This window comes from Natrialba hulunbeirensis JCM 10989 (assembly GCF_000337575.1).
GTDB classification, from domain to species: domain Archaea; phylum Halobacteriota; class Halobacteria; order Halobacteriales; family Natrialbaceae; genus Natrialba; species Natrialba hulunbeirensis.
Genome location: NZ_AOIM01000035.1, coordinates 114272 through 171662 on the forward strand (window position 1 = coordinate 114272; position 57391 = coordinate 171662).

The window sequence follows — 57391 nt, forward strand, 5'->3', positions numbered from 1 at the left end:
ACCCAGACCACGGAGCAGATCGGCTACGACGACCGCCCTGCGGCACAGAACTTCGTCGTCGCCGTGATGAGCTACGAGGGGTTCAACATCGAGGACGCACTCGTCATGAACAAGGCCTCGGTCGAACGCGCACTCGCTCGTTCGCACTTCTTCCGCACCTACGAGGGCGAGGAGCGACGGTATCCGGGCGGTCAGGAGGACCGCTTCGAGATTCCGTCCCAGGACGTCCGCGGTGCGCGCGGTGAGGAAGCCTACGCGCATCTGGACGAGGACGGCCTCGTCAACCCCGAGACGGAGGTCGACGAGAACTCCGTCCTGCTCGGGAAGACGAGTCCACCGCGATTCCTCGAGGAGCCGGACGACATGGGCGGTCTTTCGCCACAGAAGCGCCGTGAAACCTCCGTCACGATGCGCTCGGGAGAGAGCGGCGTCGTCGACACGATCACGCTCATGGAGGGCGAGGACGGCTCGAAGCTGTCGAAGGTCTCCGTGCGCGACGAACGGATTCCGGAACTCGGCGACAAATTCGCATCCCGGCACGGCCAGAAGGGTGTTCTTGGCCACCTCGCACCGCAGGAGGACATGCCGTTCACCGAGAACGGCGTCGTCCCCGACCTCGTGCTCAACCCGCACGCGCTGCCATCGCGCATGACCGTCGGACACATCCTCGAGATGATCGGCGGCAAACTCGGCGCGATGGAAGGCCGTCGCGTCGACGGGACGCCGTTCCTCGGCGAGGACGAGTCGGCACTGCGCGAGGGACTCGAGGAAGCCGGCTTCGACTCCGCGGGTAAGGAGACGATGTACTCCGGTGTGACCGGCGAGAAGATCGAGGCTGAAATCTTCGTCGGGATCATTTTCTACCAGAAGCTCTACCACATGGTCTCGAACAAGCTGCACGCCCGTTCGCGCGGGCCGGTGCAGGTCCTCACTCGCCAGCCGACCGAGGGTCGTGCCCGCGAAGGTGGACTGCGTATCGGGGAGATGGAGCGCGACGTCTTCATCGGTCACGGTGCTGCGATGACGCTCAAGGAACGACTGCTCGATGAGTCCGACCGCGAGTTCATCAACGTCTGTGGCCAGTGTGGTATGAGTGCAGTCGAGAACGTCGAACAACGGCGTGTCTACTGTCCGAACTGCGAGGAGGAGACCGACATCCACGAAATCGAGATGAGCTACGCGTTCAAGCTCCTCTTAGACGAGATGAAGGCACTAGGTATCGCGCCGCGACTGGAACTGGCAGACGCCGTCTAAGATCACAATGCGAAACAGTACACCAAAAGACATCGGATCAATCAACTTCGGGCTCATGGAGCCCGAGGAGTACCGGGAGATGAGCGCGACGAAGATCATCACCGCCGACACCTACGACGACGACGGCTTCCCAATCGACATGGGGCTGATGGACCCACGTCTCGGCGTAATCGACCCCGGACTCGAGTGCAAGACCTGTGGGAAGCATTCGGGCTCGTGTAACGGCCACTTCGGTCACATCGAACTCGCCGCGCCCGTCATCCACGTTGGCTTTACGAAGCTCATCCGCCGGCTGCTGCGTGGCACCTGCCGTGAGTGTTCGCGGCTGCTGCTGGTCGAGGACGAGCGCGAGGAGTTCCAGGACCAGATCGAGGAGTCCCGAAAGCTCGGCCGTGACCTGAACGACGTGACGAAGGCGGCGATCCGTCAGGCACGCAAGAAGGACCGCTGTCCGTTCTGTGGCGAGGTGCAGTACGACATCGACCATGAGAAGCCGACGACTTACTACGAGGTTCAGCAGGTTCTGACCAGCGAGTACTCCCAGCGCATCGCCGGCGCGATGCAGGGCGACGAGGAAGCCGGTATCGAGCGAACCTCGCCGGACGAACTCGCCGCGGAGACGGAGATTGACCTCACCCGGATCAACGAGATCCTCTCGGGGTCGTTCCGTCCGCGTGAGAGTCAGCGCGAGGCCATCGAGAAGGCACTCGACATCGACCTTACCGAGGAGGACACGAACAAGCTGATGCCCTCGGACATCCGGGACTGGTTCGAGAACATTCCGGACGAGGACATCGAAGTGCTCGGCATCGACGCTGACCGTTCGCGGCCGGAGTGGATGATCCTCACTGTCCTCCCCGTCCCGCCGGTCACCGCGCGTCCGTCGATTACGCTCGACAACGGCCAGCGCTCCGAGGACGACCTCACCCACAAACTGGTCGACATCATCCGGATCAACCAGCGGTTCATGGAGAACCGTGAGGCAGGAGCGCCACAGCTGATCATCGAGGACCTCTGGGAACTGCTGCAGTACCACGTCACCACGTTCATGGACAACGAGATTTCGGGGACGCCGCCGGCCCGACACCGCTCCGGGCGGCCGCTCAAGACGCTCTCCCAGCGCCTGAAGGGCAAGGAGGGTCGCTTCCGTGGCTCGCTGTCCGGGAAGCGTGTGAACTTCTCTGCGCGTACCGTCATCTCGCCGGACCCGACCCTTTCGCTGAACGAGGTCGGTGTCCCGGACCGCGTCGCAAAGGAGATGACCCAGACGATGAACGTCACCGAGCGAAACGTCGAGGAGGCTCGACGCTACGTCTCGAACGGTCCCGAGGGTCACCCTGGCGCAAACTACGTGCGCCGACCCGACGGCCGCCGACTGAAGGTGACCGAGAAGAACTGCGAGGCACTCGCAGAGAAGGTCGAGGCCGGCTGGGAGGTCAACCGACACATGGTCGACGGCGACATCGTCATCTTCAACCGTCAGCCGTCGCTCCACCGGATGTCGATCATGGCCCACGAGGTCGTGGTCATGCCGTACAAGACGTTCCGCCTGAACACCGTCGTCTGTCCGCCGTACAACGCCGACTTCGACGGCGACGAGATGAACATGCACGCGCTCCAGAACGAGGAGGCTCGCGCCGAAGCGCGCGTCCTTATGCGCGTCCAGGAGCAGATCCTCTCCCCGCGCTTCGGTGAGAACATCATCGGTGCGATTCAGGACCACATCAGCGGGATGTACCTCCTGACCCACGACAACCCGCGGTTCAACGAGACGCAGGCACTCGACTTGCTGCGTGCAACCCGGATCGACGAACTACCGGAGCCAAGCGGCATCGACGACGAGGACCAGCCGTTCTGGACCGGCTACGACGTCTTCTCCGAACTCCTGCCAGACGATCTGAACCTCGAGTTCACCGGCACCATCGGCGAGCCTGTTGTCATCGAAGACGGCCAGCTCATCGAGGGAACCATCGCCGAGGACGAAGTCGGCGAGTTCGGCGGCGAGATCGTCGACACCATCACGAAGATCTACGGCAACACTCGCTCGCGGATCTTCATCAACGAGGTTTCGACGCTCGCGATGCGCGCCATCATGCACTTTGGTTTCTCGATCGGGATCGACGACGAAACCATCCCAGGCGAAGCGCAGTCTCGCATCGACGAGACGATCGAGGACGCGAACGACCGCGTCGAGGAACTCATCGAGGCCTACGAGAACAACGAACTCGAGTCCCTCCCGGGCCGGACGCTCGACGAGACACTCGAGATGAAGATCATGCAGACGCTCTCGCGTGCGCGTGACAATGCCGGTAACATCGCGGACGAGCACTTCGACGACGAGAACCCGGCGGTCGTCATGGCCAACTCCGGTGCGCGTGGGTCGATGCTCAACCTGACGCAGATGGCCGGTGCAGTCGGTCAGCAGGCAGTTCGGGGTGAGCGGATCAACCGCGGCTACGAGGACCGGACGCTCTCTCACTACAAGCCGAACGACCTCTCGGCTGAGGCCCACGGCTTCGTCGAGAACTCCTACACGTCGGGGCTGACCCCGCGGGAGTTCTTCTTCCACGCGATGGGTGGCCGTGAGGGTCTGGTCGACACGGCAGTCCGGACCTCGAAGTCCGGCTACCTGCAGCGTCGCCTGATCAACGCGCTCTCGGAACTCGAAGCGCAGTACGACGGTACGGTTCGGGACACCTCGGATACGATCGTTCAGTTCGAGTTTGGCGAGGACGGCACCTCGCCGGTGAAGGTCTCTTCGGGTGACGACAACGACATCGACGTCGAGCAAATCGCAGATCGTGTGCTCGATTCGGAGTTCGCCTCTGAGGCTGAGAAGGAAGAGTTCCTCGGCACGAAGCGCCAGCCGACGAACCTCTCCGAGTACGCCGATACTCGCTTTGTCGAGGAGACAGAGGAGGTGACCTCCGATGACTGAGGTCGACTACGCCGTCGACGACGACATGATCGCCGTCGTCGAGGACAGCGACCTGCCACGTCGACTCAAGGACAACGTCTACGAGACGCTCGAAGACCGCGGCGACGCGACCGTCGAGGACGCAGACGAACTCGCGAAGGCGGTCGAAGCCCGCTACGTCGACACGCGTGTCGAGCCGCTCGACCCCGTCGGCACCGTCTCGGCACAGTCGATCGGTGAGCCGGGGACGCAGCTGACGATGAACACGTTCCACTACGCGGGGGTCGCAGAGATCGACGTGACCCAGGGACTGCCGCGGCTGATCGAACTGGTCGACGCCCGGAAGACCCCGGATACGCCGATGATGACGGTCTATCTCGAAGACGAGTTCGCGACGGAGCGCGAACGCGCCCACGAGGTCGTCTGGAACATCGAGGCGACGAAGATCCTCGCGCTGGGTGACGTTTCGACGAACGTTGCGGACATGCGCGTTCAGATCTCGCTCAACCGCGATACCTTAGAAGAGCGGATGATCACGCCCGAGGAGGTCGCCGAGATCATCGAGGACAACCTCGGTGTGAGCACGGTTCAGCAGGGGACTGACATCCAGTTCGGACCTGAAGAGCCATCCTATCGCGACCTGCTCCAGCTCGTCGAGGAGCTTCGCGAGATCACGTTCAAAGGAATCGAGGAGGTCTCTCGCGTCGTTATCCGCCGCGAGGAGCTGGACGACGGCGACGAGCAGTTCGTCCTGTACACCGAGGGATCGGCGTTCGGCGACGTCCTCGAGATCGAGGGCGTCGACGCCTCTCGGACGACGTGTAACAACATCCACGAGATCCACCGCAACCTCGGCATCGAGGCTGCCCGTGAGGCCATCATTGAAGAAACGAACAACACGCTCGCAGAGCAGGGGCTCGACGACGTGAACGTCCGCCACCTGATGCTGGTTTCGGACATGATGACCAACCGTGGCGAGATCGAGTCGATCGGCCGCCACGGTATTTCGGGTTCGAAGGACTCGGTTCTCGCACGCGCAGCGTTCGAGGTGACGGTTAACCACCTGCTGAACGCGGCGATCCACGGCGAGATCGACGAACTCGACGGCGTCACGGAGAACGTCATCGTCGGTAAACCGATCAAGCTCGGGACCGGAGACGTCGACCTCCGGATGGGGTCGACCAGCCCCGAAAGCGGCGGTCAAGCAGACTAATCGATGGCGGTTACCCTCGACGACGACGCGCGTCAGTACCTCGCGACGTTCGAGGAGGTGACGGGCGCGGACGGGACCGATTGCATCCTCGACGGCGGCCGGACTGACGCCGCCGACGAGGGCGAGGACGCCGGTGCCGGCAATGGCGGCTCCGCCGGTGAGAGCACTGCCGACCGGCTGATCATCGTCGTTGCAAGCGGCCAGATGGGCGAAGCGATCGGCCCCGAGGGACGGACGATCCAGCGCTTCGAAGATCGGGTCGACCTGCCGGTTCGACTCGTCGAGAACGCGGCCGACCCGGAAACCTTCGTCGCGAATACGTTCGCGCCGGCGGCGGTATACAACGTGACGATCAGCGAGAACAACGACACCGTCGCCTACGTCGAGGTCGCAGACGCCGACCGCGGTATCGCGATCGGGACGAACGGCCGCACGATCGACGCTGCACGCCGGCTCGCAGAGCGTCACTTCGACATCGACGATGTCCAGCTCACCTGACGCCACGTCAACACGCAAACCTGGCGCACCTCGACACGCAATTCACATCGACACGCCGTGGAAGGCTCACACCCTACACGACGTATGCGTTGGTGCCAAGCTATTTTCTGTCGCACTGTGAACGGGACTCTATGAGCGACGAGCAAACACCGCCGTACGGCCGCGAACGGCTGGTCGAAGTCTACACGCAGGGGATGCTCGCCGACACCACTCCATCGATACCACCGCGTTTTGAAGACCTCGAGGCTGCCGCTCGCGAGGTACTCGAGTCCGACGCCTACGCGTACGTCGCGGGGAGCGCGGGCGCGGAACGGACCGACCGGGAGAACCAGACGGCGTTCTCGAAGTGGCGACTCGTGCCTCGGATGCTCCAGGGTGTCGACAATCGCGACCTCTCGGTGACGCTGTTCGGTGAGCGCTACCCAGCTCCGATTGCGCTGGCTCCCATTGGCGTGCAGTCGATCCTGCACGAGGACGGTGAACTGGGGTCGGCACGCGCCGCAGCCGATCTCGGCCTCCCCTTCGTTCAGAGTTCGGCGTCGACGGAGCCACTCGAGTCCGTCGCCGAGGCGAGCGGCGATGAGCCGGCGTGGTTCCAGCTCTACTGGAGTTCGAACCGCGACCTCACTCGGAGCTTCGTCGAGCGTGCTGAACAGGCAGGGTACGAAGCCCTCGTCGTCACCGTCGACACGCCGGTGATCAGCTGGCGCGAACGCGACATCGAGCAGGCGTACCTCCCGTTCCTCGACGGCGAGGGTGTCGGGAACTACTTCACGGATCCCGTCTTTCGCGACCTGGTCGGCGCACCGCCCGAAGAGAACCAGGATGCCGCAGTCATGCAGTTCGTCGACGTCTTCGGCGACGCCTCGCTCACGTGGGCCGATCTCGAGTGGCTCCGCGGCGTAACCGACCTGCCGATTCTGGTCAAGGGAATCGTCCACCCCGACGACGCACGGCGTGCACTCGAGTCCGGCGCGGACGGCGTGATCGTTTCGACGCACGGTGGTCGGCAGGTGGACAATGCGCTGCCTGCGATCGAGGCGCTGCCGCGAGTGGTCGACCATCTGGAGTCAGAAGGCTACGGCGACACACCGGTGTTGTTCGACAGTGGGATTCGCCGTGGTGCAGACGCCGTCGTGGCGCTGGCACTCGGTGCGGAGATGGTGTTGCTCGGCCGACCGTACGTCTACGGACTGGCGATCGACGGCGAGGACGGTGTTCGCGAGGTCTGTCGGAACCTCCTGGCGGATTTCGATCTGACGATGGGGTTGTCGGGACAGGCCTCGGTTGCAGACCTCGATCGGTCGCTGTTGGTTGAGTCGCACTGATCGGCGTTGGCGTGATTGGGAGCACCCGCGTTCGGAAACCTCTCGTCCGCCGAGGGTCGCTACGCCACGCTCTGGCCGTAACTCGAGATCGTAAAACGGCCTCAGATTCGGCGAGCGGGGTGCGTCGAGCGCTCTCGTGGCGTAACGTCGAATCCAAACAGGGACGCTTAAGTGGCTCCGACGGATAGCGACGGGTACTATGGCAAACGGCAAATACGCCGCGCGCAAGCTCAAGAAGGACCGCCAGAACCAGCGGTGGTCCGACTCTGACTACGCGCGCCGCGCTCGTGGCCTTCGCGAGAAGTCTGACCCACTCGAGGGAGCACCACAGGCACGCGGTATCGTCCTGGAGAAGGTCGGTATCGAAGCAAAGCAGCCAAACTCGGCGATCCGAAAGTGCGTCCGAGTGCAGCTGATCAAGAACGGAAAGCAGGTCACCGCGTTCTGTCCCGGTGACGGTGCAATTTCGTTCATCGACGAGCACGACGAAGTCACCATCGCCGGTATCGGTGGGGCGAAGGGTCGTGCGATGGGTGACCTCTCGGGTGTCAACTACAAGGTTGATAAGGTCAACGGCGTCGCGCTGAAAGAGCTCGTACGCGGGAACGCGGAGAAACCGGTTCGATAATCATGGCTGCAGAAGATCAACCAGACCCAGACGCCCCAGCCGGCGGCGCAGACGTCGGCGCACAGCTCTTTGGCACGTGGGAAATCGACGAGATCGCCTACGAGGACCCGTCGACCGAACGCTACATCTCGGTGACGCCGGTCGCACACACCGCCGGTCGCCACGCGAGCAAGCAGTTCCAGAAGTCCCAGATCTCGATCGTCGAGCGCTTCATCAACCGCTTGATGCAGACCGAGGATAACACGGGTAAGAAGCAGCAGACGCTCAACTTCGTCCGTGAGGCGTTCGAACTCATCCACGAGCGCACCGAGGAGAACCCGATTCAGATTCTCGTCACGGCTGTCGAGAACGCTGCTCCACGTGAGGAGACCGTCCGCCTGAAGTACGGTGGCATCTCCGTTCCAAAGGCCGTCGACGTCGCGCCACAGCGTCGCGTCGACCAGGCCCTGAAGTTCCTCGCCGAAGGCGTCCACAACAACTCGTTCAAGTCGTCCACGTCGGTTCCAGAGGCGATCGCCTCCCAGCTTACCGGCGCGGCGAACTACGATGTCCAGACCTACGCAGTCAGTCAGAAAGAAGAAAAAGAGCGCGTCGCGGCGGCTGCCCGCTAACGTCGGTTTCGTTTCGTTCGACTGGTCCAGTCGAGTTCGGACCGTCGACACCGACTATCTTCTCTCGCGTTCGACACTATCTGTTCGAGAGCTGTAGCGACAGCACCGGTAGTCGGTGTGAGCGTCGAACGCATGGTGGACTCGGAGCGCAACCGTCTCAGTCTGCGGCCGCCGAGTTCGAATCGACGTATGAGCGCGTCGCATCGACGAGCACTTTCCGGTACGTGCTCGCATCGGTTTCCCGGCCGAGTTCGCGAAAGCGACGGCGAAACGCCATCGTATCGACAGCGGGTGCGTCCATCGCGGCCGCGTGTGCAAGGTCGTAGAGGCGATGGCTCTCGTCCGGGTCGACGAGGTCGTGGCGCTCTGCGAGTGCGAGCGCGAATGCGGCGTTGACGGCCGTAATGTCCGGATCGGCACTCGCGGAGAGCCGTTGGAGTCCCGGTCGCGATGGGGTGTCCGGTCGGTCCGCGACCGCTGCTGCGAGGCTGGACTCGAGAAAGGAGAGCAGTTTCTCGCCGGGGCCGACCGAGAGCGTGATGTCGTCGGCGTAGATGTCTTTCATGTGGTTCGCGATCTGGTGGCAGTGTGAGAGTTTTCGGCGCTCGACGGACTTGCCAGCCAGCGCGAGGTAGAGGACTTCTTCGATGGACTGGGTGTGAGACGGATGGTCCTCTTCGTATCTGGCCATGTGGGCGAACTCGTGGAGGGCGAGTTCGCGGGCCATCGCACTGGAGGCGGCCTGCCGTGAGATGTTGAGGACGTGGCGGTCCTCGTAGTGGCCGGCCCAGGTTCGCTCGTCTGGATCATCGCGCAGGCGCACGTAGACCGGAAGGGAGAGATCGTGCTCGGTTTCGAAGAGGTCCCGGGCGCTGAGAAATGGGGAGGTCGGACCCGGCCCCTGAATACGAATGTCCATGTGCAAGAATAGCAAGGGCTGTGGCGGTATGTCTCTTACGCCGGTTCGTGTTTCGTGTGAATCAGTCGGACGGCCGTTGTCGCAGCTCACTTGCTTGGTGCATGTTATTCACTCACGCAAAATGGATATTCACCGCTGCGGACGGGGATACGCGTCGGATTCTGCCGGCGACGAAACACTACCCTTTTGACCCCGCTAGCGGTAATGAGGGGTATATGGGCCGACGCAAGAAGATCGTCCAAGAGTGTGAACGGTTGATGGACGAACCGGAGAACATCCGGAACATCGCCATCGCCGCTCACGTCGACCACGGAAAAACGACCCTTTCTGACAACCTCCTCGCGGGTGCAGGCATGATCTCTGACGAGACTGCCGGCGAACAGCTCGCGATGGACACGGAGGAAGACGAGCAGGAACGTGGGATCACCATCGACGCGGCAAACGTGTCGATGACCCACGAGTACGACGACACCAACCACCTGATCAACCTGATCGACACGCCGGGCCACGTCGACTTCGGTGGCGACGTGACGCGTGCGATGCGTGCCGTCGACGGTGCGCTCGTCGTCGTCGACGCCGTCGAGGGTGCCATGCCGCAGACCGAAACGGTCCTGCGCCAGGCACTCCGCGAGGGCGTCAAGCCGACCCTGTTCATCAACAAGGTCGACCGCCTGATTTCGGAACTGCAGGAAGGACCAGAGGAGATGCAACAGCGTCTCGTCTCCGTCATCGGCGACGTCAACGAACTCATCCGCGGCATGACCGAGGACATGGACGACGTCGACGACTGGACTGTCTCCGTCGAAGACGGCACCGTCGGCTTCGGATCCGCCCTCTACAAGTGGGGTGTCTCGATGCCGTCGATGCAGCGCACCGGCATGGACTTCGGCGACATCATGGAACTCGAGCGCAACGACGAGCGCCAGGAGCTCCACGACCGGACGCCGCTGTCGGACGTCGTGCTCGACATGGTCTGTGAGCACTTCCCGAACCCAGTCGACGCACAGCCACGCCGTGTCCCGCGTATCTGGCGCGGTGACGACGAGTCCGAACTCGCAGAGGGTATGCGTCTCGTCGACGAGTCCGGCGAAGTCGTCTTCATGGTCACCGACATCGGAATGGACCCACACGCCGGCGAAATCGCCTCCGGTCGTGTCTTCTCGGGCTCCCTCGAGAAGGGCCAGGAGCTGTACGTCTCCGGGACCGCGGGCAAGAACCGCGTCCAGTCCGTCGGGATCTACATGGGTGGCGAGCGCGAGGAAGTCGAGCGCGTCCCAGCAGGTAACATCGCAGCCGTCACCGGTCTGCGTGACGCCATCGCCGGCTCGACCGTCTCCTCGGTCGAGATGACGCCGTTCGAGTCCATCGAGCACATCTCCGAGCCCGTCATCACGAAGTCCGTCGAGGCACAGAACATGGACGACCTGCCAAAGCTCATCGAGACGCTGCGCCAGGTCTCCAAGGAGGACCCGACGATCCAGATTACGATTAACGAGGACACCGGCGAGCACCTGATCTCCGGTCAGGGTGAACTTCACCTCGAGGTCATCACCCAGCGTATCGAGAAGAACCAGGGCATTCCGGTCATCACCGGTGAACCGATCGTCGTCTACCGCGAGCAGCCACAGCAGGCAAGCCCGGAAGTCGAAGGCATTTCGCCGAACCGTCACAACCGCTTCTACATCTCCATCGAACCGATGACGAACGACCTCGTCGACACGATCAAGCTCGGCGAGGCCTCGATGGACATGCCAGAGCAGGAACGCCGTGAAGCCCTGCAGGACGCCGGCATGGAGAAGGATGCGTCCCAGAACGTCGAACACATCCACGGGACGAACATCCTCATCGACGACACGAAGGGTATCCAGCACCTGAACGAGACGATGGAACTCGTCATCGAGGGATTCGAGGACGCCCTCGACAACGGCCCGCTCGCAAACGAGCCAGTGCAGGGGACGCTCATCCGTCTGCACGACGCCCGTCTCCACGAGGACACCATCCACCGTGGTCCGGCACAGGTTATCCCTGCAACCCGTAACGCGCTTCACAACGCGCTGATCCACGGCAAGATCAAGCTGCTCGAGCCGATGCAGGACGCCCGTATCGACGTGCCAAACGACCACATGGGTGCCGCCTCCGGCGAGATCCAGGGTCGTCGTGGCCGCGTCGACGACATGTACCAGGAGGGAGACCTCATGGTCGTCGAGGGTATCGCACCCGTCGGCGAGATGATCGGCTTCGCGAGCGACATTCGCTCCGCAACCGAGGGTCGTGCCTCCTGGAACACGGAGAACGCCGGCTTCGAAGTCATGTCTGACTCGCTCCAGCGTGAGAAGATCATGGAGATCCGCGAGCGCAAGGGCATGAAGCTCGAACTGCCGGAAGCGATCGACTACCTCTAAGACTGGGCCGTACTGGGACTTGTCACAGCGTCCCAGCTCCCTGTCGTTCATTTTTTGCACTGCTGACCGAGACCACACTGAGACCACGGTGAGCCGCTATGGTATCCAGCCCGTTGTTCTACGCCGACTGCGCTGCTGGGAAACTATCGGCTGTCTGTTCTACCGGCCATCAGCCGCTGTTTCTGTTCCTCTCTTCAGTGTCGCTCTCTGTCGTCATTTGAACGTGAACCGTCGTTCGAGTGACGGTAACAGCACAGCCGCTGTAGGTGAACGAGAGTTCCGCTTGCACTGTGTCGGGTGTCTTCTCGTACAGTTCGTCCAGTTGCGTCGGATCGATGACGGTGTACAGCGGTTCGAGATCCAGTATGGGTATGTTCGTGAGCGCGGCCACACCGCGAACGACCGTTTCGCTCGGTAATCGACCGTCGGTAATCTCGTACGTCGACTGTGTGGCTGCCGGTTCCGGTTTTCCCTCACTGTCGTCGCCGTTGCCACCGTCGGAGCGAAGTTTATCAGTCATCGTTACAGTTCAAACGGCAGTTCACCGCTGAAGTGGTCGCTCTGGTAGTCCAGATGATCGAGGCGCGGACCGAGTAGTTCACGGACGAGCACGACAAGCGGATTGGTCTTTCCCTCGCCGATCATCGCCGTCTCTGTCTTCGAACCGGTCGCCATCGGTTTGTCTCGTAGCGAGAGCATCACCTTATCGCGGTCGGCAACGATGAGCCGGCTGATCCGTGGATACCGCGAGGGTTCGTTCATCCAGTCGAGTTGTGGCTCCCAGAGTGTCGTCTCGGGGATGTGTTCCCGGAAGAACTGCCGGACAGCTGGGTTTTGCGATCCGACGCAGAACTCGACGCCCCGGTCTATCGCCTGTGTCGCGTGAGAGAGACAGTCCTCGTCGAGGAGGTCGTCGGTCCTGTAGATAAGAAAGAGCTCATCTTCAGCTCGGTCGGCCAGTTCGCGGCCATAGTCGTAGACCGCTCCCTCCCCTTCGATCACGCCGATCGCATCCGTATCGGCGCTCCGTCGCCCGGTAAACCGCGAGAGAAACTCGTCGATCAGATCGATCGTCACCCACTCCGGATCGATCGCGTCGCCTCGAGTCAACACGAGATTCTCGTCTGCGTCGTACTCGACCAGGCCAGCCTCGTCGAGCTGTGGGAGTTGCCTGTGGTGCAACGCGACCGTGGTCCGTTCGAATTCCCTGTCGTAAGTCGCGGCATCGACCACCGTCGTATCCCGCTCGACGAGTTGCTGTGTGAGTTCGTCGACGGTGAGCGGACCCGACACGTCGTCCAGACAGGAGAGGATCGCACGGTTCTCTGGATCAGCGAGCAGTCGAACGATCTGTTCCTCGGGTATTGCCATAGATCGGTTTCGGTTGTTGGATAGATAAGAGTACTCGCCTATTTTGTTTTCTGTTCAACAAACGAAACTCTCGTTGTCTGATGACGCTTCCGGTACGTTCGGAGCAGACGTTCACGGCACGATGGACTCGAGTACACGGTGTCGTTCAGAGGGGTGGGCAGTCAGGTGGTCAGGTGGTCAGACGGTCGGGCGGTCAGGCGGTCAGCAGTCTCGCGAAGAAAGGAACCATCGTACAGAGTGCGAGCAGCGCGAACAACCACGGTGCGAGAACGACGCTCATGGTGGCGAATCCGAGCCCAACGACCGAGGCGAGGAGTTTCTGCGTGAAATCGATGTCCATACTCGGTACTCGTGCTCGTGCTTGTGATCGAATCACACTCCCGTACTAATACTCCTTCTATTTTGACAGAACCTCGGTCATACCGCGACACGTTTACGAGTTAACGTCGGATTTTATTAATAACTCGGACGACCATCGTACCATGGGATTAGCACAGCACGAAGTGACCGCAGACGACGGAACGGCACTGAATCTCTGGGAGCTGTCAGCGGATCGATCCGACGCCGCCGTCCTGTTTGTACATGGCGCGTTGACGTGTTCTCGCGCGCTGTTCGCTCCACCAGTCGCCGGTGACGACTCGTACTCGTGGCTTCACGCGGCGGCCAACGACCGAACCGCCTTCGCGCTCGACGTTCGTGGGTACGGAGATAGTGACCTCCCAGCAGCACTCGAGGAACCGCCCGAAGCGAACGGGCCACCGGTTCGTGCGACTGACGCGGTCCGAGATATTCGGGCGGCAGTCGAGTTCGTGAGCGATCGGTTCGAGACGGTTCATTTCGTCGGCGTCTCCTGGGGGACGATAACAGGGGGACTGTACCTCGCCGAAAACGATCCTGATCTCGCCTCGGCGACGCTGTGTGCACCGGTTTACAAACCCGAGTACGAGTTCGAAGTCGGCATGCAAGGGTTCGGACTGGAGACGGATCTGGACGCCTACTTCGTCGAGCGGCGCGAGGAGGTCGAAGCGAGACAGGATCCCGATAACGAAGCGTTGTTCGAGGCGGTCTGGAACACGCAGGTCGAATCGAATCAGGGTCTGGAAGACGGTGAGGGGTACCTCGCTCAGACTGGTGCACTCGCCGACGTTCGAGAGGGCTGTGAGGGGAATCCGGTGTATGACGCCAGCGAGGTCGACTGTCCGACGCTCGTCGTCCGAGGCTCAGACGACCAGGTCGCCGGTCGTGGCGACGCGCTGGCGCTGTACGACGAACTGTCGCTCCCGAACGACCACAGGGAGTACGCCGAGATCGGCGGCGGCGACCACTTCGTCATGCACGGCGCGCGCCGGCACACGCTGTACGACCTGGTCGATACGTATCAACGCAGACACGAGGACGGTGCGGTCTGAAGCACTCGGTTCCTCGGTCGACCGATGTACCGCGAGCGCAGTCGCGCTGTTCGACGGTGAATAACTGCTCACCGCAAGGCCGAGCCGCAGGTTGACATATGAACATTATGTGTTTCGTACTAGTAGCGGCTCATATATTGTCATGGTACGTCACACCACGAGGCGCAGTGTTCTCAAGGGCTCGGGTGCAGCGGCTGCGGTCGGAACGACGCTGCTCGCGGGTTGTGTTACCGAAGAGGATAATGGCACCGGGGACCCGGACGAGCAGACGATTCGAATCGGTGCGTTCCAGCCGACATCGGGGGATCTGGAATATTACGGCCAATCAGCGCTACAGGGATTCTACTGCGGACTCGCGTACAAGTACGACGATGTCGAGCCGGTCGACACCCTCTCGGCGGGTGAGTACACGGTTGACCCTGCGGACGGTCCGACGTTCGAGATCATCCTCGAGGATACGGCGTTCGATCCGGACACCGCACGACGCGTGGCGGAAGACCTCGTCGTCGACGAGGATGTCGACATCCTGTTTGGGGGGACGTCGTCCGACAGCGCACGCCGTGTAATCGACACGATCGTCCCGGAGACTGACATCCCGTATCTCTGTGGACCGGCGGCGGACGGGGACATCACCGTTTCGGACGAGTACTGCCACGAACGCGTGTTCCGCGCGAGCGAGCACACCTCGATGGACGCGCGGTCCGGTGCGAGGTACGTCGCCGAGGAGATGGATATTTCGACGGTGCAGTTGTTTGGCTCGGACAACGCGTTCGGTCGGGGCGGCGTGGAGAACTACACGGCCGTCCTCGAACAGTCCGATGACATCGAAATCCTCGAACCGCGCTTTACCGAAGTCGGCTACTCCGAGTTCGAGGGAATGATGGACGAAGCCGTGGACGCAGGTGCCGACGCCGTCGGTGGCGTGTACACGTTTCAGACGCTCCCGCAGTTCATCGGCACGGCGATGGCGTACGACGTACAGATTTTCGGCGGCTTCGCGGAACTGGTCACGACACAGGTGCTCGGCGGTGCGGTCGTGGAGGCACTCGGCGAGGACTTTACCGCGGAAGACATCGAGGAATCCGGATTGGGTCCGTTCACGACGCGATATCACTGGAACCAGTACGACAACCCGGTCAACGACGCGTATATCGACATGAACGTCGAGACCTACGAACAGGTTCCGGACCTGCTCAGTGCGGGTACCTTCACGATCGCCTCCGCGCTGGTGCAGGCACTGGAGGAGGCCGAGGACGCCAGCTCCGATGCGATCGTCGACGCCCTGACTGGTATGACCGTGACGGATACGCCGAAGGGCGAGAACGGCTATCAGTTCCGCGAGGAGAACAACCAAGCGGCCTCGGAGATGACCGTCGCCTACCCGGTGCCGACGTCCGAGGAGTTCGAAGAGACCTGGGACGCTCCGATCATGCCGGGCGAACCGATCGAAACCGTGGCCGCCGACGAGGCGATGGTGCCGGCCGACGAGATGGGTTGTGACCTTAGTTAGAGTTAGCAATGTTACTTTCGACCACCAATTTGACGAAACAGTTCGGTGGGATCACTGCCGTGGACGGCGTCGATTTCACGCTCGAGGACGGCCAACTCTGTTCCGTAATCGGTCCGAACGGGGCCGGCAAAACGACGTTCTTCAATCTGATTACGGGTGAACTCGAGCCCACGTTCGGGACGATCGAGTTCGACTCCTCCGAAGCGGGGTCCATCGAGATCACGGACGCCGATCCGGCGACGACCGCCCGGCTTGGACTCCATCGGTCGTACCAGATCACGAACATTTTCCCGACGGTCTCGGTTCTCGAAAACGTCCGAATCGCAGCCCAGGCCCACCGTGGCAACGATTCGTGGCGATTTTGGCGGAACGTCAACAGCTTCGACGAACACTTCGAGGAGGCCCACGCCATTCTGGAGCGAATCGGTCTGTCCAACGACGCCGACATCGCTGCTCAGAACCTGAGTCACGGCGAGAAACGAAGTCTCGAGATCGGAATCGCGCTCGCCGGTGACCCGGACGTGCTGTTGCTCGACGAACCGACCGCCGGCGTCTCGAGCGAAGATATCGGTCGGCTCACCGACCTCATCGACGACGTCGCCGAGGATCACGCGATCATGCTGATCGAACACAACATGGACATCGTGATGGACATCAGCAATCGCGTCGTCGTCCTCGACAACGGCGAACTCATCGCGGACGGGGTTCCGTCAGAAATTCGCGAGAGCAAGCGGGTCCAGCAGGCGTATCTCGGCGGGTACGAGCAAGACGACGAAAGTGACGAATCCGCCGACGACTCGGAGGCAGGGGTGACGGCCGGATGAGTTTCCTCGAACTCGAGGACGTTCAGACCTACTACGGCGAGAGCCACGTCTTACAGGGAGTCACCCTCGACGTCGAAGAACAGGAGATCGTCGCACTGATCGGGCGTAACGGTGTCGGGAAGACGACGACGCTCCGATCGATTCTCCAGTTGACGCCGCCTCGAGAGGGGACGATCCGTTACAAGGGCGAGGAGATCGGTGGGAAGGACACGCACGAGGTTAGCAACGACGGGATCGGCTGGGTTCCCGAGGAGCGGCGGATGTTCGGATACCTGACCGTCGAAGAGAACATCCGGGTTGCGGTCAAACCGGACGACGATTTCGAGGCCCAGCGAGAGTACGTCTACTCGCTGTTTCCTGCGCTCGACGAGTTCAGCGAGAAGGAAGCGAGGAACTTGAGCGGCGGCCAACAGCAGATGCTCGCCATCGCTCGCGGCATGGTCGGACAGAACGAGTTGTTGCTCGTCGACGAGCCGAGTGAGGGGCTGGCACCGATGATCGTCGACCAGGTCGTCGACGCGCTCGAAACAGCCTCGGAAGACACGACGATGGTCCTCGTCGAGCAGAACTTCCCCCTCGCGATGGAGCTCGCAGACCGGTTCTACCTCATCGATCACGGGACCGTCGTCGAGTCCGGTTCCACGGAGGGTGTTACGGCCGACGACGAACGGATACGGAGGTATCTCAGCGCATGAGTTGGAGCGAGCGAGACGACGAGGGAGTGCAACGCCGACAGCGAACCCACTGTACAGGAGGTCGAGACGATGCCGATTGAACTCGCGACCGAGGTTCCGCTGGTGATCGAGACGCTCGAACGGCTCTTCCAACCGAGTACGATCGCACGGATCATCGTCGAAGGGCTTGGCAAGGCGGCCGTCTACTTCGTCCTCGCGGTCGGATTGACGCTCGTCTTCGGTCTGATGGGCGTGCTCAACTTCACCCACGGTGCGATGGCGATGCTCGGTGCGTACATCGGGGGGCTCGTCATGGTCCTTTCCGTCTCCGACGGCACGGACGCACTCGTTCGAATCGCGCTCTTCATGGTCGTGCTGGCGGTGGTCTTCGCGCTGCTCACCGGCTTCGGGAGCGCCTTCGAGTATTCGCTGATCCGTCCGATCTATGATCGGACGCCGATGTACCAGATCCTCCTGACGTTCGGCGTCGCACTCATCCTCGAGGAGGTGACGCGGATCGTCGTTCTCTCGCAGGGAATTCAACCCGAACCACCGTGGTCGGGAGCGATGGGGACTGCACCGGCGGTCTTCACCGAGCGGTACGACATCCTCGGTGCACCGATCCGCGGCCTATACGCGTTCGAAATCGTTCTCGGGATTGTTGCCGTTGTTGGTGTCTGGCTGTTCCTCAACCGGACGCTGTACGGTCTCTATATCCGAGCCGGCAGCGAGGACCCGGAGATGGTCGAGGCGCTCGGCATCGACGTTCGTCAGGCGTTTACGATCGTGTTCGGCCTCGGTACTGGTCTCGCCGGTATCGGTGGCGTGTTGCTCATGTGGGACCCGCTGTGGGGGCCAAGCGCCCTGCTCGCCATCGACGTGTTGCTGTACGCGTTCGTCGTGGTCATCATCGGTGGACTCGGCTCGTTCAAGGGCACCGTCGTGGCGGCAATCTTGGTTGGCATCGCAGACTCGTTTACCACGTGGCTGTTCGCCACCGGGATCGTCACCTTCACCGGGCTCCCAGAACTGACAATATTCGGTTTATTGGTAATCATGCTCATTATCCGTCCACAGGGACTGTACGGCGTCGAGGAGGTGGGGGGCCATTAGCCCGACTGACAGCGATCGAGACTCCGACCGCGATCACGACCGCAACCGTGACCGCGAGCGAACCGCGGACGGCGGCGTCGAGACCACACCGGACCAGTCCGCCGAGCAGCGCTCGGCGACGGCCGTGAGTTCCAGCGACGAACACTGGATCAGGTCGTATGGCCGCGACCAGTTCCCGCACGTTCTGGTCGTGCTCGGATTCGCGCTGTATCCGATACTGCTGGGCGTCCTCAACCGGACACCGGTCGCGTCGGAGGCCAGCGCGTTCCTTCCGGGACTCACCTTCATGATCATCGTCCTCTACATGGGACTGTTCGCGATCAGTTTCGACTTCATCAGCGGCTACACCGGGTATCTCTCGTTCGGCCACGCCGCGTTCTACGGAACGGGAGCATACTTCGTGGTGCTCGCTGCAAACGGACAGGTCCCAGGCGTCCCGGAGGGGATGCCGTTCATGATTACGATGTTCCTCGGTGCGACCCTGGCGTTCGTCGTTGCGCTCGCGATCGGTGCCGTTTCGTTCCGGCTCACGGGCGTCTACTTCGCGATGCTTACGCTCGGCTTCGCTCAGGTGATGTACGAGTTCATCCGCCACTGGGGATACGTCAGTTCGAACCCGACTGAGGGTGCGACGATTCCGTCCGGTGCGGACATGTCGATCGGTGTTCCGTTCGTCGACTCGCTCAACTTCGCCGTCGGCCGACTCTCCGGGGACAGCTTCGAGAACGTCCTCGGCCTGGGAATCGACATTTCGGCGACGATGACGTCGTACTACGCGCTCGGCATCGTCGTCCTCCTGTCGTACTTCGTGATGCAGCGGATCATCCACTCTCCCTTCGGCAAAGTCATGATCGCGATCCGCGAGAACGAAGAACGCGCTAGAGCGGTCGGCTACAACGTCTTCTGGTACAAGATGGGAGCGTTCGCGACGAGTGCGTTCTTCGCCGCTATCGCCGGTGCACTGTTCGCCGCGTACGCGGGCGGGGCCTCGCCGGACAATTCATTCTACTTCCTCGTCACGGCGGACGCCTTGATCATGGCGATCATCGGCGGTATCGGAACGCTCGCCGGACCACTGTTCGGAGCACTGTTCCACGAGTGGTTCGAAGACATCCTCTCGACGGAGAGCGACGGACTCTCCACGTACCTCGAGCAGCTCCTGCCGGAGAGCGTCCTCACCGCCGAGGTCGCGGGACTGACGATCAACGACTTCATCGGGACGTTCCTCGACGGCCGCGCCCCGCTGTATCTGGGGATTATCTTCGTGCTGTTCGTGCTGTTCGTCCCCAACGGACTGCTCGGATCGATTCGAGATCGGCTCGGTGGAACGGTAAGTAAGCGGATCCCGGCCGCTCTCGAGCGCTACCGGCGATAAATCGACTCTCTTTTTCCGCGTTCGTTGACCGGTGTTTCCGTCACAACGCGTTCGTCGACCAGCGTTTCGTCCGACGTGTTCGGCTTTCGACTATTCCCGTTCACCCGACCCAAGCGCGCTCTCGCCGACCTTCTCGTGACCCTCGATGACCTCCTGGCCACCCATGTACGGCCGCAGCGCTTCGGGCACCGTGACAGTCCCGTCCTCGTTCTGGTAGTACTCGAGTACGGCCACCATCACGCGCGGTAGTGCGAGCCCGGAGGCGTTCAGCGTGTGGAGGTAGTCGGCCGATTCGTGGCGCTCTGGGCGGTAGCGCAGGCCGGCGCGGCGGGCCTGGAAGGCTTCGAAGTTCGAGGCCGAGGAGACCTCGAGCCAGCGGCCGCCTTCGTCGGGGCCGTCGTCCATGTCGTCTGCGGGGGCCCAGACCTCGATGTCGTAGGTTTTGGCCGAGGCGAAGGTGAGGTCGCCGGTACAGAGTTCGAGGATGCGGTAGGGGAGGCCGAGTTGCTGGAGTACTTCCTCGGCTTCCGAGAGCAGGCCCTCGAGGCGGTCGTAGCTGTTCTCGGGTTCGACGAAGTTGACGAGTTCGACCTTGTTGAACTGGTGGACGCGGACGATACCGCGGGTTTCGGTGCCGTGCTCGCCGGCTTCGCGCCGGAAGTTCGGGGTGTACGCCTGGTGTTTGAGTGGGAGGTCGTCTTTGAGGAGGATGTCGTCGGCGTACATGTTGGTGACCGGCACCTCGGCAGTGGGACAGAGCCAGAGATCGTCGTCCTCGTAGTCTTCCTCGTTGCTGCCGCCGAGTCGGTAGGCGTCGTCGGCGAACTTCGGCAGTTGGCCGGTGCCGCGCATCGACTCGCTGGTGACTGGCACCGGTGGGAGGAGGTCCACGTAGTCCTGCTCGCGGTGGATATCGAGCATAAACTGGATCAGCGCGTGCTCTAAGCGCGCGCCGTCACCCTTGAGGAAGTAAAAGCCCGAGCCCGTTGTCTTCGCGCCGCGAGCCTCGTCGATGATGTCGAGGTCCTCGCCGAGATCGTAGTGGGGGGTGATGTCGTCTGGAAGGGCACGCATGTCGTCGAAGCCCCAGCGCCGGTCCTCGACGTTGTCGTCTTCGTCCTCGCCGACCGGGACGCTCTCGTCGGGAAGCTGTGGGATCTCGAGGAGTCGTTCGTCGAGTTCATCGCGGAGTTCGGCGGCTTCGGCCTCGACGTCCTCGATCTCGGCTTTGAGCTCCTTCGATTCCGCGATGGCGTCCTCGCGTTCCTCGTCTTTGCCTTCGGCGACGAGTTCGCCAATCCTGTCCGTAATCTCGTTTCGCTCGTGGCGGAGTTCGTCGCCGCGGGCTTTCAGTTCGCGCCAGCGCTCGTCCGTCTCGAGAAGGTCGTCGAGGTCGACGTCGGTGCCCCGGTTCTCGAGTGCCTCGCGAACGGCGTCGGGCTGTTCGCGAAGCGTCGTTTGGTCGATCATTGCCCGTGGGTTCTTTGTGGCCGTCCAAAACCGTATCGGAAGGCGTCGTCTGTCCGTCGCCGCGGCCAGTTTTGGATCCGGGAGATCGCGGCCCACGCGGGAAACGTTTTTTTCGACGCGGCGGGTTTGTCGACGTATGGACCCGTTCGAGGGGGAAGCGGCGGTACCGATCGAGTACGAGCCACGGAGCGTCAAGGACGTCCTCGTCGAGATGAAGGACACAGCGGAGCTGTTGATCGACCTCTCGTACTCGGCGGTGCTTCACCGCAACGAGAACCTCGCGCGGGAAGTGCTCCGGCTCGAAGAGCGCATGGACGTACTCGAGTTACAGGCGCGGATGAGCCTCATGCTGGCCGTCCGGAACCCGGACGACGCAGAGCAACTCGCACCGGTGCTCGGTATCGTCACCGCGGCGGGCGATATCAGCGATGCGGCTGGCGACATCGCGAAGATCGTCCTTGAGGAGGTCGGGCTCCCCGAGGCGATGCGCGCGGCGCTGCCCGAGGCGACCGAGACGCTCGTCCGTGGTGTCGTCGCGTCCGATTCCGAGTACGCCGGGCGCACGCTGGTCGATATCGACCTCGAATCCGTGACTGGTGTCCGGGTGATCGCGCTCCGGCGCGGTGACGAGTGGCTGTTGAACCCCGGTCCGGAGACACAGATTGAGCGCGATGACGTCGCGCTCTTGCGCGGTCCCGAACCGGCAGTCGATGGGGTCTACGAGACGCTAACTGGCGAGCCCTACGAGTCACCGGTGATCGACGCGCCGGATATCGAGGATCTGGAGCGAGCGGTCGACACGATCGTCCACATGAAGAACCTCTCGGAACTCGCAGTCGATCTGGCCTACAGCAGTGTGCTGTTCGACAGCGAGGGTCTCGCAGAGGAGGTTCGGAATCTCGAGGTCGAAGTCGACGCGATGGAGTCACGTTTCGAGGCGTGGACCCTCCGGGCCGCAGCGGATGCCGACGATCCGGTCGTGTTGCGCGGGCTGATCCAACTCGGCAGCAGTACGGAGGTTATCAGCGACGCCGCAGTCGACATTAGCGAGGGTGTGCTCAGAGACCTTGAGGTGCATCCGGTCGTCCAGATGGCCGTCGAGGAGAGCGACGAGATCATCACGCGGGTCGTGGTCGAACCGGGGAGCACACTCGACGGGGCGACCGTCGTCGGGGGCGTTCCCGATACCGAATCGACGATGTCGATCATCGCGATTCGTCGCCCCGAGGAGGGCTGGTTGCTCGTCGGCGACGCCGACACCGAACTCGAGGCGGGTGATGTCCTGATCTCGAAGGGGACGCGGACGGCGGCGGAGGCGTTCGACGACCTCTCGCAGGAACAAGAGCGGTCGCCGTAGCAGCGCGACGAGTGCGACGTTGTCGAGCAGAATTCGAGCCAGCGCTGAAACGTCGAACTGACGGCATTTGACGGCCAACGCTAACCGTCGATACCGGTCAGAAGCCGATAACCAGCGCCGAAACGCTGATGAAGATGATCATCCCGAAGACGTCGACGACGTTCGTGACGATCGGAATCGTCGTGTCGTCAGGGTCGATCCCCAGTTTGTAGGAGGCGTACGTCGCCGCGAACGCGAAGACGATCGCGATGACCGCGACGGACAGCCCGCTCGTCAGCGAAATCACGAGCAACATCCACAGCGGTAACGCGCCGCCGATGAGCTGTCCGAGCAGCCAGGCACCTACGGCAAGCGCGGTAAAAACAGTCACCGCGAGCGCGAGAATCGCAAGAATGTTCGCCCAGAGCTCCCGGTCTCGGGGATCGAAATCCGTCATCCCCAGGTGAAGTCGAGAGGTGAGCCGCGAACTCAAAATCGCACCGAGATTCCCACCCATGTCGACCATCGTGGGCACCATCACCGCGAGCAGCCCGTACTCGGTGAGCATCTCCTCTGCGTCCTCGAGTGTGATCCCCGCTGCGAGGACGATGACCGAGAGGACGATCAACAGCGGGAACATGTTCCTGACGATACTGTGTGCATCCCACGAGCCGAGCGAGCCCTGTCCCTGTGGGACGACCATCAGACGATCACCTCGACGACGCCGATCGCGAATAGCAAGAAGAGCATCCCAAAGATGTCGCCGAGGGTGGTCACGATCGGTCCGACGAGGTTGTCCGGATCGTAGCCGTACTTATAGCCCGCGAAGATCAGCGCGAGCAGGCCGAAGATGAGCACGACCGAGGTCAGTACGCCGGCGACGAGCATGATCCCGACGAGTTCGTACAGCGCGGCAGACTCCCAGCCGAGCACCTGTAGTGCCAGCCAACTCACGACGCCGATAACAACCGAAATGCCGATCCCGTTGACGAACGAGGCGATGACGGCGTTGACGAGTCGCTCGTCCCACTCGAATCGCGGCTCGATCAGCCCCTGGTGGAGCCCACTCGAGATGCGCCCGCCGAGAGCACCGTAGACGTTCCCCCTGGTCGCGAGAAAGACGGGAACCATCACGAGCAAGCCGGGAAAGCGCTCGACGCTCTCGAGCATCCCCTCGAGGACGAGGCCGGCGAACAGGCCACCCCCGAGCGCGATGAGGAGAATTGGCATCGCCTCACGATAGATCGACCAGACGTCGCCGCGAACGCTCATATCAGTTCATCACTCAGTTGTCTGTTAAACGTATCGGGACTGGAAGCGCCAACACTGGTGCTGGAAGACGAGACACGTAGTTGAGTACCCTCGATCCCACTCGAGTTTGGCACCGGTGTCTCTCACACCACTGTGTGACTAAAACACATAGGTGATCTAAAAGGGAAACAACTTTTGACATGTCTAATAATTCGCCACTGTATGCTGGATACCAACCACAGCAGTCGATACGGAACTGAAACTGCGATCGCCGATGCTGCCGTCGCTGACGGTATTGAACGGCGACGGACACTCGAGGAGCTCGTGCTCGACCTGCTCGAAGGAGAGTTTGCAGGTGTCATTCGGTCTCACATCCGAGGTGAAGTGTATGGGGGCTGCTGAGAACACCGCCGAATTCCACGCGGACCGCGTCTTCGAAATCACCGACGACGAGTACGTTGCCGTCACCCAGGAAACGTTCGTCGGCCCCGCGATCGAGGAGTTTCGTCACTTCGAACCGATCGACGACGAAACGACCGTCTATTATCTCTACGTCACCGACAACTCCGGCCGGTTAGTCGGCGTTATGTCCCTCCGGGAACTGCTCAACGCCCCGGAAGACGATGTCGTCGAGGAACACATGCATACCGACCTCGTGACGATCGACGCCGATGCAGACCCCGAGTACGCGGCCGACGAGATGGCTGAACGGGACTTCCCGGCCCTGCCGGTTGTCGACACTGACGACGTGCTAATCGGCGTCCTCCGGACCGACGACATGCTCGACGTCGTCGAGGAGGAAGCCACCGAGGATATCATGAAAAGCGCCGGCTTCTCGTTCGCCGATGTCGAGAGTTCGCGCAGTTCGGCGATACTCGAGTCCTCGATCCCGAAGATCCTCCGGCTGCGACTGCCGTGGCTGATCGTCGCGCTGGCCGGCGGTCTGCTGGCCGGCGGCGTCATCGAGCAGTTCGAGGACACGCTCGAGGCCGTCGTGGCACTCGCCTTTTTCGTCCCGGTGATCATGGACATGGGCGGGAACGTCGGCACGCAGGCGTCGACGATTTTCGTCCGCGGGCTCGCGCTGGGTCACATCGACGACCGAAACGCGATGCGTCACTTCGCCCGCGAGGGACTGATCGGTCTCCTCATCGGGCTGATCATCGGTGGAATCGGTGCCGGTGCGGCGTATGTCTGGCAGATCGACGAACCGTACGCATTCGAGCTGGCGGCGGTCGTCTTCGTCGGCCTCGTCACGGTCTGTGTGGTCGCGTCGGTCGTCGGCTACGTTATCCCGTGGATCATGAACAAACTCGGCTTCGACCCCGCTGCGGCGTCGGACCCGCTGATCACGACGGTCAAAGACATCACCGCGCTGCTAATCTACTTCGGGCTCGCCGCAGTGTTGCTGTCCGAACTGATCTAACTCATCGTCCCTGCCGGGGCACTCCTGCCGAAATACACTGTTTGAAACTGCCGCCGTAGCAGTCGTCTGACCGAGCACATCCTCGTTCCAGTCGACGGCTCCCAGCCAGCGACAGCGGCACTCGAGTACGCCCACGAGCACTTCCCCGAGGACCGACTGACGGTGCTGTACGTCGTCGATCCGATGGCGGATTACAGCCGTGAGCGCTCGTATCCGGGGTATACGGCGGACGACGAGTTCAAGACGGAACACGAGAAGGGAGACGCGATACTCGAGACGGCGTGCGAGCGACTGTCGGACGGGCGGGTGCCGTCCGCTATCTGCTCGGGAGCGTTGCAGAACAGGTCGTCCGCCGGGCTGGGGTGCCGATCACCATCGTTCGTGGCTCCCCCGACTCTGACCCCTCCGGTTAGACGACGGCGACGACCACCCACGCGAGGCCGATGCCCGCGAGCGAGAGGACGAGGTTGACGACTGCGTTGGCGGCGGCGAGCAGTTTGTCGCCGCGCTCGTAGAGCTGGACCGTTTCGACCGAAAAGGACGAGAACGTCGTGAACGCACCGCAGATGCCGATTCCGACCAGCTGAATCACCGACTCGCTCGCGCCCGCGAACGTCGCCAGCGCGAAGACGAAACTCCCGACGACGTTGACGAGCAGCGTCGGCCAGGGGAATCGGTCACTCGAGAGCTGTTGGTACACAGCATAACGCAGCATCGCGCCGATTGCGCCGCCGGTGCCGACGATGTGGGCCGGTTCGGGATCGATGGCGATGAGGTCGGTAGTGAGTGCCAGTGCCAGCGCCAGCGTCGAGAGTGCACTCATGCCGTCTCACCTCCGGCCGCTGCGGCTCCGGGACTGCGAACCCGGCGGGCGAGTTCGCGACTCGCGAGCACGCCGGCAAAGCCGAGTCCGTAGTTCCCCAGGACGATGGCGGCGAGCAGGAACGGGTCGGCGGCGAGCGCCGACTGGAGTGCGAACGTACTGTAGGTCGTCAGCGACGACAGAAAGCCGGTCGTGAAGACGAGTCGTGACTTTCGCTCGACGATTCCCGAGTACTGCGCCTCGTAGGCGATAAAGCCGAGCGCGAAGCAGCCGAGCACGTTGACGAGCAAGACGGCGACGACGTCCGGAAAGAGCCCGAGCGCGAAAAACCGGAGGTTCGCGCCGGCGAAGCCGCCGATGCCGACCAGCGCGAGCGTTTCGAGTCGAACGAGGGGGTGGGGTTGGGATCCTGCCATGGCTACCGAAGCAGGGACCGTCAGCCGGCCGTGGGGTACAGGCTGAACGCACGGAGTGGATTCGACCAGCCGACCGGCCGATCAGCCGATCATCCGGCCAGCCGACCAGCCGACCAGCCGACCAGCCGACCAGCCGACCAGCCGAATAACCGAATGACCGAACAGCCGAAAGCGTCTCGCGTACACAGTCTGCCCACAGCACCGGCAGTTGGGTCAGGCGGGCCCCATCGCCCAGTGTCTGTCACGCCCTTCTCAGAGCTAGCCAATGAGCGTTGTGGAACTGTGAGCAGGGGTGTACTCGAGTCCGACTCGGAGTCCGCACCGTTAGCCACCACAGCCAGCAGCCATCGCGAAGGAAAAGACCCAAGGTTAGACTGGCTCTAAAACAGCCATGGTCGAGGCCGTCGAGGACCGACGCGGGTTTGCGCGGGCGTCGTGGGCCAACGTGCTCGGAAACGCGGTAAAGATCATCGTCGAGGGAGCGGCGGGGCTGTTGTTCGGCAGCGTCGCGTTGCTGGCCGACGCGGCCCACTCCGTTGCGGACCTCGTCGCGAGTATCGTCGTCCTCGTCTGGGGACGCAGTTCGTTCGACGAACCCGACGACACGCACCCTCACGGCCACGATCGGATCGAACCGCTGACGGCGCTGTTCGTCGGCGCGGTGATCGCCCTGTTAGGGTTGAATCTCCTCTATAGCTCCGTTGAGGGGCTCATCACCGGCGTCGATGTCACGTTCAGTCCGCTCCTGCTCGGCGCGCTCGCGTTCGCAATCGTCGACATGTACCTCGTCTACCGCTACACCGAGGCCATCAACGAACACTTGCAGTCGACCGCACTCGAGGCGCTCGCGACCGACTGTTTGAACGATATCTACACCTCCTTCGCTGCCGTCGTCGGCGTTATCGGCGTTCTACTTGGCCAGCCGCTGCTCGACCCGCTCGCTGGCGCGCTCGTCAGCGTCCTCGTCGTCTACCAGGGCGTCGAGATCGGTCGCGAGAACATCGGCTACCTCATCGGTGCTGCGCCGACGCCAGAGAAGCGCGAGGCGGTAACCGAGGTCCTTCGCGAGCATCCTGACGCGCACGGAATGCACGACCTGACGGTCTTCTACGACGGCCCCGTCCTCGAGGTCGAAGTCCACGTCGAGGTCGACGGCGACCTGCCGCTCCGGCAGGCTCACGACATCGAGTCCGACCTGGTCGAAGACCTGCGGGCACTCGAGGACGTGGGTGACGCGCACGTCCACCTGGATCCGTCGGGGATCGGGGAGTGGAAGGAGCAGTCGGACGAGGCTGAACAGTAGCGGGGGCCGGCACCACCGGGGAACGGCGGGCGTGCTGTGATCACGTATACGTGCTTTTATCTCGCCAGCGGACGCGCTTCCGATATGGCTATCGGAGACGTTCGCGAGGTGACGGTCGGCGACTGTTCGGATCTGTACTACCTGGATACCGGAATGTACGAGACGGAGGGGTACGGTGCCGTCTACATCAGAGACGACGAGCGGCCGGCGATCGTCGAGACCGGTATCGGAACCAACTACGAGCTCATTCTCGACGCGCTCGCGGAACTCGACATCGCGCCCGAGGACGTCGCGGTCATCACCGTCACGCACATCCACCTCGATCACGCGGGCGGTGCGGGACTCCTCGCAGAGGCCTGCCCGAACGCCGACGTGCACATCCCCGGCGTCGGCGCGAGCCTGCTCGCCGACCCCGGCAAACTCGTCGCCGGGACGAAAAACGCCGTCGGCGACCAGTGGCAGTACTACGTCGAACCGGAACCGATCCCCGAAGACCGGATCGTCGAACTCGAGGACGGTGACGTGATCGACCTCGGCGAGCACGAACTGCGCGTCCACACCGCCCCCGGCCACGCCTTCCACCAGGTGGTCTTCGAGGACCCTGCAAACGACGCGGTCTTCACCGGCGACGCGGCGGGAATCTGGATTCCCGACCGCGAGGAAATCGTCGAGACCTCTCCACCCTCCGACTTCGATCTCGAGCAGTGTCTCGACGACACCCGAACGATCGCCGACATCGACCCCGACGTGCTCCTCTATACCCACTTCGGCCCTCGGTACGTCGGCGATGACGCCGACCGGGCACTCGAGGAGTACGCCACCGTCCTCACCGAGTGGGTGAACGCGGTCGAGGCGAAGCGGGGTGAACTGGACGACGAGGAACTCATGGACCACTTTGCGGCCGCGACCGACCACGGTGACGCCTGGAGCGACGAGAAGGCGAGCGCCGAGGCGGCGATGAACGTCCGCGGCGTCGTCGGCTACCTTGACGGCCGGGAGTGAACTGCGAGCGCGGAGTGGCGTCTCTCGAACGAACTCGCCAGTGCTGTCGACAGATCGGCGGTAACAGGTTCTCGAACACGAATAAACGGAAATTCGACCGAAATCAGTTTCATCACGTTTTATCGCGTGGGCCTCACTCTCATTGGATATATGAACTGGCGGGACGCCGAACGCGAGTACGACGACGAGGTGATCGGGACGACGACGCTCGGACGGATGTTCGAGGAGACGGCCGAACGGAACACGAATCGGCCGGCCCAGCGCTACAAGGGTGGGGTTTACGATCGCTCGCTCACCGACGACGTGCTGCCGGCGGCCGATCCAGGCTCGTTCAACGCGATCTCTTACGCCGAGATGCGCGACATCGTTCGCAACCTCGCCGCCGGCTTTCGCGATCTTGGCGTCGAGTCGGGCGACCGGGTCGGCATCTTCAGCAACACCCGCATGGAGTGGGCACAGACTGACTTCGCGCTGCTCAGTGCTAGCGCAGTCGTCACCACGGTCTACACGAGTTCCTCGCCCGACCAGGTCTCCTATCTGCTTGACGACCCCGACGCGGACGGCGTCGTCGTCGAGAATCAGGACCTCTTAGAGCGCGTCCTCGAAGTCGAGGACGAACTGGCACTCGAGTTCATCGTCTCGATCGACGAACTCGACGGGTACGATGACCGGGACGACATTCTGACGCTCGCCGAACTCCACGACCGCGGCGCTGGGGCGTTCGACGAGGACGCCTATCAGGAATGGGTCGACGAACCCGCGATGGACGATCTGGCGAGTCTGATCTACACGAGCGGGACGACCGGCAAGCCAAAGGGCGTCCAGCTCACCCACAGCAACTTCCGGTCGAACGTCAACCAGATCCGTAAGCGTTTCGCGCCGCGACCGGACCGCGACGACGACGTGCCGGTGATCGACTCGGACTGCCAGGCAATGTCCTATCTGCCGCTGGCACACGTCTTCGAGCGGACGGCGGGCCACTTCCTGCTGTTTGCAAGCGGTGCCTGCGTCGCCTACGCCGAAAACCCGGACACGCTGCAGGAGGACTTCAGCACCGTTCAGCCGAACACGGCGACCAGCGTCCCGCGCGTCTACGAGAAGATCTACGATGCGATTCGAGAACAGGCGAGCGAATCGCCGGTCAAGAAGCGCATCTTCGAGTGGGCGACCGACGTGGGCGTCGAGTACCAGCGTGCCGACTCGCCCGGTCCGATTCTGAACGCGAAGCGTGCGCTCGCGGACAAACTCGTCTTCTCGACGGTCCGCGAAGCGTTGGGGGGCGAGATCGAAATTCTGATCAGCGGCGGCGGCAGTCTCTCGCCCGAACTCTGTCGGCTCTACCACGCAATGGGGCTCCCGATCTTCGAGGGCTACGGCCTGACCGAGACCTCGCCGGTCGTCGCGGTCAACCCACCAGAGGAGCCGAAAATCGGGACGATCGGGCCGACGGTGACCGACGTCGACATCTCGATCGACGAGAGCGTCGTCGACCAGGACGCGTTCGACGACCCGGGAATGGTCGGCGAACTGCTCACCCGCGGGCCGAACGTGACCCAGGGCTATTGGAACAAGCCCTCGGCGACCGACCGGGCGTTTACCGACGCCGCACAACCTGACGGCGGTGCAGCCCTGGAAGACCCAGATGCCGACGCCGCCGGGGGGCAGTGGTTCCGCACCGGCGACGTCGTCCACCTGCGCGACGATGGTTACATCGAGTTCCGCGACCGCGTCAAACAGCTCATCGTCCTCTCGACCGGCAAGAACGTCGCGCCCGGTCCGATCGAGGACGCCTTCGCCGCGAGCGAGGTCGTCGAACAGTGTATGGTCGTCGGCGACGGCGAGAAGTTCATCGGTGCACTGCTCGTCCCGAACGTCGAACACATCCGCGAGTGGGCCGACGAGGAGGGCATCGACCTGCCCGCCGATCTCGAATCGCTCTGTGACGACAAGCGCGTCCGCGAGTACGTCCAGCAGGAAGTCGACCGCGCGAACGAAGACTTCGAGAAACACGAGACGATCAAGCAGTTCGAACTCGTTCCCCAGGAGTTCACTGAGGAGAACGAGATGCTGACGCCGACGATGAAGAAGAAACGCCGCGTCATCATGGACCGATTCGAAGACCGCGTCGACCGGATCTACGACGAATCGTAGATCACGGTTCACACGGTCGGACCCACTCCAGTTGGAGGCCGACGCCGCCAGGTTTCTCTCGAGACGCATCGGCTCGTCTCGGCTATTTTGCTCACTCGAACACGTCCGTACACGTCGGCCACTCTGTGTTAGGCTCGCCTAAAACGATGCACTTTTCAGTAGTTAGGCCAGCCTAAAACACGAACAGGCGGTCCTGTTCGGTACGCTATGAGCAACGACACGAACCAGCACCACCATTCTTCCTCGAAATCGCCGTCTGAAGCGCGAACACGAACCAGCCGATCCCCCGCGCACGAGTCCGATGACACCAGCACTGCCAGCCCACTCCCCGACGGTGGCACCCACTCTGCCCCACGGTCAACCGACTCCGCTGCTGACGACCACTCGAGTCGGAGTCCCACCGCTGACGACAGCGGGGTGCACTCGAGTCAACTCGTCGGCGATACCCTCGCAATCGGCTACCCGACGACCGAAGAGCCGGTCGTCGAGGTCGACCGCATCGACCTTCCGGCGGGCGAGATCACGGCGCTCGTCGGACCGAACGGGAGCGGTAAGTCGACGCTGCTGAAGGCGCTGGCTCGCCAACATGCGCCCGAACACGGCACTGTCCTCCTCGACGGAGACGACATCGACGACTTCGATAGCAAGCCCTTCGCTCGCCGTGTCGGGATGCTCTCTCAGGAGCACGAGTCACCCGGCGGCATGACCGCCGAGGAGCTGATCTACTACGGGCGGTATCCGCACATGGGCTTTTTCGACGCGCCAACCGAGTCTGACGAGGCGGCGGTCGAGCGTGCGATCGACCTCGCGGGCGTCGACCACCTGCGCGAGGAGGAAGTCGGCAACCTGAGCGGCGGCCAGAAGCAACTCGTCTGGATCGCGATGGTACTCGCCCAGGAGACGGACGTGTTGCTGCTCGACGAGCCCACGACGTATCTCGACCTCCAGCATCAGCTACAGGTGATGGAACTCGTCCAGACATTGAACGAGGAGCGCGGCGTGACGGTTGGAATCGTCCTCCACGACATCTCGCAAGCGGCCCGCTACGCGGACAACCTCGTCGCGCTCAAGGACGGCTCCGTCTTCGACTGGGGGCCGCCGGACGAGGTCGTCACCGACGACCTTCTCGAGACGGTCTTCGGCGTCGTTGCGACCGTTGGCTACGGCGAGAACGGGCCGACGATTATGCCCCACCACCCTGTCGAGCAGTAACGCCACAGGCTCGCTACGAGTCAGTACGAGTCCGAATCGCTCAAGTACGACAGTCGTGTACCACGTATCGTGTCGAAGCAGGTCCAGCAGGTCGAAACCATCTTCTGCCACGAAACCGGCGGCGACTACCTGATCGTCGTCCAGCGCGACGGCAAGCGGCTGTTCCGGGCAAAGCTCGGGCTCTCCGAAACCTCCGCCGGGCCCCGCCCCGCGAAGTTCCGTCTCAAAGACGGCTCGAGCGAGGAGCCACGCCAGCCCGACGAGTTCGTCGAACTCGCGCGTCGCGCGAAGCGAATTCGAATTTCGGAGCAGACCTCCCGCACCGGCCGCGAGGAACTCCTCGAGATGCTCTCGGGCTACCAGCTCGAGGAGAAGGCCAAGGCCGTTCGGACCTGTCGCTACTGCGCCTCCGCGGGCCGTTACTCGCCGATCACGACCGAAACAGCGGTCAAGGACGACGAAGACTGGATCTGCCAGGACTGCGCTCGCCAGGAACTCGAACGCCAGCTATCGTACTCCGGCGGCGGCAAGGTCACCGGCGCTGCCAAGGACCGACTCGAGGACCTGATGATCGAAGTGCAGGACCTGGATCGAATCGTCAATCTGCTGCAGGGCCAACTCGACCCCGATCTGACGAAGTTCGATACCATCTCGGCGACGACTGACGAGGTCGACCCCGTCCGGGTCGACTCCCTGAACCTCCACCCCGGCCTGCAGAACCTGCTCGAGGACCGGTTCGAAACGCTGCTCCCGGTTCAGAGCCTTGCCGTCGAGAACGGACTCTTCGACGGCGACGACCAGATGGTTGTCTCCGCGACGGCGACCGGGAAGACCCTCGTCGGCGAGATGACCGGGATCAACCGCGTGCTGAACGGCAAGGGGAAGATGCTCTTTCTCGTCCCGCTCGTCGCACTCGCGAATCAGAAACACGAGGACTTCGAGGACGAGTACGGCGACCTCGTCGACGTCTCCATCCGCGTCGGTGCCAGCCGCATCGCGGACAACGGCAACCAGTTCGACCCCAACGCCGACGTCATCGTCGGCACCTACGAAGGGATCGACCACGCCCTCCGAACCGGCAAGGACATGGGCGACATCGGGACCGTCGTCATCGACGAGGTCCACACCCTCAAAGAAGACGAGCGCGGCCACCGCCTCGACGGCCTCATCTCGCGGCTCAAACACACCTGCGAGCAGCGGGCAAAGCGGCGAGACGACTACCAGGGCGCACAGTGGGTCTACCTCTCCGCAACCGTCGGCAACCCCGAACAGCTCGCGACCGCACTCGAGTCCACCCTCATCGAGTTCGAGGAGCGTCCGGTCCCCATCGAGCGCCACGTCACATTCGCCGACGGCCAGGAGAAGGTCCGCGTCGAGAACAAACTCGTCAGACGCGAGTTCGACACCGAGTCCTCGAAGGGGTATCGCGGGCAGACGATTATCTTCACGAACTCCCGCAGACGGTGTCACGAAATCTCGCGGAAACTCGAGTACTCCTCGGCGCCGTACCACGCGGGTCTCGATTACAAGCGCCGCAAAACGGTCGAGCGCCAGTTCGGTGATCAGGATCTCGCGGCGGTCGTGACGACGGCGGCGCTCGCAGCGGGTGTCGACTTCCCCGCGTCGCAGGTCGTCTTCGACTCGTTGGCGATGGGGATCGAGTGGCTCTCCGTGCAGGAGTTCCACCAGATGCTCGGGCGTGCGGGCCGACCCGACTACCACGACAAAGGCAAGGTGTACGTTCTCGTCGAGCCTGACACCGCCTATCACAACTCGATGGAGATGACGGAGGATGAGGTGGCGTTCAAATTGCTCAAGGGTGAGATGGAGTCGGTGATGACTCACTATGACGAGAGCGCGGCGATTGAGGAGACGCTCGCGAACATTACCGTCGGTGGCAAGGCGACGAAGTCGCTCAACGACCGAATGCTGGGTGACGTACCGACGAAGCACGCGGTTGGCAAACTGCTTCAGTACGACTTCATCGACGGCTTCGAGCCGACGCCGCTGGGACAGGTCGTGACGGAGCACTTCCTCGACCCCAGCGAGGCGTTCATGCTGCTCGATGGTATTCGAAAGGATGCACATCCGTACGAACTCGTGGCGGATATCGAGCTTCGCGACGAGGATCTGTAGCGTTAGTTGGCCCGTTGTTCATCGTTCGTCGTTCACCGGTTATCGCTCATCGCTCGATTTTCACACTGGCTTGTCGACTTTCCTACTCGTCAGTATCGCGGGTGCAACAGCGGTCGGCAGCAACGGGGTCGGCGGTGAGAAACGCGGGGACGACGGCTGAGAGTCGACGATCAGGTTTAGCGTTCGTTTCAGAATCAGTTTCAGGATTCGTTTCAGGGAACGAACGCGATCCCGAACAGCGACAGCAGGATGACGAGCAGCGAGCCGGGGAAGCCCCCGATCGCGACGACTGCGATCGCAATCGGGGTGATTGCAACGGAGAGTCCGAAGACGGCCTGGGCTAGAAAGAGGACGATGAGGCCCACGACGGCGTTGACGATGAAGGGACGGACCGTCTGGATGATGGTCGTTGCGCCGAGAAGCGCAGCGAGAACGAGGACCAGCAGAAGGATTTCGAGTCCTGTAACCATGCACGACTCTAGGGTCGCGAGGAACAAAACCGTTCGGAACAGAACGAAACCCTTTATGCAGTGCACCCAAAAGAAGGAGGTACGGGATCGTGGGTTAGCCTGGTATACTTCGGGCCTTGGGTGCCCGTGACCCCGGTTCAAATCCGGGCGATCCCATATTTTTGCCGCTGACCAACTCGCGAGTAGCGACTGGAACCGTTCGAAATGAAAAAACTGCACCGGCGAGTACGATCTTATACCGCATCGCCGAGTTCTTCCGCTTCCCATTCGGCCACGAGTCGCGTGGCCAGTTCACGGGGCTTGTGGCTGTACACCAGGTGATGCTCGAGCGTGTCGTCGGTATCGATTTCCTCGTTGCACAGGTGACAGTAGACTGGGGATCTGGTTGCCATACCAACTCTACGCCGTAATCGACGAAAACCATCTCGTCCGTGTGTGTTGAGCGGACGACTATCACGTATGCAATGAGATATTGCGGCTCATTGCCACGCCCCAGTCGACACGAGGCTCCCGAAAGCCGAACGGTTTACTGGGTGTCCCACTCCATTCGCAACGTATGGCAGAATTTTGGGACGGGGCACGGACTGCGCTCAAGCGATGGCTCATCAACGGGATCGCGATCACGATTCCGCTGGTCATCACGCTCCTCATTCTGATCGTCGTCGTCGACTTCGTCCTCGGCGTTCTCTCTCCCATTGTCGACGGAATCATCTACCTGTTGCCGAACGATCCGCCGACCGCGGTCGTCCAGTTCGTTACGTTGGCGTCGCTGTTCGGTTTCTTCCTGCTCGTGGGAATCGTCGCGGAATACACACCCGGTCGTCACATCTCGAAGCGTCTCCACGCCACCATGGAGACGATTCCGGGCATCAGCACCGTCTACGAGAGTATTCGACGCGCGAGTCATATGCTGCTCGACGACGATACGGATCAGTTCAAGGACGTCAAACTCGTCGAGTTTCCACACGAGAACGCTTACATGCTGGCCTTTCTCACCGCCGAGACGCCGCCTGTCATCGAATCACGGGCCGACGAGGGGCCGATGGTGACGATTATGGTTCCCCTCGGGCCGAACCCGACGACGAATGGATTCGTTATGCACGTTCCCGCGACGAACGTCTACGACATCGATATCTCAGTTGAGGAAGCGATCCGCTCGATTGCGACGCTCGGTGTTGCCTCCTCGGAACTCGGCTCCCAAACGGCTGACTCGTCGTCAGATGCGCCGGACGCAACCGTCGATACGGAGAGGTAGGGGACGCTGTCTCCAGAACGGAGAGCGTGAGAGAACGTTACTGCCTGTCCATCTCGGTGCATTCTCTGCCATCCGATTCAGTTTCAGTCCGGTTTGCGACCATTTATACCCGATGGCGAACCTAGGACAGTGCAATGGCGCAAGCGGGAAATTCTGAACTTGTCGACGCGTTCGAGCAGTTCTTCCGCAACTACTACGACAACGAGATCAAGCAGCTTGCGCAGCAGTATCCCAACGAACAGCGCTCGCTCCACGTCGACTGGCAAGAACTCTACCGATTCGATCCGGATCTAGCCGACGACATGCTGGCCCAGCCTGAGCAGCTTCAGCGCTACGCTGAGGAGGCCTTGCGGCTCTACGACCTGCCGATCGACGTCAGTCTCGGGCAAGCCCACGTCCGTATCAAGAATCTGCCCGAGACCGAGACACCCGAGATCCGCGAGATTCGCGCGCGTGACATGAACTCGCTGGTCGAGGTTCACGGCATCGTCCGCAAGGCGACGGATGTCCGTCCCAAAATCGAGGAGGCAGCCTTCGAGTGCCAGCTCTGTGGCACGCTCAGCCGTGTTCCCCAGTCGAGCGGGGACTTTCAGGAACCCCACGAGTGTCAGGGCTGTGAGCGACAGGGGCCGTTCAAGGTCAACTTCGACCAGTCCGAGTTCGTCGACTCCCAAAAGCTTCGGATTCAGGAGAGTCCCGAGGGACTCCGTGGCGGCGAGACGCCACAGGCGCTCGACGTCCACGTTGAGGACGACATTACTGGCGAGGTCACGCCGGGCGATCACGTCTCCGCGACGGGTGTGCTCAGACTCGAACAACAGAGCAACCAGGGCGAGAAGACGCCGGTGTTCGACTTCTATATGGAGGGCATGTCCGTCGATATCGACGAAGAGCAGTTCGAGGACATGGACATCACCGACGAGGACAAGAAGCGAATCTACGAAATCTCGAATCGGGACGACGTTTACGAGAAGATGGTCGGCTCCATCGCGCCCTCCATCTACGGCTACGATCAGGAGAAACTCGCGATGACGCTCCAGTTATTCTCGGGCGTTACGAAACACCTCCCCGACGGGTCGCGGATTCGTGGCGACCTGCATATGCTCCTTATAGGGGATCCAGGTACCGGAAAGAGTCAGATGATTGGTTACATCCAGAATATCGCGCCGCGATCCGTCTACACCTCCGGGAAGGGGTCGTCCTCGGCTGGTCTGACGGCCGCAGCTGTTCGCGACGACTTCGGCGACGGCCAGCAGTGGACACTCGAGGCCGGTGCGCTCGTCCTCGCCGATCAGGGAATTGCGGCGGTTGACGAACTCGACAAGATGCGGTGCGTGACTGGTGACACACTGGTTCATACTGGTGACGGCATTAAGCCGATCCGTGAACTCGCACACGAAGCGATACCGAGTGGTTCAATTGAAGAACTCGAGAACGGGCGAACGATCCGGGACGTTGACGTGGATGTCTTGACGATGACAGAGGATGGATCCATCGTCAAGCGCGACGTTTCAGCGATCCACGAGTACGACGCACCTGATGAACTTCACGAGATTACGCTAGAGAGTGGGGAACAACTGACAACGACAGCCGATCACCCGTTCTTCGTTCTGAACGAGGGCAACCGGGAGGAACGCCAGGCACAGTATTTGAACGAAGACGATTGGATATTTGTTCCCGACACGATTCCCGCGACAGTGGCCGATGGCGGAGTCAGCGTACTCCCGTCTGGCAACGTTGAAACGGAAACGAGTCGACTATCCCCTTCGCACGGCGCGATCCTCGGATATATCGCCGGTGATGGCAATATCTTCTATGACCGTGACGAGGGGTGCTATGGCTTCCGCTTTACGAACAAAGAAGAGGAACTGCTGAGCGACTTCGAAGAGACGTGTACGAACGCGTTCAGTACCCAGGCTGTTCGCCATCCGAGCGAACAACGAGCTGACGGTGTCCAAACGGTTCGAGTACACGGAAAACAGTACGTCGACGAACTCCTCAAGTCCGGTGCGAACCTCGAAAACTACGATGGAAAACGGCTCCCGGAGGCGGTAACAAGCGCGTCTCGCGAGACGAAATCTGCCTTTATTCGTGCGCTCGCGGATTCGGAGGGAACAGTTGACGAGCGCGCTGTCAAACTCTTTTCATCGAGCTATGAACTCTTGCTCGGAACGAAAATGTTGCTGCTCGAGTTCGGGATTTCGAGCCAGATCCAGACACGACCTCGAGATGGCGGACGCGATCTGTTCATTCTTGCAATCACGTCCAGCGAATCGCTGGAAGCGTTCAAGCGTTCCATCGGATTTACACTTAAACGAAAACAGCACGCGTTGGAACGTGCCTGCGAGCGGACGACAGGAGACCGGACCATTCTCGACGTACTTCCGGAGTGTGGTGAACTGTTTGAACAGGCGCGGGGAGCACTTCGCCTCTATCAATCCGAGTGTGGTCTCGAAAATTGTTCAACCTACTGTAACTTCGAAAACGGGGACGCAAATGCGTCTCTTCGTCTCTCGAGAACAATACTCGAAGCGTTCGAGGGTCGGAAATTAGCTGCGAAAGAACATTACAGTGAGCTTGCATCTGAGGTGTCTTGGGAACGACTTGCTGAACTTCGGGAGCAATATCACATTTCCCAACAGGAATTAGCTGCCGAGATGTCAATGTCACAGCAACAACTTTCGTCTCGGTGGGGTGGTGGTTTCGAACTTCGAGAACGAGTTCGTTATCGACTTCGCGACTTGCTCGATACCCCGGCTTCAGTCGATCTCGATCCGCTTCGAGAGTTAATCGAGAGCGACGTAAAGTGGCGGCGTGTCGAAACTATTCGACGAATCGATTCTCGAGAGCACACCGATACCAGAGTCCGGGTTCTCGAACAACGCCTTGCCGATGAAATCGGTGCCGGAACCGTCGACTCGGTTCGTAAGTCGGCTCGGTCTCTGGTCGAAACAGAGAGTTCGGCTGAAACGTGGGATGAACTCCGAGTTCGGCTGGAAACGTATGGCATCTCATTCCAGCAGGTCGCTGCGGAGATGGATGTCGCAGGGTCGACCGTCTCACGATGGTTCTCTGGAACCGTCGATGTTGACAACTTCGAGGCCGTTAGATCCGTCTGCGAAGAATTACTCAATACGAAGCGTCGTCGAATCTCAGGGCTTCTCCAGGAAATCGATCGACGTGATCAACCAAGAGTCTACGACCTCACGGTTGAGGGCACGCACAACTTCGTCGCCAACGGTATGGTCGTCCACAACTCTGAAGATCGCTCTGCCATGCACGAGGCCCTCGAGCAGCAGAAAATCTCGGTTTCCAAGGCCGGCATCAACGCCACCCTCAAGTCCCGCTGTTCGCTGCTGGGTGCAGCGAACCCCAAGTACGGTCGCTTCGACCAGTACGAACCGATCAGCGAACAGATCGACCTCGAGCCGGCGCTCATCTCGCGGTTCGACCTGATCTTCACCGTCACGGACACGCCCGACGAGGAGAAAGACCGCAATCTCGCAGAGCACATCCTGACAACCAACTACGCGGGTGAGCTAACCACCCAGCGCGAGCAGATGACTAACCTCGATGTCAGTCAGGACGAAATTGAGGAGATGACCGAACAGGTTGACCCGGAGATCGACGCCGACCTCCTTCGGAAGTACATCGCCTTCTCCAAGCAGAACTGTCACCCGCGGATGACCGAGGAAGCCCGCGAGTCGATCCGGGACTTCTACGTCAATCTTCGCTCGAAGGGGACCGACGAGGACGCAGCCGTTCCCGTCACTGCCCGAAAGCTCGAAGCGCTGGTTCGTCTCTCGGAAGCGAGTGCGCGTGTCCGACTCTCGGATACGGTTGAGCAATCCGACGCGGATCGAGTCATCGAAATCGTCCGCTCGTGTCTCCAGGACGTCGGTGTCGACCCAGAAACGGGCGAGTTCGACGCCGACATCGTCGAAGCGGGAACCTCGAAGTCTCAGCGCGACCGGATCAAGAACCTGAAACAGTTGATCAGCGACATCGAAGAAGAGTACGACGACGGCGCGCCGGTCGACATCGTCATGGATCGCGCAGAGGAAATCGGTATGGATCACTCGAAGGCCGAACACGAGATCGAGAAGCTAAAGCAGAAAGGCGAGGTCTACGAGCCGAGTACGGATAATCTACGAACGACGTAACGAATCGACTTCTCTGCTATCATCGTCAACGGCTGCGCCCAGTCGATCTGTTCGAGACTACTCAGATGCTGACTCGATTTCGGATTCTGTCTCGCTCTTTGTCTCTGTCTCTGTCTCTGTCTCCGACTCCGACCTTGACTTTGACTCTGTCTCTGTCTCGAGTGCCCGAAGTTTCTTGACTGTCGCTCGGATCGTTGTGGCTGCGACGTCTGCGACAGCAGCAGCGTCGGCCTGCGTGATGGTTGGCCACTCATCGCGTTCACCGGCAGCATGGTAGAGACAGGCTGCGGCGACGCCGCTTGGGTTGCTGCCACAGATTCGGTTTGCCTGCTGTAGTGCGGTGACGTGTTCGTGTGCGCGTCGCTCGGTAGGCATCTCGAGATCGAGTTCTGAGGCGAACCGTGGGAGATAGTGAGTGGGATCGATCGGTCCGGTTTCGAGTCCGAGCTCGCGATTGAGGGCGGAATAGGCGGCTTTGAGTTCGGCTTCGTCTGCGGATGCGACGGTAAGGATTTCGTCGATCGTTCGTGGGAGGTCGTGGATACGACAGATTGCGTAGACGACTGCAGCGGCAAAGCCTTCGAGTGAGCGACCCTGGAGGAGATTTTCGGATTGGGCGCTGTCGAACAGGGCACAGGCCTGCTCGGTGATGGGGTCGGTTAGCGATAGTCGGGCGACGATGCATTTGATTTCGTTGAACGCACGAATCTGGTTGTACTCTGCTTTCGTTCCGATCTGTGAACGGGTGTGTTCGCGCTGCAGCCTGGTGAGCTGGCGGCGCTTGCGGCCGGTGATTCGTGTGCTCCGGTCGAACTGTGACCCGGGCCCGTATCCGATCATCGTTGACAGCCCCCGGTCGTGTCGTGAGCGAGTGAGCGGGGCACCGGTTCGGCGACGATCAGTCGGATCGTCGGCAAAAGACCGCCACTCAGGGCCACGATCGATCGGATCAGTGTCAACGACGGCACCACACTCCTCGCAGATCGTTTCCGTTTCGCGCTCCCGGAGTATTCCATCGCACTCCGGACAGTGAGTCGACGAATCGTTGCGCTCCATTGGTTATATCGCTTCATTCTAGTCTGGGGCCGGAATACTATTTAAAGTAATCGAATGGTTGGAAACATAACACCATTGTGGTGGGGAGCGGCTACGCTGAGACAGACACCGCTCGTCGTTGTGAGTAGCAGTAGACAGACTGAACACACGTCGAGACAGCGTGTGTGGTCCACGACCGATCTAAACGGTCTACGGGGCGAACGCAATTTCGTCGCCCGCAAGTACCTCGCCAAACAGCCAGGCAGCGTGGTCGAGGGCGTACTCGTGATGGTCGTCCTCGAGTGCACCGATACAGTCTTCGATCATGAGCGGTCGGAAGTCTCGGAGGCCGGCGCTGCCGCCAGTGTGGAGCACGCAGACGTTCGCGAGCGTGCCACAGATGACCAGGTCGTCTATCCCACGAGCATTCAACCAGCCCTCGAGTTCGGTGTTGTAAAAGGCGTCGTAGGTGTGCTTTTCGACGACGTGGTCGTCGGGATGAACGTCGAGTTCGTCCACGATTTCGGCCTCCCAGGAGTCTTCGAGGACGTGTTCGCCCCACTGCTCGAACTCGTTGTAGTAGTGCGCCCCATCGAACTGCTCCGGTGGGTGGACGTCCCTGGTGTAGACGATGCGCGCACCCGCGTCGCGAGCGTGATCGACGAGTTCGGCGACTGGTTCGATGACTTCCTCGCTGCCGGGCGCATACAACGCCCCGTCTGGGTGACAGAACCCGTTTTGCATATCGACGACGATGACGGCCGTACGGTCTGGCTCCAGCGTGACAGACATACGTGATGGTACGAACGCTTCTGTCAAAACGTTCGCGGCGAGCACGTTCGCTTCGGCCGACCGTCGCTCTTTTCACGATTGCTTTCGTACAGGTTCGCATCTATACCCGATGAATTCGACGCGAACGCGGCGTATGGCGGGTCTTGCCCTCCTTGCAGCACTCGTCCTCCTCGTTGCTGCGATCGGTGGTGTTGCTATCTTTTCCCCGGGTGAAGATCCGGGTCCGGGGCCCGACTCTGACTCGGGTGCCAGCGATCACGAGCAGAACGGACTCGAGTCGGAGGTCCCACAGGAGGACCGACCGGAGGATCCGTCTACGACTGAGACAATCGGCTACGTCGACGGCTACTGGTACGACGATGAGTTACCGGTCGACGACCGTGCGGACGCCGTCGTCGAGTCGGACGAGCTGGACGCCGTCGTCGCCCGGTCGATGGCGCGCGTCGAACTCATCCGTAACCTGACCTTTCAGGATGAGGCTGACGTCGATGTCATCTCCCGCGAGGAGTATCAGACGGAACACGGCGACATGTTCGCGAACGTGACTGGCGACGAGCGCCTTCAGCAGAACGTCAACTACGAGGCGCTGTTCATGGTCGACCGCGAGACCGACGCGACCGAGGCGTTCGAGTCGCTCTACGGCGGTGCCGTCGACGGCTTCTACGATCCGGCGACCGACGAAATCGTTATCGTCTCGGACAGTCCCGACTCGCCAGAACTGGATGAAGTCGTGCTGGGCCACGAGTTACTCCATGCCTTGCAGGACCAGCACTTCGACCTCCGGAGCTACGACCGCGAGACGATCGACCAGGATAACGCCAAGAACGGCCTCATCGAGGGCGACGCGGTCTGGGTCGACACTACGTACGAACAGCGATGTGCGGCGGACTGGGATTGTCTCCAGCCAGAGCGCATCCCGCCTGCTCCGGACGATCTCAACTGGGGGCTGTACCTCACTATCTACCAGCCCTACGACGACGGCCCCGACTACGTCGACTACCTGCTCGAACAGGACGGTTGGGATGCCGTCGACGCAGCCTACGACGACCCACCTGCGAGCAGTTCCGAAGTGATCCGGCCGGGCGACGACCGGGACCCGGTTGCGATCGAGATCGAGGATCGATCGAACGACGAGTGGACCCAACTCGAGTTGGACGGCGACGACGTTGCGACCGAATCCGTCGGTGAAGCGGGGATGGTTGCGATGTTCGCCGGCGGTGCGTTCGACGACATGCGACCGACGGTACTCGAGCAGGCTGACATCCTCGGCTCCGGGATGGGGTACGAGTTCGATCACGCCATCACCGACGGCTGGGCGGGCGACGAACTGGTGACCTACGTCGCGACGAACGACGGGGAGACCGTGACCGCTGACGATGTCGACGACACTGGCTACGTCTGGCAGACTGAGTGGACCTCCGACGAGGACGCCGCACAGTTCGCCGACGCGTACACCGAGTTGCTCGAACTGTACAACGGCGGCCAGGCCGACGACTCGGCAGATACCTACGTGATCGACGACGGCTTCCCCGGTGCGTACCACGTCGACCAGGACGGTGAGACGGTGACCATCGTCCGCGCACCGACCATCGACGACCTCGATGCGCTCGACGCGGGCGCTGTCCCGGGCAGTGCGGACGCGTCTAGCTCGAACTCGAGCGGCGCTGACTCGACCGCGGCCAGTACTACCGACGAACAGGAGGGCGCTGTGCTTGCAGGACTCAACCCTGGCTTCGGAACAGTGACGGCCGTCTTCGTGTCCGTCGCGCTCGCAGGAACCGTTGGCTGGCTCGTCATCCTCGGTACGCGCGCTCGGTCACGGGGACACTCGAGTCCATCCGGGTCGGCCGCACACGGCGCACGTCCCGTAGCGGTGGTCGTAAAGCCGACGAAGCTTTGATCGCACCGGCGAAAGCGAGACTCGATGACGAAGCGACGGGGCTCGGACTCTCGGCAGGTGGTCGGCGGACGACTGCGTACTCGAGTACGAAGCCTGCCGCTGGGACTCGTCGCTATTGTACTTCTCGTTCTGCTTGCGGGCTGTACGCTTCCAGCGTCGCCGGATCAGTTCGGGACTGACCGCGAGTACGGCGATCTCGGCGAGTACTCGCCCGAGGACACGTTCGCGTTCGACGAGGAGGCCACGGCCGAACTCAGCGAGGCCGAACTCGAGCAGGCCAAGTATCGCGCGATGGCCCGCATCGAAGTCGTCCGCGAATTGCGGTTCGAGCACGACGTCGAACTTGAGGTGATCACTCGTGAGGAATATCGCGAGCAACGTGGTGAGTCCGGCACTGCGTCGCCGTTCGTCAACGAGTTCTGGCGCGGGACGTTCGTCGTCGACGGTGAGACGGACGCGAATCAGGAACTCGACGCCCTCTACGGCGCTTCAGTCCAGGGCTATTACACCGACGACCGGATTGTCATCGTCACCGACCCAGCGAACGATGGTGTCCGAATCGATCGCGACACGCTGGTACACGAACTCGTCCACGCGCTGCAGGACCAGCACTTCGGCCTCGCACGCGAGGGTGAGACGCTCGACGAGCGCCGTGCCGAACTCGGCTTGATCGAGGGGGAAGCGAACTACGTGCCGGAGCTGTACGACGAGCGCTGTGGCGAGCAGTGGCACTGTCTCGCTGCCAGTGTTCCGACGGATGCGTCTACTCCCGAAGCGGACGATGGCACTGGGGGTGAAGCCGATGTCGATGGCGATGGCGATGGCGATGCCAATTCCGATACCGACGCCGATACCGATACCAACGAGATCAACTCCGGGCTCTTTCTCTCCATCTACGCTCCCTACGCCATGGGGCCGGAGTTCGTCGCCACCCTCCACGACCGCGGCGGCTGGGATGCTGTCGACGCGGCCTACGACGACCGGCCGACGAGCACGGCACAACTGATCGACCCCGAGCGCTACCCCGACGACCCAGTCACCGTCGACGTTCCCGACCGCTCCGATGCGGCGTGGGAACCGATCACAGTCGGCGGCGAGAGTGACGAACCGCGGACCGACACCGTCGGCGAGGCAACACTGTTCGCGACGCTGTGGGCCAACGGCGTCATCGACCGGCCGCTCACTGCGGGCGCACCCGAGCACTCGCCGTACAACTACTCGGCACCCGAAACCAGTGGGTGGGCCGGCGATACGTTTCAGGTGTACCAACAGGTGAGTACGGACGGGGACGAAGGTACGAACGCGAACACAGACGCGGATGGGGGCGAAGGCGGGAGTGACGACGACCACGAGCACCACGACTCACAGCACGCCTTCGTCTGGCAACTCACCTGGGACACCCCCAACGATGCGGCCACCTTCGCCGACGCCTACCGGACCCTTCTCGCCACCCACGGTGCAACGCTCGAGGACTCGAACTCACCCGTGCCCGGAGCGCAGCAAACGATCCACCACCTCCCCGACAACGACCCGTTCGCCGGCGGCTATGCCGTCTCAGTCTCTGACGACACGGTAACCATCGTCGGCGCGCCGTCGACAGCAGCACTCGAGTCCGTCCACGACACGGTCCCCACACCGACGCCCGACTCCACAGCGGCCACCGCTTCTCCGCCCGCCCGCGCTGGTGGTGCAGGACCGTACTCGAGTCCGGTTCCATCCGCACCATAATCTGTCTGCTTCACCAGCCCCACTCCTGTACGCTCTCTGCCAGCGTACAATCGCCCGCCACAACGAAGCCGAAATCGACCGGAGACGGGTAGATTTTTGGCTTCGCGCAGGAAATCGACGCTATGTCAAACCCGTTCGGAACCATCCCCGACGAGGCGATTCTCGAGGGGACCGCGACGGACGCCTACTTCGACCGCACGCGGACGACACTCGAGTACGCCGGGAAGAACCCCCACGTCGTCGCCGAGGTCACTGCCGACCAGTTCCCGACTGGGTCGTTCGACGTCGTCACGGGCGTCAAAGACGTCGCAACGCTCTTCGAGGGGAGGGCCGTCGACGTCGACGCCCTGCCTGATGGTCTCCTGTTCGACGGCGGTCCAGTCATGCGAATCGAAGGCCCCTATCTCGAGTTCGCCGAACTCGAGACCTCGCTGCTCGGCTTTCTCTCACAACCGAGTGGGTTCGCGACGGCGGCACTCGAGGCTCGACTGGCTGCGCCGGAGTCGACCGTCCTCTCCTTTGGTGCGCGCCACGTCCACCCGTCGATTGCGGCGACGGTCGAGCGTGCGGCGTTGCTCGCCGGACTCGACGGCTTTTCGCACGTCGCTGCGGGCGAACTCCTCGGGCGTGAAGCAGGTGGCACGATGCCCCACGCGCTCATGTTCTGTTTCGGCGAGGGGAATCAGGCCGAGGCCTGGGCAACGTTCGACGAGGCGGTTCCGGAGGACGTTCCCCGGATCGCACTGGCCGACACCTTCTGGGACGAGAAGAGCGAGAGCCTGCTCGCAGCGGAGACGCTCGGCGAGGATCTCGATGGCGTCCGTATCGACACCACGGGGTCGCGTCGCGGTGACTTCCGCCACATCATCCGCGAAGTTCGCTGGGAACTCGACGTACGGGGCTACGAGGATGTTGCCATCTTCTGCAGCGGCGGACTCGGACCGGATTCGATCCGCGAACTGCGAGACATCGCGGACGGCTTCGGCGTTGGAAGCCACATTACCGGTGCGGACTCGGTCGACTTCAGCCTCGATATCGTCGAGATCGCAGGCGAACCGATCTCTAAACGCGGCAAGCTCTCGGGTGTGAAGGAGGTCTACCGAACCGAAGCTGGTGGCCACCACGTCGCGCTGGCCGACCGCGACGCGCCTGACGATGCGACACCACTCTTCGAACCGCTCGTCCGTGACGGCGAACTCGTCCGTGAGTTCGACCTCGACGAGGCGAGTGAGCGGTGTCTGGCCGACGCCGAGGCGGTCGGATTCGCCGACACAGAGCCGTAGTTTCGTTGTCACTGCCTTCCGGTCACGATAGCCGATCTCGTCTCCGAACTGGTGTTTGCTGACTCATTTGCCCAGATGTCCTCATTCTGATGGTAATACCGATCCGATAGTTCCACCGAGTCGGCGCTGTATTTACCGATACTCGGCATCTATTAACTCACTCACTCCCTGATGCATCGGTAACATATTCGAAACATATAGTAAGGAATATTTATATATTCGAACTATCTTTTTCGTGGTATGGCATCTACTGCCAGGAATGGAAAACTCCTGTTTGGGCTTGGGGTACTGTTATTTGTAATTGATGCTGCCGGACTTACTGGGCCGGGTGAACCGCTGACAGCGCTGGGATCAGTTGTCAGTTTCTGGTGGTTGCTGGTCTTCGCCGGCGCTGCACTCGTACTCCTCCCGCGTCTCACCAGCGGTGGGAGCGTTCCGTTCCTCGACATCGATAACGGAATCAGTCAGGAACGCCAGGATATCGTCGCCGAAACTGACTGGTCCCGACTGGGCCGGTACACGCTCCGCAACTCCTATGGACTCGCACTGACCGTTTCTGCGGTCATCCTGTTCATTGTCGCGCTTGGGTTACAGGAGTTCGGTCTCGTTGCGCTCTGGGTCGCTGCGATGATCATCGGGGCGATCATCGTCGCGATTACGTGGCGTTCCTCCTACGGGATCATTGCCGACCACACGGAGACGATCGCCGTCCGGGCACCGGACAACTTCGCTGCCCACTCGTTCCACATCGCACTCCGGCAGCAGGCAGAAGACCTCGGTTATCGAATCGCGACGTCCACATCTCCCACTGCGGCCGGCAGGGCATCGGCCGTTGCTGATGACGTGTTCCACGCAAGCGGTGGATTCGAGGCAACGACCCGTCCAATTGAACACTCCAGATCACTCGCACCCGAAGTTGACGACGAATATCTCGAACAGATTCTCACTGTCGCCACACTCGGGGTCTTCATCTCGTTGCTCGGCATCACACTCGTCGGCATCGACGCCGGCGGCGCTGCCGTGAGCGCGTTCGGTGGTGTCTTTTTCCTCGTCGGCACTACCATCGTCGCCTACGACTACGCGACCCGAACGCGAGAGTGGGCCAAACTCTACTGCGTCGAGGAGGGAACCATCTATTCGACGACCGTCAACACGTACGATGACGGTGTCCAGGAGGCCTTCGAGTCGCCACGAATCGACCCGAGTTCGTCGACCACTGAGACAGCCGCAATCCTCTCAGTAACGGTCAGCGCAACGTGTACGCCGATGTACGGCGAAGAGAACGTCGAGGAAGACTTCGAGGAACTCGTCGCTGCCGTCGAGGACGCCGCAGACGAGTACCAGTTCTCCGTCGTCGACTCGGACACCGCACTCGAGTACGACGAGTCGACAGCCGACACGACTGCGGAGACTGCGGCGACTGACGCAGCGTAACTGATTCGTCGTGGTTTTCGTGGTTCTTCGTTTTCGAGGCGTATCCGCTGTTTCGACGCGAGTTAGCTGGTAGCCGACTCGGGTTCTGAGACGGGTCGTCGCCGCCATCCATACCAGAGGCCGCTGATACCACAGCCAAGAACGAACAGCACCGTCGTTTCCATCGCGATTAACAACAGGTATGGATCGAAGACGACGAACGCGAAGGCTTCTTCGGCGACCGTCGACTCGCCGGTGAAGTACTCGCCAAAGAGGAGGCTATAGGGGATAGTTACGTCAGCAACCGACGTCATTGAGAGGTACGGATCGACCTGTCCCTCCGAATGCATTCGAGCGAGCGGCTCTGCCCTGAACACGCGAAAACTCGACCGAAGCAGGCGTCCGAAGCCCGAGAGCAGAAGCAGCAGTATCAGTGCCGGAAGTGTGACAACGACACCTCTGGTCAGTGCATAGACTGTCGATTCGGAGATGCCGCGACAGTCCGCCCGCCACAGTACGATCGGGATCGCTGCGATTCCGAGGAGAAAGGTCGACCAGACGGGAAGGTAGCCGGCAATAATCCCATACACCCAGAGACAGTATCCGACAGCGACCGCCGTTCCGACCAGCTCGGGAAGCAGTTGCGGGTGGCCTGCCATTGGTACCGTTCTCGAGTCGGTGGTCGAATAGGTGTTCTGGCTGAACTGGGTACTAGCGACTACTGTGTGTACTCCAAACTGCTTGCTGACAGCGACTGTTGGTATCCAATATGGCTGTCAGCAACAGAAGGACGCGACAGTATCGGTTTCGCTACAGTTCTTCGATACTGCCGTCAGCTTCGCGCTCGCGGAAGACCTGGCCTTCGAACAGCGTGACGACGACGTCGTCGTCCTGCCAGGCAGTCGGTGCGAGTTTGGCCTTGCGGCAGGTCCGATCGAGATACTCACGTTCGCTCCAGCCGTTTTCGACGGGCACTGTCGGGTAGAGCCAGCCACCCTCGCCGCCGTCGATGGCGACACCGTGCGTGCCGAGTTCGATATCCGTGAGTGGATCGTCGGTGAGGACGACGTTTTTGACCGCACAGACCGAGACCGTGAGATTTGGCAACTCGGAGGGGCTTACCTCGGAGCCACAGGAGTCTTCGCTGGCGGCCTCGATCGCCGCGTCGACGATGACGTGACCGAGCTGTTCACCCGAGCGGTAGCCGCCGGCGCAGCCGCGCAGGCTGCCGCGACCGCGGGTGGACTCGAGCCGAACGAACGCACCGGTTCGCTCGTAGAAGCTCTCACGCATGCTCCCTGGTTGTTCTCGTTGGCCGTGTTCGACGTAGGATTCGACGGCTTCACGCGCGAGTTCGACCGCTCGCGCACCGTCTTCGTAGGAAAGGTTGACGCCCTGTCCCTGGGACATACACGTGTACATGAGACAGTCGTCCTAAAACGCTTCCATTCGGTTCGAAAATCAAACCACTGGGTGGTAGCGTTCCGATAGTGACACGTATTGTGGCTATCGACAATCGACTGTGGCTTCGACCGAGGGACTTATTCGCTACTAGCACCTAGAAATGGTGGAGAGAGAGCCTGGCTGCCGCGGCGGCGATCCTGGCAACGGGATGGCCGTGCAACGCGGACTACCCCTTCGGGGTGGCCCGCGCTCTTACCGTTGCCCGACTCTCCGAGTCGCGCAACGTGCCTAACGTGGGCCGTCTCTTCGAGACGCCCCACGCTCCTAACGTTGGCCAACCCTCCGGGTTGCCCAACGCTCGCGAGGAAAGTCCCCCCACCTGTTCGGGCAGGTGACCGGACGCAAGTCCGGAGCGGGAGACCGCTGGCTCTGGAACAGAAACGACACGTCTCGGCCCGACCGATGATGCGTGCGAACCCGACCGAGAGGAAGGGGAGTCAACCCGCAGAGGGACGGCGACTCGGAGCGCCTCTGGCGCACGAGCTGCCGAGCGGTGTGTGGTCGGCGTTCACGGTTCGAAACCGTGGATCGTGCTCGTCACGATCGACCACACAGAGACGGCCGAGGATCGATGGAACGGCGAACCCTCACCGGTGCAAGTCCACGCCGTGGTAGCCCGAACACCACGGCTTTGCCGTGACGGCGTGGACGCTCAGCCGAATGCCGGGATGAACAGAAGGGGGCTTACTCCTCTCACCAATTTTTCACGCTGAGCGCCAGGACTGTCCTGCGCAACTGGCGTCGATACGAATACCGCTCGCGTCAGCGATCAGGCGACGACTCGAGTTGGAAAAAGAACGGTGTGTCGTCCCTACTGTGCGATCTCGACGGAGAGATGAACTTCGGTCCGGCCAATCGTCACTTCGTACTGATCGTACGTAAACGAGATTTCTGGGCGGACATCGGTTGCAGTCTGGTCCGAAAAGAGTGCATCGAGTGCATCCGGATCGATAGTATCGTACAGTGGTGGCAGCTCGGTCGGGTCGCAGTCAGCAGCCGTCGACACGGCTTCAATCACCGCGAGTGACGCGGTATGGTCGGTGTCGTAATCGTACTGTGCCATTGCTGTTGATCCCGCAGTCGAGTTCGTCCGATGGTGTACTTTCGAATCCATCCCACTTCTTGGAAGATGGGCCACACCATCTCATAAAAAGCTATCTAAATCCAAACTGTGTTCTCTCAGTTTAGGAAATAGCTATTGGAAACCAGAACACTTGGGAACGGACTATATGTATCCATTCTCGCACCATCTAGTATCGTCTCACTGCCAGTATCACCGCCCCGTTGGTATCGGAAGAGATGATTTGTTGACATCTAACATAGGCAGTCACACTGGACACCTCAACTCAACCGTAAAACGGCCGCTGAACACGATGTTGTATCCCCAATACGTATGCGTCCTGACGGAGTCCAACGCGAGTGGTAGCGAGCGTTGGGCACGTCAGGACCGAACGCAAAAGCGGACGCTGAGCAATGCGAAGCGTCCGCGATAAGTGAGCGTCCTGACGGAGATTTGAACTCGCCAAGATGTTCCGGGCATGGGGCCCAAAGCGCCGTTCCGGACTGCAATTTGTCTGCTCAAATCTTCCAGGTCCGTCTTCTGAACACGGACGACTCGCTCCGGTCGTTGTTGTGTTCGGAAAAGCGTCCTGACGGAGTCCAACGCGAGCGGTAGCGAGCGTTGGGCACGTCAGGACCGAACGCAAAAGCGGGCGCTGAGTAATGCGAAGCGTCCGCGATAAGTGAGCGTCCTGACGGAGATTTGAACTCCGGTCCCTGGCTCCGCAAGCCAAGAGGATAGTCCACTACCCTATCAGGACTCATCTCTTCGTAGCCGCGTGGACATTAAAGCCCTTTCGAAAGCAACCGGCGAACGGGCCTGTTTCGGCCGATTGTGCCTGTCTAACTCTCCCACGACACCGTTCAGCGTCCCACCCCACCGCAAGTCGTGCTGGCGGTAGCACGAACGCCTGTACTCGAGTACTGACCCTGACCGACCACCTGCGCACATTCAAATAGGATGACAGGCCCATCATGCGGTACGCACGATGACGCAGGGAACCAAGACGAGTTGTACTCGAGTTGCGTCCGGCGCGCGTCGGGTACTCGAGGTTGGCTGTCCGTCCGCGATGCCCGGCAGCGCTTCCGAATTCGGCGTGGTCGTTACGTCGAGCATGGGCAGAGACGAGCCAAACAGCGAGGGCCAACAGTCTTCGCGCGTCCATCGCACACATCGAATGGATAACGCTTATGCGCGGGCTACGCCTGCACGAGCATAGAATGAGCGATATCGAGGGCGTCTACGAAGATCTCGAGGCCGACGTTTCTCTCGACGAGTTTCGCGAGGCCGTCGAGGCGAAAGTCGAGCAGATGGGGGGGCTCGCGGACGAGGAGACCGCGGCGATGTTGATCGCCCACGAAATCGGCGAAAGCGAGGTCGGCGGCATCGCCGACATCGAACCCGGCATGGAGGTGGCGAAGTTCGTCGCCAAGGTGCTCTCGATCGGCGAGCGCCGCACCTTCGAACGCGACGGCGAGGACGAAGACGGCCAGGTCGTCAACGTCGAAGTCGCCGACGAAACCGGCTCCGTGCGTGCGGCGTTCTGGGACGAACACGCCGAGGCCGCACTCGGAGAACTCGAGGAAGGCCAGGTACTACGAATCAAGGGTCGCCCGAAGGACGGCTTCAGCGGCGTCGAGGTCAGTGTTGATGAAGTCGAACCGGATCCGGACACTGAGGTCGACGTGCAGGTTTCGGATACGCACACCGTCGAGAGCCTCTCACTCGGTCTTTCGAACGTCAACCTGGTCGGACTGGTTCTGGATACGGGGACTGTCCGGACGTTCGACCGCGACGACGGCTCCGAAGGGCGCGTTTCGAACCTCGTGCTCGGCGACTCGACCGGGCGCGTCCGCGTAACGTTGTGGGACGAACAGGCAGACCTCGCGACCGAGACCGAGACGGGGACGACCGTCGAGGTCGTCGACGGCTACGTCAAGGAGCGCGACGGCAGTCTCGAACTCCACGTCGGCAACCGCGGCGCAGTCGAGGAAGTCGACGCCGAGGTCGAGTACGTGCCGGAGAGCACGTCTATCGAGAGCGTCGAAATCGGCCAGGAGGTCGACCTCGCCGGCGTCGTCCGCTCGGCGGATCCGAAACGGACGTTCGACCGCGACGACGGCTCCGAAGGGCAGGTCCGGAACATTCGCGTTCAGGACGCGACCGGGGACATTCGCGTCGCGCTCTGGGGCGAGAAGGCCGACATTGACATCGGGCCGGGCGACGAAGTCGCACTCGGCGACGTCGAGATCCAGGACGGCTGGCAGGACGACCTCGAAGCCTCCGCAGGCTGGCAGTCGACGATTACGGTACTCGAGTCCGACTCCGAGCGCACGACGGACGGCGATGAGAGCGGTAGTGACGACGAGAACGCGGGACTCGGCGCGTTTGCGGGCGATGCGTCCGGAGACGACGAGACGTCCGACGCGGCGAGCGCCGATGCAGCTGACGCCGCCGACGGCGACGATGCTGGTGACAGTGACGGCGACGAAACCGAGTTCACCGGCGTCGTCGTGCAGGCTGGCAACCCGGTCGTCCTCGACGACGGCGAGACGACGATGAGCGTCGACACCGACGTCGATGTCGGACTCGGCGAGGAAGTCACTGCACGGGGCGTCGTCCGAGATGGCCGCCTCGATGCAAACGACGTGTTCTAAGCAGTCCTTGCGCTGTCAAGCGGCGAGGAAAAGCGTTAAGGGCGTTAACTTCACCTATGATGGTATGAACGTCGAACTCCCGTTCGCGCCCGTGGATACGATTATCCGCCGGAACGCGGGCGAGCTTCGGGTGAGTGCCGATGCGTCCCAGGAACTCGCAGCCCGGATCCAGGACCACGGGAGCGAACTCGCGATCGACGCCGCCGAGTGCGCCACTGACGACGGCCGAAAGACGCTGATGGCCGCCGACTTCGGCGTCGAAACCGTCGTCGACAAGAACGAACTCGAGTTGCCCGTCGCGCCCGTCGACCGGATCGCCAGACTGGAGATCGAGGACCAGTACCGGGTCTCGATGGATGCTCGCGTCGCGCTCGCGGACATTCTCGAGGACTATGCCGACAACGTCGCGGGTGCGGCGGCGATTCTCGCACACCACGCCGATCGGCGCACAATCATCGACGACGACATCGAGACGTACTTCTCGCTGTTCGAGTGACAGCAGATGCAATTCGGCTACAGCGAGGCCTGCCTCGCACACGATCCCGGTCCGCGCCACCCGGAGTCGCCGGACCGACTGCGTGCCATTCGAGAGCGCCTGAAGAAGAAACACGGCGTCGAGTACGTTGAGGCAGACCCCTGTCCAATCGAGGACATTGCGGCCGTCCACGACCGAGCGTACATCGACTCGGTCAAGGAGTTCTGTGAGGACGGCGGGGGGAACTGGGATCCCGACACGACGGCAGTCGAGGCGACCTGGGATGCGATCTGTGCCAGCGCCGGACAGGCCTGCTGGGCCGTCGACGCCGCGCTCGCGGGTGACTCAGGTCGCAAGACGCCGTTTGCGATCGGCCGACCGCCGGGCCACCACGCCGTCCCCGACGACGCGATGGGGTTTTGTTTCGCAAACAACGTCGCGATCGCCGCACAACACGCACTCGACCACGACGAGTACGATGTCGACCGCGTCGCGATCTTCGACTGGGACGTCCACCACGGCAACGGGACACAGGACATCTTCGATGACGGCGACGACGTCTTCTTCGTCTCGATCCACGAACAGGGCCTCTATCCCGGCACCGGCGATGTCGAGGAGACGGGGACTGGCGACGGTGCAGGGACGACGATGAACATCCCGATGCCTGCCGGCACGAGCGACGCGGGCTATCTCGCCGCGTTCGACGGCCCCGTTGCGACCGCACTCGAGTCGTTCGATCCGGACCTCTTGCTCATCAGCGCAGGGTTCGACGCCCACCGCCACGACCCAATTTCACGAATCCGCCTCTCGACGGAGGCCTACGCGCTGTTGACCGATCGTGTGCGGACGCTTGCTGGCGAACTGGGTGCACCGCTCGCGTTCGTTCTCGAAGGCGGCTACGGGCTGGACGTCCTCGCAGACAGCGTCTCGATCGTCCACGAGACGTTCGACGGCCGCGAACCGATCGGGCCGGACGACGACGCCGAAATCGACGAGGCAGTCGAAGCTGCACTCGAGGCGGTTCTCGAGGAACACGAGTTAGATGCCGATCTTGGCCTGTAGCTGTCCCAGCGGATAGTTGTCCACGTTTCATCCGCCCTTGATCTGCCCTCGATATCGAATTGTGACCGCGTGTCGGTCACATTCCTACTGCGACAGCCAAACCAGCAAACACAAAGAACCCGCCAATCAGTCTGTAGAACAAAATTCCACCACTAGACAAGGTTCCTTCTTGCAGAAGCCCTAGAAAGAACATCCGTAGCAACTTTTCTGGAAACGCCACGATCGCAAGCCCGAACAGAAATAACAATACACCAGCAGGATTCATGACAGACATTCTATCCTGATCTCGTATATTTGTTCCGCCATTCGAACTCTGTTACTAATTCATAACTCGAGACGAACTCATGGCCGCGGCTCGAAGTACGTCCTGAGCTCGCGACCGAACTCCTCGAGTAGCACTGTAATTTCGTCGCCCACTAACACCTCGTAGTCGGACTCGAGTGCTGTCTGGACGTGCGCCCCGAGGCCAACGTCGAAGAGACGCTGGCTCTCCAGAAACTCGCGTGCGCTCGTAAATTCTCGCTCGCGCTCGGTGACGTAGCGGTCGCCGTCGATGAACGGGCCGTAGGCGTCGGGATCGTCCGCGTACGCGTTGTAGAACCCCTCAGCGTGGTCCTGCACGTGAACTGGCGGTCCGTCGTGGCGCTCGACCGCGGGGCGCTCGGCGACGGCGAGTTCGACGAACACGACGGCCGTCTCGTCTGCGAACGCCGCAGCGCGGAAGACGTCGAAGCCGCGGTCGTCGAGCCCCTGTGTGATCCCGTCGAGCGATTTCTGGAGCTGGGGGTAGAGCTGGTCCTCTACAAGGTCCGGCGCGTCGAATCGGATCGCAACCGGCGTCGTCTGGCGTCGCTCGAGGTGCTCGCGAAGTTCCGTTTTGGGTAGTGGTTTGGGGTCGGCAGGCTCGACGTACTCGAGTGCCGGTTCCTCGAGGAACGCGCGAGCGTAGTGCTGGAGTCGAGCGACGTTCTCGGGGGAGCAGACGGCGGCGACGTTGCGGTCGGGGTCTGTGGGGTCGATGACGATGAGCGGGTCGGCAAAGGTTTCACGGCCGTGGTCCTCGGGATCGAGTTCAACTGGTGGCTGCCAGTCCGCAGCAGCCTCGAGAAGCGGGCGAAAGCCGCCGTACTCGCAGACGAGCAGTTCGGTCAGGTAACCGCTGAACCCACGTGTTCGGAGGTCGCTCCCGTAGGCACCGATCCCCTTCAGGAACTGCTTCGTGACGCGCACGTCGGCGGCGAGTTCGTCGTCGAGGCGCTGGCGCAGGTATTCCGTGTGGAACGGTGTTCGGTCGACGGCCGATCTGATTTCGGTGGCCGACTCGAGTCGAAAGCAGGGGACGACGTCGACGTCGAATCCCTCGACGGTGCCTTTGACGTAGGGGTGTTCGGCGTACTCCTCGTGGCCGTCGGGGAGGGTGGTGTGTCCGACCTCGAGGCCGTGGGACTCGAGTGTCTCCCGGTCGAGTTCGAGCGGGAATCGGACGAAGACGTCGATGTCGCGGTCGCCGCTGATCCAGGTGCCTCTCGCGGTGGAGCCGACCTGAATGACGTCTGCGTCGTCGCACAGCTCGGTTGCGGCCTCTTCGGCGCGGGTGGTGAGCCGGTCGGCGACTGCACGGAGTCGCTCGCGTTCGTCTTCGTCGGGGTCGACGCGGTCTCGGACGGTGGCGACGACGCTGTTGAACTCGTCGCTAGCAGCATCACTGCTGTCGCTGCCGTTGCCTTCGTTTCGAGTTCCTCCGGCATCACGGTCGCCGGCGTCTACGCCAGCGCCGGCGTCTGCATCCTCGTCGCTCATTTCCCCGCATCTACTCGTGCGGTGCGTGAAAGGGTGTCGAACCGCCGGAAGCGAAAACGAAAGCCCTATCAAATGAACCCTCCAATCACGAGTTGAGCCGAAGTAGCTCAGATGGTAGAGCACCTCGCTGTTAACGAGGTTGTCCCAGGTTCGAGTCCTGGCTTCGGCGTCCAACACTTCTTCGGAATTGGTGGCTCTCTCGCTACACTCGAGTCGATCTGTCGTCAGCTTTCAGTGCAACTCGTCGAGTGCACTCACGACG

At 61.8% G+C, this 57391-nt stretch carries 51 protein-coding genes, 3 tRNA genes, 1 other RNA gene and 1 pseudogene (2 of these 56 cut by a window edge); 35 read left to right on the forward strand and 21 right to left on the reverse strand.

Annotated features, from left to right (window positions below; all coding sequences use genetic code 11):
* The 7 genes from rpoB to C483_RS11860 all read left to right on the forward strand — a co-directional run.
* Positions 1–1254, forward strand: the 3' portion of a protein-coding gene (rpoB, locus tag C483_RS11830; RefSeq protein WP_006653591.1) for a DNA-directed RNA polymerase subunit B. 576 nt of this gene lie to the left of the window's left edge; only the last 1254 of its 1830 coding nucleotides appear in the window; the start codon falls outside the window, past its left edge; it ends in the stop codon at positions 1252–1254.
* 7 nt (positions 1255–1261) lie between these two features.
* Positions 1262–4192, forward strand: a complete 2931-nt coding sequence (locus tag C483_RS11835; protein ID WP_006653592.1) for a DNA-directed RNA polymerase subunit A' — start codon at positions 1262–1264, stop codon at positions 4190–4192.
* Positions 4185–5384 (forward strand): DNA-directed RNA polymerase subunit A'', encoded by a 1200-nt coding sequence (gene rpoA2 / locus C483_RS11840; RefSeq protein WP_006653593.1) that lies wholly within the window; start codon positions 4185–4187, stop codon positions 5382–5384. The genes C483_RS11835 and rpoA2 overlap by 8 nt, the downstream gene beginning before the upstream one ends.
* Positions 5385–5387: 3 nt before the next feature.
* Complete coding sequence (locus C483_RS11845; RefSeq protein ID WP_006653594.1) at positions 5388–5882, forward strand: NusA-like transcription termination signal-binding factor; 495 nt, start codon at positions 5388–5390, stop codon at positions 5880–5882.
* A 131-nt stretch (positions 5883–6013) separates the two neighbouring features.
* Positions 6014–7210 (forward strand): lactate 2-monooxygenase, encoded by a 1197-nt coding sequence (locus C483_RS11850; RefSeq protein WP_006653595.1) that lies wholly within the window; start codon positions 6014–6016, stop codon positions 7208–7210.
* Between the two features lie 199 nt (positions 7211–7409).
* On the forward strand, positions 7410–7838 hold the full coding sequence (locus C483_RS11855) for a 30S ribosomal protein S12 (RefSeq protein WP_004267302.1): 429 nt from the start codon (positions 7410–7412) through the stop codon (positions 7836–7838).
* 2 nt (positions 7839–7840) lie between these two features.
* Positions 7841–8449: a 30S ribosomal protein S7 gene (locus tag C483_RS11860; protein WP_006653596.1), complete on the forward strand. Its 609-nt coding sequence runs from the start codon at positions 7841–7843 to the stop codon at positions 8447–8449.
* A 157-nt stretch (positions 8450–8606) separates the two neighbouring features.
* Here the strand turns inward: C483_RS11860 and C483_RS11865 are convergent, their stop codons facing one another.
* The gene (locus C483_RS11865; RefSeq protein WP_006653597.1) at positions 8607–9368 is read right to left on the reverse strand and encodes a DUF5781 family protein; all 762 of its coding nucleotides are present in this window, start codon (positions 9366–9368) and stop codon (positions 8607–8609) included.
* Positions 9369–9583: 215 nt separating this feature from the next.
* On the opposite strand from C483_RS11865, the gene C483_RS11870 reads away from it, so the two are divergent.
* Complete coding sequence (locus C483_RS11870) at positions 9584–11770, forward strand: elongation factor EF-2 (protein WP_006653598.1); 2187 nt, start codon at positions 9584–9586, stop codon at positions 11768–11770.
* Between the two features lie 169 nt (positions 11771–11939).
* Here C483_RS11870 and C483_RS11875 read toward each other — a convergent pair whose 3' ends face one another.
* From C483_RS11875 to C483_RS20470, 3 genes are all read right to left on the reverse strand, one after another.
* Positions 11940–12290, reverse strand: a complete 351-nt coding sequence (locus C483_RS11875; protein WP_006653599.1) for a HalOD1 output domain-containing protein — start codon at positions 12288–12290, stop codon at positions 11940–11942.
* A gap of 2 nt (positions 12291–12292) precedes the next feature.
* On the reverse strand, positions 12293–13141 hold the full coding sequence (locus C483_RS11880) for a DUF7344 domain-containing protein (RefSeq protein ID WP_006653600.1): 849 nt from the start codon (positions 13139–13141) through the stop codon (positions 12293–12295).
* A gap of 193 nt (positions 13142–13334) precedes the next feature.
* Positions 13335–13481, reverse strand: coding sequence for a hypothetical protein (locus tag C483_RS20470; RefSeq protein WP_006653601.1), 147 nt, complete (start codon positions 13479–13481; stop codon positions 13335–13337).
* 142 nt (positions 13482–13623) lie between these two features.
* On the opposite strand from C483_RS20470, the gene C483_RS11885 reads away from it, so the two are divergent.
* The 6 genes from C483_RS11885 to C483_RS11910 all read left to right on the forward strand — a co-directional run bounded on the left by C483_RS11885 (position 13624) and on the right by C483_RS11910 (position 20046).
* Positions 13624–14550, forward strand: coding sequence for an alpha/beta hydrolase (locus C483_RS11885; protein WP_006653602.1), 927 nt, complete (start codon positions 13624–13626; stop codon positions 14548–14550).
* 142 nt (positions 14551–14692) lie between these two features.
* Positions 14693–16060, forward strand: a complete 1368-nt coding sequence (locus tag C483_RS11890; RefSeq protein WP_006653603.1) for a substrate-binding domain-containing protein — start codon at positions 14693–14695, stop codon at positions 16058–16060.
* 8 nt (positions 16061–16068) lie between these two features.
* Complete coding sequence (locus C483_RS11895; RefSeq protein WP_006653604.1) at positions 16069–16884, forward strand: ABC transporter ATP-binding protein; 816 nt, start codon at positions 16069–16071, stop codon at positions 16882–16884.
* Entirely contained in the window at positions 16881–17579 is a 699-nt protein-coding gene (locus tag C483_RS11900) for an ABC transporter ATP-binding protein (protein WP_006653605.1), read from the forward strand. Before C483_RS11895 ends, C483_RS11900 begins: the two co-directional genes overlap by 4 nt.
* Before the next feature lie 69 nt (positions 17580–17648).
* Positions 17649–18671 carry a branched-chain amino acid ABC transporter permease gene (locus C483_RS11905; protein ID WP_006653606.1) on the forward strand — a complete coding sequence of 341 codons (1023 nt, stop codon included), beginning with the start codon at positions 17649–17651 and terminating at the stop codon, positions 18669–18671.
* Between the two features lie 124 nt (positions 18672–18795).
* On the forward strand, positions 18796–20046 hold the full coding sequence (locus C483_RS11910) for a branched-chain amino acid ABC transporter permease (protein WP_006653607.1): 1251 nt from the start codon (positions 18796–18798) through the stop codon (positions 20044–20046).
* Positions 20047–20136: 90 nt separating this feature from the next.
* Here C483_RS11910 and serS read toward each other — a convergent pair whose 3' ends face one another.
* The gene (gene serS, locus C483_RS11915) at positions 20137–21516 is read right to left on the reverse strand and encodes a serine--tRNA ligase (protein WP_006653608.1); all 1380 of its coding nucleotides are present in this window, start codon (positions 21514–21516) and stop codon (positions 20137–20139) included.
* 136 nt (positions 21517–21652) lie between these two features.
* Between serS and C483_RS11920 the strand changes: the two genes are divergently transcribed.
* Positions 21653–22873, forward strand: coding sequence for a potassium channel family protein (locus C483_RS11920; protein ID WP_006653609.1), 1221 nt, complete (start codon positions 21653–21655; stop codon positions 22871–22873).
* A gap of 97 nt (positions 22874–22970) precedes the next feature.
* Here the strand turns inward: C483_RS11920 and C483_RS11925 are convergent, their stop codons facing one another.
* On the reverse strand, positions 22971–23555 hold the full coding sequence (locus tag C483_RS11925) for a magnesium transporter (protein WP_006653610.1): 585 nt from the start codon (positions 23553–23555) through the stop codon (positions 22971–22973).
* On the reverse strand, positions 23555–24124 hold the full coding sequence (locus tag C483_RS11930) for a magnesium transporter (RefSeq protein WP_006653611.1): 570 nt from the start codon (positions 24122–24124) through the stop codon (positions 23555–23557). The genes C483_RS11925 and C483_RS11930 overlap by 1 nt, the downstream gene beginning before the upstream one ends.
* Before the next feature lie 201 nt (positions 24125–24325).
* Here C483_RS11930 and C483_RS11935 point away from each other — a divergent pair, with 201 nt between their 5' ends.
* From C483_RS11935 to C483_RS19540, 3 genes and pseudogenes are all read left to right on the forward strand, one after another.
* The gene (locus tag C483_RS11935) at positions 24326–24505 is read left to right on the forward strand and encodes a hypothetical protein (RefSeq protein WP_006653612.1); all 180 of its coding nucleotides are present in this window, start codon (positions 24326–24328) and stop codon (positions 24503–24505) included.
* Positions 24492–25529 (forward strand): magnesium transporter, encoded by a 1038-nt coding sequence (mgtE, locus tag C483_RS11940; protein ID WP_006653613.1) that lies wholly within the window; start codon positions 24492–24494, stop codon positions 25527–25529. The genes C483_RS11935 and mgtE overlap by 14 nt, the downstream gene beginning before the upstream one ends.
* A 66-nt stretch (positions 25530–25595) precedes the next feature.
* Positions 25596–25942 (forward strand): annotated as a pseudogene (locus C483_RS19540) (universal stress protein).
* On the opposite strand, the gene C483_RS11945 reads toward C483_RS19540, so the two are convergent.
* Complete coding sequence (locus tag C483_RS11945; RefSeq protein ID WP_006653614.1) at positions 25939–26352, reverse strand: fluoride efflux transporter FluC; 414 nt, start codon at positions 26350–26352, stop codon at positions 25939–25941. The pseudogene C483_RS19540 and the gene C483_RS11945 overlap by 4 nt on opposite strands.
* Positions 26349–26768, reverse strand: a complete 420-nt coding sequence (locus tag C483_RS11950) for a fluoride efflux transporter FluC (protein WP_006653615.1) — start codon at positions 26766–26768, stop codon at positions 26349–26351. Before C483_RS11950 ends, C483_RS11945 begins: the two co-directional genes overlap by 4 nt.
* 391 nt (positions 26769–27159) lie before the next feature.
* On the opposite strand from C483_RS11950, the gene C483_RS11955 reads away from it, so the two are divergent.
* The 5 genes from C483_RS11955 to C483_RS11975 all read left to right on the forward strand — a co-directional run bounded on the left by C483_RS11955 (position 27160) and on the right by C483_RS11975 (position 34572).
* Positions 27160–28071, forward strand: coding sequence for a cation diffusion facilitator family transporter (locus tag C483_RS11955; protein ID WP_006653616.1), 912 nt, complete (start codon positions 27160–27162; stop codon positions 28069–28071).
* Between the two features lie 84 nt (positions 28072–28155).
* On the forward strand, positions 28156–29073 hold the full coding sequence (locus C483_RS11960) for an MBL fold metallo-hydrolase (RefSeq protein WP_006653617.1): 918 nt from the start codon (positions 28156–28158) through the stop codon (positions 29071–29073).
* 150 nt (positions 29074–29223) lie between these two features.
* Complete coding sequence (locus C483_RS11965) at positions 29224–31224, forward strand: AMP-dependent synthetase/ligase (protein WP_006653618.1); 2001 nt, start codon at positions 29224–29226, stop codon at positions 31222–31224.
* Between the two features lie 207 nt (positions 31225–31431).
* Positions 31432–32436 carry an ABC transporter ATP-binding protein gene (locus tag C483_RS11970; RefSeq protein ID WP_006653619.1) on the forward strand — a complete coding sequence of 335 codons (1005 nt, stop codon included), beginning with the start codon at positions 31432–31434 and terminating at the stop codon, positions 32434–32436.
* A 69-nt stretch (positions 32437–32505) separates the two neighbouring features.
* Entirely contained in the window at positions 32506–34572 is a 2067-nt protein-coding gene (locus C483_RS11975) for a DEAD/DEAH box helicase (protein ID WP_006653620.1), read from the forward strand.
* Positions 34573–34784: 212 nt separating this feature from the next.
* Here C483_RS11975 and C483_RS11980 read toward each other — a convergent pair whose 3' ends face one another.
* Positions 34785–35042, reverse strand: a complete 258-nt coding sequence (locus C483_RS11980; RefSeq protein WP_006653621.1) for a pro-sigmaK processing inhibitor BofA family protein — start codon at positions 35040–35042, stop codon at positions 34785–34787.
* Positions 35043–35125: 83 nt separating this feature from the next.
* Between C483_RS11980 and C483_RS11985 the strand changes: the two genes are divergently transcribed.
* A tRNA-Pro gene (locus tag C483_RS11985) sits at positions 35126–35198 on the forward strand.
* Positions 35199–35275: 77 nt separating this feature from the next.
* Here C483_RS11985 and C483_RS20475 read toward each other — a convergent pair.
* Positions 35276–35434 carry a hypothetical protein gene (locus C483_RS20475; RefSeq protein ID WP_006653622.1) on the reverse strand — a complete coding sequence of 53 codons (159 nt, stop codon included), beginning with the start codon at positions 35432–35434 and terminating at the stop codon, positions 35276–35278.
* Between the two features lie 164 nt (positions 35435–35598).
* Between C483_RS20475 and C483_RS11990 the strand changes: the two genes are divergently transcribed.
* Together C483_RS11990 and C483_RS11995 are read left to right on the forward strand one after the other, a co-directional pair.
* Complete coding sequence (locus C483_RS11990) at positions 35599–36297, forward strand: DUF502 domain-containing protein (protein WP_006653623.1); 699 nt, start codon at positions 35599–35601, stop codon at positions 36295–36297.
* Between the two features lie 134 nt (positions 36298–36431).
* On the forward strand, positions 36432–40460 hold the full coding sequence (locus C483_RS11995) for an LAGLIDADG family homing endonuclease (protein WP_006653624.1): 4029 nt from the start codon (positions 36432–36434) through the stop codon (positions 40458–40460).
* Between the two features lie 57 nt (positions 40461–40517).
* Here C483_RS11995 and C483_RS12000 read toward each other — a convergent pair whose 3' ends face one another.
* Together C483_RS12000 and C483_RS12005 are read right to left on the reverse strand one after the other, a co-directional pair.
* The gene (locus tag C483_RS12000) at positions 40518–41516 is read right to left on the reverse strand and encodes a transcription initiation factor IIB (RefSeq protein WP_006653625.1); all 999 of its coding nucleotides are present in this window, start codon (positions 41514–41516) and stop codon (positions 40518–40520) included.
* A gap of 189 nt (positions 41517–41705) precedes the next feature.
* Entirely contained in the window at positions 41706–42287 is a 582-nt protein-coding gene (locus C483_RS12005; RefSeq protein WP_006653626.1) for a cysteine hydrolase family protein, read from the reverse strand.
* A gap of 109 nt (positions 42288–42396) precedes the next feature.
* On the opposite strand from C483_RS12005, the gene C483_RS12010 reads away from it, so the two are divergent.
* From C483_RS12010 to C483_RS12025, 4 genes are all read left to right on the forward strand, one after another.
* Positions 42397–44187 (forward strand): Hvo_1808 family surface protein, encoded by a 1791-nt coding sequence (locus C483_RS12010; protein ID WP_049912624.1) that lies wholly within the window; start codon positions 42397–42399, stop codon positions 44185–44187.
* 24 nt (positions 44188–44211) lie between these two features.
* Positions 44212–45915 (forward strand): Hvo_1808 family surface protein, encoded by a 1704-nt coding sequence (locus C483_RS12015; RefSeq protein ID WP_006653628.1) that lies wholly within the window; start codon positions 44212–44214, stop codon positions 45913–45915.
* A gap of 122 nt (positions 45916–46037) precedes the next feature.
* Positions 46038–47198 carry a nicotinate phosphoribosyltransferase gene (locus C483_RS12020; protein ID WP_006653629.1) on the forward strand — a complete coding sequence of 387 codons (1161 nt, stop codon included), beginning with the start codon at positions 46038–46040 and terminating at the stop codon, positions 47196–47198.
* A gap of 240 nt (positions 47199–47438) precedes the next feature.
* A complete protein-coding gene (locus C483_RS12025; RefSeq protein ID WP_152419876.1) occupies positions 47439–48632 on the forward strand; it encodes a hypothetical protein in 1194 nt (397 codons plus the stop codon).
* Between the two features lie 62 nt (positions 48633–48694).
* Here the strand turns inward: C483_RS12025 and C483_RS12030 are convergent, their stop codons facing one another.
* Both C483_RS12030 and C483_RS12035 read right to left on the reverse strand, forming a co-directional pair.
* A complete protein-coding gene (locus C483_RS12030; protein ID WP_006653631.1) occupies positions 48695–49270 on the reverse strand; it encodes a hypothetical protein in 576 nt (191 codons plus the stop codon).
* A gap of 151 nt (positions 49271–49421) precedes the next feature.
* The gene (locus C483_RS12035; protein ID WP_006653632.1) at positions 49422–50021 is read right to left on the reverse strand and encodes a TIGR00296 family protein; all 600 of its coding nucleotides are present in this window, start codon (positions 50019–50021) and stop codon (positions 49422–49424) included.
* Positions 50022–50359: 338 nt separating this feature from the next.
* Between C483_RS12035 and rnpB the strand changes: the two genes are divergently transcribed.
* Positions 50360–50768: RNase P RNA component (gene rnpB, locus C483_RS12865), an RNA gene on the forward strand.
* 118 nt (positions 50769–50886) lie between these two features.
* Here the strand turns inward: rnpB and C483_RS12040 are convergent.
* The 3 genes from C483_RS12040 to C483_RS20255 form a co-directional block, all read right to left on the reverse strand.
* A complete protein-coding gene (locus C483_RS12040; RefSeq protein WP_006653633.1) occupies positions 50887–51138 on the reverse strand; it encodes a HalOD1 output domain-containing protein in 252 nt (83 codons plus the stop codon).
* Positions 51139–51822: 684 nt separating this feature from the next.
* Positions 51823–51895 (reverse strand) — tRNA-Arg (locus C483_RS12045).
* Positions 51896–52107: 212 nt separating this feature from the next.
* Entirely contained in the window at positions 52108–52251 is a 144-nt protein-coding gene (locus C483_RS20255) for a hypothetical protein (RefSeq protein ID WP_160166260.1), read from the reverse strand.
* Between the two features lie 104 nt (positions 52252–52355).
* Between C483_RS20255 and C483_RS12050 the strand changes: the two genes are divergently transcribed.
* The 3 genes from C483_RS12050 (at position 52356) to C483_RS12060 (ending at position 55329) form a co-directional block, all read left to right on the forward strand.
* Positions 52356–53792 (forward strand): single-stranded DNA binding protein, encoded by a 1437-nt coding sequence (locus tag C483_RS12050; RefSeq protein WP_006653634.1) that lies wholly within the window; start codon positions 52356–52358, stop codon positions 53790–53792.
* Between the two features lie 64 nt (positions 53793–53856).
* On the forward strand, positions 53857–54288 hold the full coding sequence (locus C483_RS12055) for a histone (protein ID WP_006165428.1): 432 nt from the start codon (positions 53857–53859) through the stop codon (positions 54286–54288).
* A 6-nt stretch (positions 54289–54294) separates the two neighbouring features.
* Positions 54295–55329 (forward strand): histone deacetylase family protein, encoded by a 1035-nt coding sequence (locus C483_RS12060; RefSeq protein ID WP_006653635.1) that lies wholly within the window; start codon positions 54295–54297, stop codon positions 55327–55329.
* A 76-nt stretch (positions 55330–55405) separates the two neighbouring features.
* Here C483_RS12060 and C483_RS12065 read toward each other — a convergent pair whose 3' ends face one another.
* Together C483_RS12065 and cca are read right to left on the reverse strand one after the other, a co-directional pair.
* Positions 55406–55594 (reverse strand): hypothetical protein, encoded by a 189-nt coding sequence (locus C483_RS12065; protein ID WP_049912625.1) that lies wholly within the window; start codon positions 55592–55594, stop codon positions 55406–55408.
* A gap of 77 nt (positions 55595–55671) precedes the next feature.
* Positions 55672–57129 (reverse strand): CCA tRNA nucleotidyltransferase, encoded by a 1458-nt coding sequence (cca, locus tag C483_RS12070; protein ID WP_006653637.1) that lies wholly within the window; start codon positions 57127–57129, stop codon positions 55672–55674.
* 96 nt (positions 57130–57225) lie between these two features.
* On the opposite strand from cca, the gene C483_RS12075 reads away from it, so the two are divergent.
* Positions 57226–57298, forward strand: a tRNA-Asn gene (locus C483_RS12075).
* A gap of 62 nt (positions 57299–57360) precedes the next feature.
* On the opposite strand, the gene C483_RS21255 is transcribed toward C483_RS12075, so the two are convergent.
* A protein-coding gene (locus C483_RS21255) for a poly-gamma-glutamate hydrolase family protein (RefSeq protein ID WP_394295579.1) crosses the window boundary here: on the reverse strand, positions 57361–57391 show its 3' portion. 488 nt of this gene lie beyond the right edge of the window; the window shows 31 of its 519 coding nt (coding positions 489–519); the start codon falls outside the window, past its right edge — the gene reads right to left on this strand; its stop codon occupies positions 57361–57363.

What these genes read in the sequence shown, in the direction of transcription:
- C483_RS11980 (WP_006653621.1), bottom strand. Translation starts at nt 35,042, where the DNA reads ATGGTTACAGGACTCGAAATCCTTCTGCTGGTCCTCGTTCTCGCTGCG.
- C483_RS11960 (WP_006653617.1), top strand. Translation starts at nt 28,156, where the DNA reads ATGGCTATCGGAGACGTTCGCGAGGTGACGGTCGGCGACTGTTCGGAT.
- C483_RS12030 (WP_006653631.1), bottom strand. Translation starts at nt 49,270, where the DNA reads ATGGCAGGCCACCCGCAACTGCTTCCCGAGCTGGTCGGAACGGCGGTC.
- C483_RS12005 (WP_006653626.1), bottom strand. Translation starts at nt 42,287, where the DNA reads ATGTCTGTCACGCTGGAGCCAGACCGTACGGCCGTCATCGTCGTCGAT.
- C483_RS11880 (WP_006653600.1), bottom strand. Translation starts at nt 13,141, where the DNA reads ATGGCAATACCCGAGGAACAGATCGTTCGACTGCTCGCTGATCCAGAG.
- C483_RS11995 (WP_006653624.1), top strand. Translation starts at nt 36,432, where the DNA reads ATGGCGCAAGCGGGAAATTCTGAACTTGTCGACGCGTTCGAGCAGTTC.
- C483_RS12000 (WP_006653625.1), bottom strand. Translation starts at nt 41,516, where the DNA reads ATGGAGCGCAACGATTCGTCGACTCACTGTCCGGAGTGCGATGGAATA.
- C483_RS11970 (WP_006653619.1), top strand. Translation starts at nt 31,432, where the DNA reads ATGAGCAACGACACGAACCAGCACCACCATTCTTCCTCGAAATCGCCG.
- C483_RS11965 (WP_006653618.1), top strand. Translation starts at nt 29,224, where the DNA reads ATGAACTGGCGGGACGCCGAACGCGAGTACGACGACGAGGTGATCGGG.
- rpoA2 (WP_006653593.1), top strand. Translation starts at nt 4,185, where the DNA reads ATGACTGAGGTCGACTACGCCGTCGACGACGACATGATCGCCGTCGTC.
- C483_RS11990 (WP_006653623.1), top strand. Translation starts at nt 35,599, where the DNA reads ATGGCAGAATTTTGGGACGGGGCACGGACTGCGCTCAAGCGATGGCTC.
- cca (WP_006653637.1), bottom strand. Translation starts at nt 57,129, where the DNA reads ATGAGCGACGAGGATGCAGACGCCGGCGCTGGCGTAGACGCCGGCGAC.
- C483_RS11950 (WP_006653615.1), bottom strand. Translation starts at nt 26,768, where the DNA reads ATGGCAGGATCCCAACCCCACCCCCTCGTTCGACTCGAAACGCTCGCG.
- C483_RS11925 (WP_006653610.1), bottom strand. Translation starts at nt 23,555, where the DNA reads ATGGTCGTCCCACAGGGACAGGGCTCGCTCGGCTCGTGGGATGCACAC.
- C483_RS11850 (WP_006653595.1), top strand. Translation starts at nt 6,014, where the DNA reads ATGAGCGACGAGCAAACACCGCCGTACGGCCGCGAACGGCTGGTCGAA.
- C483_RS12015 (WP_006653628.1), top strand. Translation starts at nt 44,212, where the DNA reads ATGACGAAGCGACGGGGCTCGGACTCTCGGCAGGTGGTCGGCGGACGA.
- C483_RS11860 (WP_006653596.1), top strand. Translation starts at nt 7,841, where the DNA reads ATGGCTGCAGAAGATCAACCAGACCCAGACGCCCCAGCCGGCGGCGCA.
- C483_RS12010 (WP_049912624.1), top strand. Translation starts at nt 42,397, where the DNA reads ATGAATTCGACGCGAACGCGGCGTATGGCGGGTCTTGCCCTCCTTGCA.
- C483_RS12065 (WP_049912625.1), bottom strand. Translation starts at nt 55,594, where the DNA reads ATGAATCCTGCTGGTGTATTGTTATTTCTGTTCGGGCTTGCGATCGTG.
- C483_RS20255 (WP_160166260.1), bottom strand. Translation starts at nt 52,251, where the DNA reads ATGCTCGACGTAACGACCACGCCGAATTCGGAAGCGCTGCCGGGCATC.
- C483_RS11890 (WP_006653603.1), top strand. Translation starts at nt 14,693, where the DNA reads ATGGTACGTCACACCACGAGGCGCAGTGTTCTCAAGGGCTCGGGTGCA.
- C483_RS11895 (WP_006653604.1), top strand. Translation starts at nt 16,069, where the DNA reads ATGTTACTTTCGACCACCAATTTGACGAAACAGTTCGGTGGGATCACT.
- C483_RS11855 (WP_004267302.1), top strand. Translation starts at nt 7,410, where the DNA reads ATGGCAAACGGCAAATACGCCGCGCGCAAGCTCAAGAAGGACCGCCAG.
- serS (WP_006653608.1), bottom strand. Translation starts at nt 21,516, where the DNA reads ATGATCGACCAAACGACGCTTCGCGAACAGCCCGACGCCGTTCGCGAG.
- C483_RS12025 (WP_152419876.1), top strand. Translation starts at nt 47,439, where the DNA reads ATGGCATCTACTGCCAGGAATGGAAAACTCCTGTTTGGGCTTGGGGTA.
- C483_RS11935 (WP_006653612.1), top strand. Translation starts at nt 24,326, where the DNA reads ATGCTGGATACCAACCACAGCAGTCGATACGGAACTGAAACTGCGATC.
- C483_RS11945 (WP_006653614.1), bottom strand. Translation starts at nt 26,352, where the DNA reads ATGAGTGCACTCTCGACGCTGGCGCTGGCACTGGCACTCACTACCGAC.
- C483_RS12020 (WP_006653629.1), top strand. Translation starts at nt 46,038, where the DNA reads ATGTCAAACCCGTTCGGAACCATCCCCGACGAGGCGATTCTCGAGGGG.
- C483_RS11875 (WP_006653599.1), bottom strand. Translation starts at nt 12,290, where the DNA reads ATGACTGATAAACTTCGCTCCGACGGTGGCAACGGCGACGACAGTGAG.
- C483_RS11845 (WP_006653594.1), top strand. Translation starts at nt 5,388, where the DNA reads ATGGCGGTTACCCTCGACGACGACGCGCGTCAGTACCTCGCGACGTTC.
- C483_RS11905 (WP_006653606.1), top strand. Translation starts at nt 17,649, where the DNA reads ATGCCGATTGAACTCGCGACCGAGGTTCCGCTGGTGATCGAGACGCTC.
- mgtE (WP_006653613.1), top strand. Translation starts at nt 24,492, where the DNA reads ATGGGGGCTGCTGAGAACACCGCCGAATTCCACGCGGACCGCGTCTTC.
- C483_RS12060 (WP_006653635.1), top strand. Translation starts at nt 54,295, where the DNA reads ATGCAATTCGGCTACAGCGAGGCCTGCCTCGCACACGATCCCGGTCCG.
- C483_RS11955 (WP_006653616.1), top strand. Translation starts at nt 27,160, where the DNA reads ATGGTCGAGGCCGTCGAGGACCGACGCGGGTTTGCGCGGGCGTCGTGG.
- C483_RS11835 (WP_006653592.1), top strand. Translation starts at nt 1,262, where the DNA reads ATGCGAAACAGTACACCAAAAGACATCGGATCAATCAACTTCGGGCTC.
- C483_RS11870 (WP_006653598.1), top strand. Translation starts at nt 9,584, where the DNA reads ATGGGCCGACGCAAGAAGATCGTCCAAGAGTGTGAACGGTTGATGGAC.
- C483_RS12055 (WP_006165428.1), top strand. Translation starts at nt 53,857, where the DNA reads ATGAACGTCGAACTCCCGTTCGCGCCCGTGGATACGATTATCCGCCGG.
- C483_RS20475 (WP_006653622.1), bottom strand. Translation starts at nt 35,434, where the DNA reads ATGGCAACCAGATCCCCAGTCTACTGTCACCTGTGCAACGAGGAAATC.
- C483_RS11900 (WP_006653605.1), top strand. Translation starts at nt 16,881, where the DNA reads ATGAGTTTCCTCGAACTCGAGGACGTTCAGACCTACTACGGCGAGAGC.
- C483_RS20470 (WP_006653601.1), bottom strand. Translation starts at nt 13,481, where the DNA reads ATGGACATCGATTTCACGCAGAAACTCCTCGCCTCGGTCGTTGGGCTC.
- C483_RS12050 (WP_006653634.1), top strand. Translation starts at nt 52,356, where the DNA reads ATGAGCGATATCGAGGGCGTCTACGAAGATCTCGAGGCCGACGTTTCT.
- C483_RS11885 (WP_006653602.1), top strand. Translation starts at nt 13,624, where the DNA reads ATGGGATTAGCACAGCACGAAGTGACCGCAGACGACGGAACGGCACTG.
- C483_RS11865 (WP_006653597.1), bottom strand. Translation starts at nt 9,368, where the DNA reads ATGGACATTCGTATTCAGGGGCCGGGTCCGACCTCCCCATTTCTCAGC.
- C483_RS11920 (WP_006653609.1), top strand. Translation starts at nt 21,653, where the DNA reads ATGGACCCGTTCGAGGGGGAAGCGGCGGTACCGATCGAGTACGAGCCA.
- C483_RS12040 (WP_006653633.1), bottom strand. Translation starts at nt 51,138, where the DNA reads ATGGCACAGTACGATTACGACACCGACCATACCGCGTCACTCGCGGTG.
- C483_RS11930 (WP_006653611.1), bottom strand. Translation starts at nt 24,124, where the DNA reads ATGAGCGTTCGCGGCGACGTCTGGTCGATCTATCGTGAGGCGATGCCA.
- C483_RS12035 (WP_006653632.1), bottom strand. Translation starts at nt 50,021, where the DNA reads ATGTCCCAGGGACAGGGCGTCAACCTTTCCTACGAAGACGGTGCGCGA.